The organism is Kytococcus schroeteri, assembly GCF_002847825.1.
Classification (GTDB): Bacteria; Actinomycetota; Actinomycetes; order Actinomycetales; family Dermatophilaceae; genus Kytococcus; species Kytococcus schroeteri.
In genome coordinates this window covers 1-56,517 of sequence record NZ_PKIZ01000018.1, presented here as the reverse complement: position 1 = coordinate 56,517, position 56,517 = coordinate 1, and the positions used below count along the sequence as shown (strand labels likewise).

Sequence of the window (56,517 nt, the reverse complement as noted above, 5' to 3'; positions counted from 1 at the left end):
ACGGAGTTGCCGGTGGACGGCCCGAAGCGGACGTTGGTGGTGCCCAGGGTCCACCGGGTGCGGCTGGCGCCCGGCGAGCGCAGGTGCTCCAGGCGCACCCACTCCCCCTCGCGCACCCGGCCCCACCCGTTGGTGACCTGCGAGTACTCCACCGGCTTGCCCGGCGCCAGCACCCGCACTGCGGCGTAGGTGCTGCGCGGCCCCTTCCGGACGGTGGTGCTCGTGGCGGCCACCCCCAGCGTCCAGGTGGACGAGGCGGTGACGGTGTCACGCGCCGCGACGGCCCGGGCCTCGGCCACGGACTGCGCCGGCACGCCGCCGGACTCCGCCCCCGGCACCCGGTCCTCGCGGGCCAGGGCGCCGGCGGTGGCCAGCATCGTGACGGCGACGCACCAGGCGGCGCCGCGACGCACGAGGCGGACACGGTCGTGTGCGGTCATGGTGTTCCCCTCCTCGGTGGGCCCCCGCCCACCTGTCATGACGGCGGGTCCCCTCGACCCGTCCGTGACGGCGCGGACCCCCTCGGTCCGGCCGCTGTGCGGACCCTCTCGGCCCGCGCGGGTGGCCCGGGCCCCCTCGGCCCGTTCCCCCTGCCGTCGTGCCGGGGCCGCCCCCCGCACACGACCCCCTGACGGGGTGCACCCCGACCTTAGCCGGGGTGCACCTCACGGGAGCCCGTCGAGAGCCTCACAGTCCCCGCACAGACCCCACCTGCCTGGCCGGTCTCAGCCGGGCAGGCCCTTGAGCAGCTGGCGCGCCATCACCATGCGCTGCACCTGGTTGGTCCCCTCGTAGATCTGGGTGATCTTGGCGTCGCGCATCATGCGCTCCACGGGGAAGTCCTTGGTGTAGCCGTAGCCGCCGAAGAGCTGCACCGCGTCGGTGGTGACCTCCATGGCCACGTCGGAGGCGAAGCACTTGGCCGCGGCACCGAAGTAGGTCAGGCCCGGGTCGTTGCGCTCCGACTTGGCGGCCGCGTTGTACACCAGCTGGCGGGCCGCCTCGAGCTTCATGCCCATGTCGGCGAGCATGAACTGCACGCCCTGGAAGCCGGCGATCGGCTGACCGAACTGCTCGCGCTCCTTGACGTACGCCAGCGCGGCGTCGAGGGCGCCCTGCGCGATGCCGAGGGCCTGGGCGCCGATGGTCACGCGGGTGTGGTCGAGCGTCTGCAGGGCGATCTTCAGGCCCTGGCCCCGCTCGCCCACCATCCGGTCGGCCGGGATGACGCAGTTCTCGAAGAGCAGCTCGCGGGTGGGCGAGCCCTTGATGCCGAGCTTGCTCTCCGGCTCGCCGAAGGAGAAGCCCTCGTCGTCCTTCTCCACCACGAAGGCGGTGACGTTGCGACCGCGGGGGCCGTCCGGCTCGGTGACGGCCATGACCGTGTAGTACTCCGAGACCCCGGCGTTGGTGATCCAGGACTTCTGGCCGTTGAGCACGAAGCTGCCGTCGGACTGCTCGGTGGCGGTGCAGCGCATGCCCGCGGTGTCCGAGCCCGCCCCGGCCTCGGAGAGCCCGTAGGAGAACATCGCCTCCCCGGCGGCCACCGGCGGCAGGTACTTCTGCTTGACCTCCTCGCTGCCGGCGAGGATCAGCGGCATGGTGCCCAGCTTGTTCACGGCCGGGATGAGGGAGCTCGAGGCACAGCCGCGCGCCACCTCCTCGATGACGATGCAGGTGGCCAGCGCGTCGGCCCCCAGGCCCTCGTAGTCCTCCGGGATGTGGGGGGCGTGGAACATCGTCTCGCGCAGCGCGTCGTAGGCGACCTGCGGGAACTCGCCGGTCGCATCCACCTCTGCGGCGGCGGGCGCGATCTTGTCGCGCACGAGCGGGCGGATGGCCTCACGGACCGTCTCGTGGAAGTCGCTGGGCGTGTACAGGTCGAAGTCGCTCACCGGGCCATCGTACGGCGCGGCCCCACCTGCCTCGTGACCCCCGTCACTCCCGGGCACGCACGAGGGCGGCGACACCCCGTGCAGGGTGCCGCCGCCCTCGCGCTCACGGCCCGGCTCAGAGGAACTCGAGCGGGTCGAACTCGTGGATCGGGATGATGCGCATGCGCGGCAGGCGCGCGTTGAAGGCGTGCACCTCGTACTCGAGGTCGAAGGTCTCCATGCCCTGCTCCTCGAGCTCCACGAAGCCCGCGTTGCGGTACTCGCGGAAGCCCATGAGGCCCAGGCGGCGGTCCTCGTCGTCGAGCAGGCGCGTCATCTGCGGCAGGAAGTCGCCGTCGTGGCTCACCAGCACCACGTCGTCGGAGCGCTCGGCGAGCGCGTCCAGCGTGCGCTGGATGGCGATGTCGACGACCTTCTCGTCCGGCCCACCGGACAGCGGGATCGGCTTGTAGCCGATAGCCATGAGGGCCTGCACGAAGTTCATCGGCAGGTGCTCGGTGCTGGCGGCCAGGAAGAACAGGCCCTGCACCGGCTGGGCCCAGGCCTGCTGCATGTGGGTCAGCAGGCGCTCCCACCGGGGGCGCTCGTCGGGCTGGGGGCGGCGGCCCAGGCAGTTGCCCAGGGTGGCGTCGATGTTCTCGCCGTCGACGAGGAGGTAGGTGGTGCGCTCGGGGGCGGCGGGGTTCATCGCGGGTCCTCGGCGGTCGGTGTGGACGGGGCGGGTTCGCCCTGCCCCTGCAGCCTACGGGCCAGCGCCTCGCCCTTGGCGTGGGCCGCGTCGCGCAGCGAGGACTGGAACTCCACCATCCGCTGGCGCAGGGCGAGGGACTCCTCGTCGGTGCCCGCGGCCAGGATCTGCGCGGCGAGCAGGCCGGCGTTGCGCGCGCCGCCCACCGACACCGTGGCCACCGGCACGCCGGCCGGCATCTGCACGATGCTCAGCAGCGAGTCCATGCCGTCGAGGTGCTTCAGGGGCACCGGCACGCCGATGACGGGCAGCGGGGTGGTGCTGGCGAGCATGCCCGGCAGGTGGGCCGCTCCCCCGGCGCCGGCGATGATGACGCGGTACCCCGCATCGGCGGCCGTGCGCCCGTGCTCGATCATCTCGGTGGGCATGCGGTGCGCCGACACCACCTGCACGGTGTGACTCACCCCCAGCTCCTCCAGGGCCGCGGCGGCCGCCTCCATGACGGGCCAGTCGCTGTCGGAGCCCATGACGATGCTCACATCGGCGGGGGCGCTGGTGCGCAGGTGGCTCATGCGGTCTCTCCTTCGTCGGTGCCCTCCAGCAGGGCCCGGGCGGTCTCGGCGCGCCGGCGCAGGTCGTCCAGGTCGTCACCGCACACGGTGACGTGCCCGACCTTGCGCCCGGGGCGCACCTCCTTGCCGTACAGGTGGATGCGGGCGGCGGCGTCACCGGCCATGACGCGGCGCGAGGCGGCGTGCAGGTCCTCGGCGGCGCCGCCCAGGACGTTGGCCATGACGGTCCAGGTGCTGCGCGGGGCGGTCTCACCCAGGGGCATGTCGAGCACGGCCCGCAGGTGCTGCTCGAACTGGTCGGTGGTGGACCCGTCCTGGGTCCAGTGGCCGGAGTTGTGCGGGCGCATGGCGAGCTCGTTGACCACCCAGCCGCGGTCCTCCTCGGTGGGGGCCCCGGTCTCGAAGACCTCCACGGCCATCACGCCGGTGACGCCCAGCTGCTCGGCGAGCTGCTCGGCGGTACGGCGCACGTCATCGGCCAGCGCCCGGTCCACCTCGGACGCGGGGGCCTCCACGCGGGTGCAGATGCCCTGCTCCTGCACGGTGTGGACCACCGGCCACGAGCGGACCTCCCCCGAGGGCGTGCGCGCCACCATCACCGCGAGCTCGCGGCGGAAGGCCACGGCCTGCTCGGCGAGCAACGCAGCCCCCTCGGCGCGGTCGAACCACGCGGCGGCGCGCTCCAGGTCGGCGGGGCCGTCCACGAGCATCACGCCCTTGCCGTCGTAACCGCCCCGCGGCGTCTTGAGCACCACCGGCCACTCACCGGCGGCGAACTCCTCCAGCGCGGCCGTGCTGGTCACCTCGGCCCAGCGGGGCACCGGCAGGCCGGCCTCCGAGAGGGCGCGGCGCATCACCACCTTGTCCTGGGCGTGCAGGAGGGCGTCCGGCGCCGGGTGGAGGGCCACGCCCTCGTCCTGCAGCACGGCCAGCACGTCGGCGGGCACGTGCTCGTGGTCGAAGGTCACCACGTCGCACACGCGGGCCAGCTCGCGCAGCGCCTCCAGGTCGTCGGCGCGCCCCAGCGGCGCCTGCGGGAAGACCTGCGCGGCCGCGGCGTCGGTGGACTCGGCCAGCACCACCACCCCCAGGCCGAGCTCGGTGGCGGGACCGGCGCACATGCGGGCCAGCTGGCCGCCGCCGACGATGCCCACGACGGGCGCCCCGGTGGGGACCTGCGGACGGTTGACGAGGAGGGGGGAGGCGTCTGTCACACCCGGAGGATATCCACCGTGCGTCGGAGCGGCCGCGGCCGCTCGCGCGCGTACCGTGTGCCCAATGACCAGCGAGCACCACCAGACCACCGGACTGCGCCGCGCCCTGGGGGTGCTCACCCGCGAGGCGAGCAAGTTCGGGGTGATCGGCCTCCTCGCGTTCGTCATCGACGCCGGCCTGTACAACCTGCTCATGTACGGCCCCGTGCTCTCCACCGACGCCGCCGCCGAGGGCGTCCTGGGCGACCACCCCCTCACGAGCAAGGTCGTCGCCACCGCCGCGGCCACGGCCTTCGCCTGGCTGGGCAACCGCTACTGGACCTTCCGCCACGCCCGCCGCGCCGACGTCGGCCGTGAGGCGCTGCTGTTCGTCGTCTTCAACGTGCTCGGCCTGCTCATCGCGCTGGCCTGCCTCTGGTTCAGCCACTACGTCCTGGACTTCCGCTCGCAGCTGGCCGACAACATCTCCGGCAACGGCGTGGGCCTGGTGCTCGGCACGCTCTTCCGGTTCTGGGCCTACCGCACCTTCGTGTTCACCGAGGAGCTCGGCGACGAGCTGGAGCCACACGACGAGGACGACGACCCCGAGTCGGTGGTGCGCCCCTACGGCGTGCACGAGGAGGTCGACCACCACGACGCTTCCGGCCACCGGAGCGACTCCGGCCACCGGAGCGACTCCGGCCACCACGAGGACCCCGACCACCAGCAGGTCGGCACCGCGGCGTGACACCGCGGCCTCCGCACCCCGCGACGCGCACGCAGACGCCCTGCCCCCATCGACGGAGGGCGCCTGCGGCGTTCAGCGGGTGGGTGACTCCGCCGGCTCGGAGAGGAACACCCCGAAGGTGGCGTGCCGCTCGTCGAGCAGTTCCAGGCGGCCCCCCACCGCGGTGATGATCTGCCGCGCCAGGGCCAGGCCGCGCCCGGTGCCGCCCCCGGCGGTCACGTCGCGCTCGAAGATGAGGTCGGCGATCTCCGGCTTGATGCCGGGCCCCTCGTCGCTCATCACCAGCTGGACGGACGGGCCGTTGTGCTCGATGTGCAGGGTGATGATGCCCTCGCCGTAGGTGAGCGAGTTCTCGATGAGGGTGGAGAGCACCTGGGAGAGCACCCCCTGCGGGCAGGCCACGTGCAGCCCGAAGGTGCCCGTCACCCGCATCCCCCGGCGCTGCTCGCTGAACAGCGGCTGCCACTCCCGCTGCTGGGCGGCGATCACCTCGTCCAGCGAGAGGATGTCCATGGTGGCCAGCGCCGAGTTGGCGGCGGTCTCCAGCATCTCCTCCACCACGGCGGTGAGGCGCTCCACCTGGGTGTGCGCCTCCTCGGCCACCTCGCGGGCCTCCTCGGCCGACTCGGCCAGGGCCAGCTCGTCGAGGCGGATGGTGAGCGCCGAGAGCGGCGTGCGCAGCTGGTGGGCGGCGTCACCGGCCAGTCGGCGCTGGGAGGTGACCATCCGGGTGAGGTGCACCGCGCGGCGCTGCACGGCATCGGCCAGGTCGTCGATCTCCGCGATGCCGGTGGGCTCCGGGGCGGGCGCGGGTGCTCTCACCGGTGCCCATGCCCGGGATGCGGCGGGCCAGGGCGTCGATGGTGGCCTCCGGCCCGTCCAGCGCCTCGTGCACGCGGCGGGCGTTGAACAGCGTGGTCAGGCGCAGCCCGGCCAGCACCGCCAGCGGCACCCCGAGCCAGGCCCACAGCGGGGGCCCGGGCAGGTCGAGGGTGGCCCAGATGCCCAGCCCCACGGCCACCAGCAGGGGGAACAGGGCGCTGAGCTGCGCCACCCGCACCGCCCGGTGGACCACGTCGGTCCACAGGCGGCGCAGGGTCACCTGCGCGAGGGCCTTCACTCCTCGGTGACCAGCCGGAAGCCCACCCCACGGACCGTCGCCACGAAGCGCGGGGCGTTGGGGTCGTCGCCGAGCTTCTTGCGCAGGCCCGAGACGTGCATGTCCAGGGTCTTGGTGGACCCCACCCAGTCGGTCTGCCAGGCCTCACGCATGAGCTGGTCACGGCTCACCACCCGGCCGCGGTCGCGAACCAGGATGTGGAGCAGGTCGAACTCCTTGGCGGTGAGGGTGACCTCCTCGCCGTCCACCCACACGCGGCGGGCGGAGGAGTCGATGCGCAGGCCGTCATCGGAGTCCGCGCCGTCCAGGCCGGTCTCGTGCGGGGCACGGCGACGCAGCAGGGCCCGGACCCGGGCGTGGAACTCGGCCAGGCGGAAGGGCTTGGTCACGTAGTCGTCGGCGCCGGCGTCCAGGCCCACGACGGTGTCGATCTCGCCCGCGCGGGCGGTGAGCATGAGCACCGGGAAGGTGTGGCCCTCCGCGCGCAGGCGGCGGCACACCTCCAGGCCGTCCATGCGCGGCAGGCCGATGTCGAGCACCAGCAGGGTGCACCCCTGTCGGGCGGTCATGAGAGCGCTCGGCCCGTCGGCCACGACGGTCACGTCGAATCCCTCGCGCCGCATGGCGCGCGCCAGCGGCTGCGCGATGTCCTCGTCGTCCTCGGCGAGGATCGCGACCAGCGGCTCACCCGTCTCGTGGACGGTGCTCTCGCTCACTTGCCCGGCCACTTCGGTGCGCGCTTCTCGGCGAAGGCGGCCACGCCCTCGGCGCGGTCACCGGAGAAGGCGGTGGCGCGCCAGCAGGCGTCCTCCACCTGCAGGCCGGTGCGCAGGTCCACGTCGCTGCCCAGGCGCATCGCGCGCTTGGCGTTGCGCAGGCCCACCGGGGAGTTGCGGCCGATGGTCGCGGCCATCTCCAGGGCCTTCTCGCGGGCGGAACCGGCCGGGACCAGCTCGTCGACGATGCCGATCTCTGCGGCCTCCGGGGCCGGGTACTTGGCCGCGGTGAAGATGGCGCGCGCGGCGCGGCTCCACCCGATGCGGCGGGTCAGCAGCTGGGTGCCGCCCCCGCCGGGGATGACGCCCACGGACACCTCGGGAAGACCCAGCAGGGCGCCCTCGCCGCCCACCAGGACGTCGCAGGAGAGCGCGATCTCCAGGCCACCGCCCAGGGCGAACCCGTCGACGGCGGCGATGGTCGGCATCGGCAGGTCCAGCCCCCCGCCGTAGGCGCGCTGGGTGACCGGGCGCTGCTCCATGAGGTCGGCGTCGGTGAAGGAGTTGCGCTCCTTGAGGTCCGCCCCCACGCAGAAGGCCTTCTCGTGGGCGGAGGTGACCACCACGCAGCGCACGTCGCTGGCGGCCAGCTCGTCGGTGGCGGCGCTGATGCGGCGGGCCATCTCGGTGGAGATGGCGTTCATGGCGCCGGTGCGGGCCAGCACCAGCTCGGCCACCTCACCGTCCTCGCCGTGCCGCTCGATGCGGACCCAGTCCTCCGGGCGGTCCGGGGTCGACGGATCACTCATGGCTCTCTCCAAACGTGAGGTGGCCCCGGGCCGAGGCACCGGGAGGGACGGACAACAGGTGGTGCGGCGTCACCGGGCCGATGCCGTGCAACGTCCGCGGCTCCAGTACCGCGAAGCGCCAGGCCGGGTCGTGCGCCAGGGCCACCGCGGTCTCGGGGTCGGTCAGCACCGTCCCGGCCGCGGCGTTCGTGGTGAGGCGGGCGGCGCGGTTGACGGTGTCACCGTAGACGTCGCCGAGGCGGAGCAACACCCTCCCCGTGGCGACACCCACCCGCAGGGGCGGCAGCATCGGGTCCTCGTTGGCGGCGCGCACGAGGTCGTGGGCGATGAGCACCGCCGAGCGGGGGTCCAGCGCCTGGTAGAGCACCTCGTCGCCGATGGTCTTGACCACGCGCCCCCGGTAGCGGCGCACCACGTCGACGACGAGCTCCTCGAAGCGCGTCACCAGGCGGGCGATCTCCACGTCGCTGGAGCGGGCCACGCGCTCGGAGAACGAGACCATGTCGGCGAAGCCCACCGAGCGGTTCACGCCGGCGGCCAGCTCGGAGCTCGCGTCGGCGAAGAGCGTCGAGAGCGAGGCCGTGAGGTGGCGGCGCCAGGTGTAGCCCACGAGGCGCTCCAGGTCGTCGGCCAGGTCGGCCAGCACCACACCGGTGGCCTCGGCGACCTCCGGGGTCACGCGCTCGGCCAGGCCCTCGGTGCCGTCGGCCACCACGGAGGCGTCCGGGTGGTCCCAGGCGCCCAGCTCGCGGCGGGGCTCCCGGCGGTAGCGCTCCGCGTCCTGCAGGCGCTCGGCCACCACCTCCACCTGCCAGGTGGCCAGCCGCTCGGTGGTGGTCCCGATGCCGCGCATCAGGCTGATGAGCACGTCCTCGTCGATCTCGTAGCGGCCCAGCAGCCGCCGGGCCACCGTGAGGGCCTCGAGGTCGGCATTGCTGAAGACGGTGTCCTCGGCGCGGGCGTTCTGGAAGCCCAGGGCCCGCCAGAAACGGCGTGCCACGCGCAGCGGGACGCCCGCGTGCCGGGCCACCTCGCCACGCCGCATCGTGCGCCGGCGCCCGATGATGCGCTCGGCGATGGCGTCCATGGTGCGCGCGGGCGGGTCCGCGACCTCCGCGGGCCGGTGCGGGGGCAGCGCCGAGGGGAGCGAGTGGTTCAGGAAGGGCTGCTCGCCGTGCACGGGTCGCACGTCGCGCATGCGCTCCATGGGGCTCCTCCTCCCGTCATCGGCCTGGACCGGTACATGGTGTCACGTGGGTCACGTCGCGGGGCGGAGGTGGACCACGTCCGCCGCCTGGAACTCGCGCGGCCCCTCCCCCGGCTCCCCGGCGACCTCCACGAGCAGCCCGCCCGAGGGCGCCAGACCGGTCGCCGTGCCCCGGACGAGCTCACCGCCGGGCAGGTGCAGGTCCACCTCCTGGCCGAGGGTGGCGCTCACCGCGGCCAACCGGTCGGTGAGCGGGCCGTGCTCGGCGTCCGCCAGCTCGGGGGCGACCCCCTCGGCCAGCCAGGCCGCGTGCCACACGGCCAGCCGGTGGAGCACCCCGGTGAGCACCTGCTCGCGGAGGTCTGCCGGGGGCACCCAGCCGGGGCCGTGGACGGCACGGAGCTCGTCGCAGACGCTCGCCGAGCGCCCCGCGGCCTCGGCCGACAGCCCCGCGGTGGGCCACACGTTGAGGCCGATGCCGGCCACCACCGAGCGGCCGCCCTCCCCCACCTGGCACAGGATGCCGGCGAGCTTGCGCCCGGAGGTCCGCGAGAGCACGTCGTTGGGCCACTTCACCCCCGTCGGCAGACCCAGGGCCGCCAGCGCCTCGTGGACCGCCGCCCCCACGCAGAGCGGCACCTGCCCCCAGCGCGGCGTGCGACTGGCCGCCAGAGCGAGGTCCACGGCATCGACCCCGCCGGTCAGGGGCAGCACCACCGAGACCGCGATGCCGGAGCCCGGCGGGTTCTCCCAACCGCGCCCCAGCCGTCCCCGGCCGGCGGTCTGGTGGTCGGTGGAGACCGCGCGCCAAGGGGTGCCGTCGGCCAGGGCCAGCGGTTGCGTGCTGGGGAGGCTGGCGTGGTGCACGAGACCGTCGGCGAGGTCGGACAGCGCGCGGCCCACCGGGTCGTGGACCGGGCCGCGGTCCGCGGCCAGGGCGCGCAGGGCGCCGCGCACCGCCGGCAGGTCGAGGCGGCTGTCGGGGTCCTCCAAGTCCTGGGGGGCAGGGCTGTGGTCGGTGTGCGAGAGGTGGGTCACAGGCCAACGTTAGGGTGGCGCGCATGACCGAGCACGGATCCGCGGGCAGCGAGCCCGAGATCGACCTGACCACCACCGCCGGGCGACTGGCCGAGTTCGAGCGCCGCCGGGCCGAGGCCCTGCACGCCGGCTCCGAGCGCGCCGTCGAGAAGCAGCACGCCAAGGGCAAGAAGACCGCCCGCGAGCGCATCGACGCCTTCCTGGACGAGGGCTCCTTCGTGGAGCTCGACGAGTTCGCCCGCCACCGGTCCACCAACTTCGGGCAGCAGAAGAACCGCCCCTACGGCGACGGCGTGGTGACCGGCTACGGCACCGTGGACGGCCGCACCGTGTGCGTGTTCGCCCAGGACTTCACCGTCTTCGGCGGCTCCCTCGGCGAGGTCTTCGGCGAGAAGATCGTCAAGGTCATGGACCTGGCGCTGAAGATCGGCTGCCCCGTGGTGGGCATCAACGACTCCGGCGGCGCCCGCATCCAGGAGGGCGTGGTGGCCCTTGGCCTGTACGCCGAGATCTTCCGCCGCAACGTGCACGCCTCGGGCGTCATCCCGCAGATCTCGCTGGTCATGGGCCCCTGCGCCGGTGGCGCCGTGTACTCGCCGGCCATCACCGACATCGTGGTGATGGTGGACCAGACCAGCCACATGTTCATCACCGGGCCGGACGTCATCAAGACCGTCACCGGTGAGGACGTGACCTTCGAGGACCTCGGCGGTGCCCGCACCCACAACTCGGTGAGCGGCGTGGCCCACTACATGGCCAGCGACGAGGCCGACGCGCTCGAGTACGTGCGCGAGCTCATGGCCTACCTGCCGCAGAACAACCTCGACGAGGCGCCGGTCTTCGAGGCCGAGGACGCCACGGCCGACGTGGACGAGGCGCTCGACACGCTCGTCCCGGACTCGGCGAACATGCCCTACGACATGCTCACCGTCATCGAGTCGATCGTGGACGACGGCGACTTCCTGCAGGTGCAGGAGCTGTTCGCGGCCAACATCATCTGCGGCTTCGGGCGTGTGGAGGGCCGCTCGGTGGGCGTGGTGGCCAACCAGCCGATGCAGTTCGCCGGCACGCTGAACATCGACGCCAGCGAGAAGGCCGCCCGCTTCGTGCGCATGTGCGACGCGTTCAACATCCCGGTGCTGACGCTCGTGGACGTGCCCGGCTTCCTGCCCGGCACCGACCAGGAGTTCGGCGGCATCATCCGCCGCGGTGCCAAGCTGCTGTACGCCTATGCCGAGGCCACGGTGCCGCTGGTCACCGTCATCACGCGCAAGGCCTACGGCGGCGCGTACGACGTGATGGGATCCAAGCACCTGGGTGCGGACGTGAACTTCGCGTGGCCCACCGCGCAGATCGCCGTGATGGGCGCGCAGGGGGCGGCCAACATCCTGTACCGCAAGCAGTTGGCGGCCGCCGAGGCCGAGGGCGGCCCGGAGGCGATGGAGGCCGAGCGCGCCAAGCGGATCGCGGAGTACGAGGAGACGCTGGCCAACCCGTGGATCGCGGCCGAGCGCGGCTACGTGGACGCGGTGATCCGCCCGGCGGACACCCGCGCCGAGGTGGCCAAGGCCCTGCGGGCGTTGCGCACCAAGCGCGAGACGCTGCCGGCCAAGAAGCACGGGAACATCCCGCTGTGAGCCCGGCGACGCGGGAGGCCGGGGACGCGGCTGCGGTCCCCGGCATGGAGGACGCGGCTTCGACTGCGGCTGCGGACGCGGCTGGCACGGCCGGTGAGCCCGTGGTCACGCTGCCGGCGGACGCCTCGGCCGAGGAGGTGGCCGCCCTGACGGTGGTGTTCTCCGCCCTCGGTGGTGGCGAGGCCCCGGCCGTGGAGCGCACCAATCGCTGGGGCGTGCCGGGTTCCGGGGTCCGCGGTGCCGTGGTTGCCGGACCGGGCGCCTGGCGGGCCTCCGGCCTCCCCCGCTGAGACCCGGCGGCACCCGACGGCGCAACCGGTTCACCTCTGGAGCGCGCCAACGCCGACTGTGGGCAACCGGTTGACCCCGTGACTGTCATGGGGTCAACCGGTTGCCCACAGTCGCCTGAGGTGGTCCCACGCCACCTGACCGTTCAATGATCTCGCCGTTCCCCATCGGCTCGGCCACGGGCCAGCGCCACGAGGAGTGCCTCGCGCAGCTGCGCGGGGCGTCGGAGGTCTCGAGCCGTGGCGCGGATGACCGCCCACCCGGCAACCTCCAGCAGCCGGGTCCTCGAGATGTCGTGCTGCCACTGCCGGCGGTCGGTGCGGTGGTGGTCGCCCTCGTACTCCAGGACCACGCGCTGGTCGCGCCATACCAGGTCGCCGGTGGCCAACCATTGGCCGTCGACGTCGAGGACGGGCGCATTCACCGCCGGCGCCGGCACTCCCCATGTGAGCACGAGGAGCCGCAGGCGGCTCTCCGGTGCGGAGGCGGCTCCGGCATCGGCCTGCGCGAGGGCGCGCAGGGCCCGGGAGTTGCCCTTGCTCCCGGCCCGCAGCCTGCTCGCCAGGAGGTCCGGGGTGACGAGGCCCTCCACCGGGCAGCGCCGCCCGAGGACCGCGTCCGTCAGGGCCACGTGGTCCGCCTCCCCGAGCACGACCGCCATCTGCGCCCACGTCTGGGCGAGCGAGGTGCAGCGCGTCTCGCCCACCTCAGCCACCGTCAGGCCCCTCACCCGATGCCCCTTCACACCGCGACGACGGGGCGGGGTGAGCGGGGGCTCCACGCTGACGTGAACGGGCTCGTGCGGTGTCCACATGCTCGGCAGCGGGAGTCCGTGGAGCCGAGCGGCCGTCACGTGGCTGAGCACGCAGTGGGCCGGCAGCACCTCGAGCACGGCCCGGGCCACCTCATGGCACCGTGTGGCCGAGGTGACCAGAAGGCCCTGGGTCGGGCTCCAGGCCCCCGCGTCCTGCAGCGCCATCCGGCTTGTGACGCGGCCGTCCGGTGTGGTCACGCGATGGCCCCGAGTGGTCCGGTATGCCTTGAACGACGCTCTGTCCATGGCCGGATGCTGGCTGATCCGTCCGCCTCAGGGCACTCGTCATCCACAGCCGTGACCCCACGCAGCCAACCGTGGGCAACCGGTTGACCCCACGACTGTCGCGAGGTCAACCGGTTGCCCACGGTGGCCAGAGGAGGGCGGCCAGGGAGGGGCAGACGCCCCTCAGCCGCGGCGGGCCAGGGCCTCCACGTGGCGCTGGTGGTACATCGACGGCAGGCAGGCGGCCTCCACCAGGGCACGGGAGGCCTCGAGGTCCCCCATCGCGCCGGCGAAGGCGGTCCGCATCGTCACGCCGTGCACCGGGGCCCGGCCCAGCTCGATGCGGTCCCCCGCCCGCACCACGCCCGGCTCCACCACGCGCAGGTAGGTGCCGCACCGCCCCCGCGCGGTGAACCGCTTGAGCCAGCCCCGTTCGTCGAGCCACGCGGCGAAGGTGCGGCATGGCCGGCGCGGGACCGACACCTCCAGCAGTGCCGTGCCGATGCGCAGCGGCTGGTTGACCACGAGCGCCTCCAGGTCGATGCCGGTCGTGGTCAGGTTCTCCCCGAACGCCCCGCAGGCGAGCTCCCGTCCCAGCTCGCCCTCCCAGTGGTCGAGCTCCTCGCGGGCATAGGCGTACACCGCCTTCTGCGCCCCGCCGTGATGTTGGCTGTCGCCCACCACGTCGCCGCGCACGCCCGGCCCGTCGCCGTAGGCCGGCCCCGGCGTGAACAGCTCCAGCTCCCCCACCGGCCGCTTGTCGATGCCGCTCACCCGGTCGGCACCGCCCGGGTCCGGCTGCGGGTGGGCCAGGTTGGTGGAGAGCACGTGCGAGTCCATGCGCGCACGGTAGCCGCGGTGGACCCGCCACGCGGCGGGCCGGGTGCCGAGCCGCGGGAAAGTGGCTGACGCGCGCCCGCCCGGCGGGGTACCGTCCGCCTGTGACCCAGGACACTGCACCCCAGACCGCCCCCGCCCGCGAGAGGACGGCGATCGACGCCATCGCCGACGCCCAGCTGGCCGCCGAGGTGGCCCTCTCCCCCACCGCCGCCACCTACCTCGGTGTGCCCGGCGACGAGACGCGTCTCGACGACGTCTCCCCCGCGGGCCTCGCGAAGCAGGCCGAGCTGGTGCGCGACACGCTCGCGAAGCTCGACGCCGCCGAGCCGGTGGACGAGACCGACCGCGTGACCCTGGAGGCCATGCGCGAGCGCCTCGGCCTGGAGCTGGAGATGCACGAGGCGCTCATCCCGCACGGGGCGCTGAACAACATCGCCTCCCCGCTGCAGGGCTTCCGCGACGTGTTCGACCTCATGGCCACCGACACCGCCGAGCAGTGGCGCACCATCGCCCAGCGCCTCGGCGCCGTGGAGGGCGCGCTGGACGGCTGGTTCGCCTCCCTGGCCCACGCCCGCGAGGCCGGCAAGGTGCCCGCACAGCGGCAGGTGCGCGCCTGCATCGGTCAGTGCGAGGACAACTCCGCTGACGGCGGCTTCTTCGACGCCTTCGCGCGCGACGCCCGCCTCGAGGACGGCTCCGACCTGCCCGCCGACGTCCGCGAGCTGCTGGAGACCAACGCCCGCGCCGCCAAGGAGGCCTACGCCGCCGCCGGTCGCCGCTTGACCGAGGAGGTGCTGCCCACCGCGCGCGAGGAGGACGCCTGCGGCATCGAGGCCTACCGCTTGCACTCCCGCTACTTCCTGGGCGCCGAGGTGGACCTGGAGGAGACCTACGCCTGGGGGCAGGCCGAGCTGGCCCGCATCGACGGGTTGATGCGCGAGACCGCCGAGCAGATCAAGCCCGGCGCCACGGTCAAGGAGGCCGTGGCCGTGCTCGACGCCGACCCGGCCTACCAGCTGCACGGCAAGGACGCCCTCCAGCAGTGGATGCAGGGCAAGGCCGACGAGGTGATCGAGAAGTTCAGCGGCGTGCACTTCGACATCCCCGAGCCGGTGCGCACCATCGAGTGCATGATCGCCCCCACCGAGACCGGCGGCATCTACTACACCGGCCCGTCCGACGACTTCTCCCGCCCGGGGCGGATGTGGTGGTCGGTGCCCAAGGGCGTCACGGAGTTCTCCGCCTGGCGCGAGCTGACGACCGTCTACCACGAGGGCGTGCCGGGCCACCACCTGCAGGTGGCGCAGACGGTGTACCGCAAGGAGCTGCTCAACGACTGGCGCCGACTGGCCGCGTGGACCTCCGGGCACGGCGAGGGGTGGGCGCTGTACTCCGAGTGGCTCATGGCCGACCTGGGCTGGATGGACGACCCGGGCAACCGCATGGGTCTGCTCGACGGTCAGGTGCTGCGCGCCGCCCGCGTGGTGCTCGACATCGGCTTCCACTGCGGCTTCGAGGCCCCCGAGCTGGTGGGCGGCGGCCAGTGGGACTACGACAAGGCGTGGGCCTTCCTCACCCACTACGTGAACATGGAGGAGGGCTTCCTGCGCTTCGAGCTGGACCGCTACCTGGGCTGGCCGGGCCAGGCGCCGAGCTACAAGATCGGCGAGCGCCTGTGGCTGGAGCTGCGCGACGAGTGCCGCGCGCGTGCCGAGGCCCGCGGTGAGGAATTCGATCTCAAGGCCTTCCACCGCCGGGCGCTGGACCTGGGCGGCATGGGCCTGGACACCCTGCGCGAGGCGGTGCTCCGCGGCGCATGAGTCGCTCCCCCGACGGTGGGCGCGGGGCGAGGGGGCTCCCGCCCGCCGACACCGTCACCGGACGGCCCGTGCCCTGCCCTGCGCCGCCCGACACGTTCTACGACCTGCTGGTCGACCCGCGCCGCCGCCCGGAGTGGCAGTCCTCCCTGCGCCGGGTCGATGCCGTGCGCCCCGCCGGGGGCGGCCCGGTGGCCTCGTCCGGCACCACCTGGCGGGACGTCACCGTGGTGCCGGGCATCACCCCGTCGATGCGGTTGACCGTCGCCGAGCGCCCGACCCACTGGGTCGAGGAGGGCCGCTTCGGGGCGTTCCGCGCCTGGCTGCGGCTGGACCTCCTGCCCCACGGCGCGGGTTCGCAGGCCGTGCCGCGGTTCGTCGTCCACGGGCCGCTGGGGCTGGGCCGGCTGCTGACCCTCACCGCGGTGCCCGCCATCCGGGCGGACCTGTACCGGGCAGCAGCGCTGGCCGCCGTCGCCTGAGCGCGCGGGAGCCGGGTGCCCCCGGTGACTCAGCGGGAACCGGGCACCGGCGCCATCGCGACCAGGACCACGTGGTCGGTGCGTCCCCTCGCCGGTGTCCGGCCACCGCACCGCTCGGACCAGCGGCGCAGCACGGCTCCGAGCTCCCGGGCGAGTTCCTCGGCCTCCTCGCCCTCGAGGGACAGGTGCACGCTGCTGTGGATGCTGCTGCGGTCCGGCCGCTGGCCGGGGGAGGACGGGGTCGGGGTGTTGGAGACGCTCACGCCCGCCTGCCCCGCCTCCTGGTGCACCACCAGGGCCATCGGCGCCTCCCCCACCAGCGCCCGGTGCAGGGCCTCGGCGAGCACCCGGTGGGAGCCGGCGACCATGCGCTCGAGGTGGCCCGCGGGCAGGTGTGCCGGCGGCACCACGAAGCGCCGGGCGACCACCCGGTAGAGCCGGACGGGGCGCCCGGCACGGGGCCGTGTCTCGACCACCTGGAGCAGGCCGAGGTCGTGCAGCCGCCGCGTCCAGTAGTGCGTGCGTCCCAGCGACTCGCCCAGGTGATCGGCGGCATCGGTGATGGACGACGGCCCCGCGAAGTAGGGCGCCAACCACCTTGCCGATCCACCCCTGGTCAGGACGCGCACCGCGGCGGGATCGGTGACCTCGAGTTCCTCCAGCACCTACTCAGGATAGAGCGTTGTGGTCCAAGTAGACCGCTGCGTAGGTTCCTCGCATGACCGAGCTGCTGCGCCGCGAGGCGCTCTTCTGCCGGGACGCCTGGCGGGCCTCCCCCACCCACGTGGTGCTGGGCTGGCTGCTGGTGCTGGGCAGCGCCGCCGCCAGCCTGGCGTCCGTGCTGGCCACGGCCCACCTCATCGGCGCGCTGACCGGGGGTGCCCCGGCGGCCACGACCCAGCGGTGGTTGCTGGCCACGGTGGCCGGGTTCGCCGCCGTCCCGGTGTGCAACGCGCTGCTCGGCTGGCTGGGTTCCAGCCACCAGGCCAGGATGACCGCCGCCCAGCTGGACCGGCTGGGCGCCCTGGCCGACGCCCCGCACGGCACGGCGCACCTGGAGGACCCGGCCACCTCCGGTGAGCTGACGGCGCTGACCTCCGACCTGCGCAGCCAGTTCGGCCTGACCGCCACCCACCAGGGCTGGATCGCCCTGGGCGTCCGGGCCCAGGGGGTGGCTGCGCTGGTGGTGGTCGCCGGCTGGTCGGTGCTGGTGGCGGTGCTGCTGCTGGTCGCGCAGCTGGCCTTCGGGCAGCTGTTCACCGCCTACATCCAGACCGTCCAGCGCGACCTGCTGGAGGCCGAGTCCGGCGAGCGGCGCATGGCCGGCTACCTCCACGGGCTACTCCTGGACCGCTCGGCGGGCAAGGAGGTACGCCTGTTCGGGCTCACCGAGCACCTGCTGGACGCTCACGCCACCGTGTGGACCGCCGCCCAGCGCGGCGTGGAGGCCCGGCGCGCGGCGGCCATGCGGCCCTCCCTGCTCGGTAGCGCCCTGGTGCTGCTGGCCACCGCCGCGGCCACCGGGTGGGCCGCCCACGACGCGTGGGTGGGCGCGGTCAGCACCACCACCCTTGTGGCCGTCGTGCAGGCCCTGGCCGGCCTGTCCGCTCTGGGCCCGCTGGGCGACCTGTCGGTCTCCGCGGCGCGTGCTCGCCTCTACGCCGGTCGGTTGGCCGACTTGGAGGCCCAGGCCGGTCCGCCCGCTGTCGCGGCCCCCCGCGCCGGTGGTGGGGCGGCTGGCCTCAGCCTGCGGGGCGTCACCTTCACCTACCCCGGTGCCGCCGCCCCCACCCTGCGCGACCTCAGCCTCGAGGTGCCCGCCGGTCAGTCGGTGGCCGTGGTGGGCGTCAATGGCGTCGGCAAGTCCACCCTCATCAAGCTGGTGGCCGGCCTGCACCGGCCCGATGCGGGGACGGTGCGCGTGGGCGGCGCCGACCCCGGCACCGACGACGCGGCCCGCCAGCGGGTCTCGGTGATCTTCCAGGACTTCGCGCGCTACCCCCTGGGCCTGCGGGAGAACGTGCTCTTGGGCGCCCCGGCCGCCCGCACCGCCGGCGGCGAGGCGGCCGCCGAGGCCACGCGCCGCGCCCTGGCCACCGCGGCATCGACCAGCCTGCTGCAGCGCGTCGGCGGTCTGGAGGTGCCCCTGGACCCCGAGCTGGCCGGTGGCACGGACCTCTCCGGCGGTCAGTGGCAGCGCGTCGCCCTGGCCCGGGCGTTGGCGGCCGTCGACGAGGGCGCCGGCGTGCTGGTGCTCGACGAGCCGACCGCCGCGCTGGACGTCCGCGTGGAGGCCGACCTGTTCGAGCAGCTGCTGCGCTCGGCCGGCCAGGTGACCACGGTGCTGGTGAGCCACCGCCTCTCCAGCGTGCGACGCACCGACCGCATCGTGGTGCTGGGTCCCGGCGGCGTGGTGGAGGACGGCACCCACGACGAGCTGCTGGCCGCCGGCGGCGAGTACGCGCGGATGTTCACCCTGCAGGCCAGCCGCTTCGCCGGCGATGGCCCCGACGACGGACCACACCCCGACCAGGAGGCCCCCGGTGCGCGCTGACGTCCCCACCCCCTCGCCGCTGCGGGCCACCGGCTTCGTCGTGGCGGCCGCCTGGCGCAACGGGCCGCTGGCCTTCGTGGTCAGCCTCCTGGAGCCACTGGGCAACGTCCTGGTCTCGCTGACGCCGCTGTTCGTCGGCCTGGTCGTCGCCGGCGCGGTCGAGCACGACGCCACGCGGCTGGTTCTCGGCGTCGCGGGCCTGGTGGGCAGCCACGGCCTGGTCTGGCTGCTCATGCTTCTCGGTCTCACGCAGCGGATGCACGTGAACGACCGGCTGGGCTTCGCCTTCGACGCCCGCAGCGGCCGCCAGTCCGGCACCCTGCCCACCCTCGACCACCTCGTGGACCCTGCCCACCGCGACGCTCTGCAGGTGCTCTCCGAGCGCCGCGGTGCGATGGGGATGGCCTTCCAGTCGTTCGTCAACGTGCTGAACAACGGCGGCGCGGTGGTGGCCTCCTGCGTGGCGGCCTTCCTGGTGGACCCACGCCTGCTGCTGCTGGCCCTCGGCCTGCTGCCGGCGATGTGGGCCGCGCGCACCATCACCGGCTGGGACGCCGCCGCCGAGGAGGCCGCCGCCCCCGCCGGCCGCCTGGCCGGGAGCCTGCTGGACGCCCGTACCTCCCCCGCCGCGGCCGCCGAGCTGCGGGTGATGGGGGCACGCGGTCACCTGGCGGACCTGTCCGGTGCCGCGACCCGGCGCTGGCGCCAGCCGGTGGTGCGGGCCGAGCGCCGCGGGGCTTTGCTGAACGTGGCGGTCTCCACGCTGTACCTCGCGGCCGGCGGGGCCCTGCTGTGGTGGCTGGTGCAGGACGCGCTGGCCGGCCGCATCGGCCCGGGCACCGTGGCGGCGGCCGTGGTGGTGGTCGGCGAGCTGCCCACTCTGGCCACCCGGCTGCTGGGCACCTCCTTCCTCGCCGGCCGGATGGTGCGCGTCGGCCAGCGGGCGCTGTGGCTGCAGGAGTACGCCGCGGCCACCCGCCACCCCGGCGAGCTGGCACCGCCGGCGGAGCTGCGCCACGGCGTCGACCTGCGGGACGTGACCTTCACCTACCCCGGGGCCGAGCGGCCCACGGTCGAGGGGCTCGACCTGCACCTGCCGGCCGGCGCGACGGTGGCCGTCGTGGGGGAGAACGGGGCCGGCAAGTCGACCCTGGTGAACCTGCTGACCGGCATGTACGAACTCGACGCCGGGCAGGTGCTCGTGGACGGCGTGCCGCTGCGCGAGCTGGACCTCGAGGCATGGCGCGCCCGGTGCTCCGGCGCCTTCCAGGACCACCTCGCGCTGCAGACCACCGCCCGCGAGGCGATACGCATCGGTGCGCTCGACCGGTCCGACGACGACGCCACGGTGCTGGACGCCCTCGAGCGGGCGGCGGCCACCGACGTGCTGGACGCCCTGCCGGACGGCCTGGACACCCGCATCGGCCCCGAGCACGGCGGGGTGGGCCTGTCCGGCGGGCAGTGGCAGCGCCTGGCGATCGCCCGCGGGATGATGCGGACCGCTCCCCTGCTGCAGGTGCTGGACGAGCCGACCAGCGCCCTGGACCCGGCCACCGAGCACGCACTGTTCGACGGGTTCGCTCGCGCCGGGCACCGCACCCGGGCGGCCGGCGGCATCACGCTGCTGATCACCCACCGCTTCTCGACGGTCTCGGCCGCGGACCTGGTGGTGGTGCTCCACGAGGGGCAGGTGGCCGAGGCCGGCACCCACGCCGAGCTCCTCGCCGCGGGTGGCCGGTACGCCGAGCTGTACCGCATCCAGGCCGCGGGCTACCGGTGACGGGCGGGTCTACTGTGGCCGCATGAGCGCACACCCCACCTCCGCCGAACTTCCCGTCGCCACCGGTGTGATCGCCGGCGCCCCGATCCAAGAAGGGAAGGTGCGCGGCACAACCGTGGTCTCCGACGACCACGTGCGCACCGTCTGCTTCGCCATGGACGCCGGCACCGAGCTGGCCGAGCACAAGGCCGCCCACCGCATCAGCATCACCGTGGTGGCCGGACGGATGCGGTTCACGGTGCACGGTGAGGACCACGAGATGGTGGCCGGTGACGTGGTCAACCTGCCGCGGATGGTGGAGCACGCCGTCCTCGCGGAGGAGCCGACGCATTTCGTGCTCACCATGCACATCGGTGCCTGAGGGCTACCCACGGCCCACTAGCCTCGGGGGCATGACCCACACGCCCGAGTCCCCCTCCCCCGACGTCACCCCCGGCCACCGCCTGGTGTTGGCCAGCCAGTCCGCCTCACGCCGCGCGCTGCTGGCCGCGGCCGGCATCGAGGCCCGGGTGGAGGTCTCCGGGGTGGACGAGGACGCCGTCCTGGCCCGGGCGGAGCAGGTCCGCGGCGAGGCGCTGGCCCCCGAGGAGGTGGCGCTGCTGCTGGCCCAGGCCAAGTGCGAGGCCGTGGTGCCCCAGGTGGAGGACGACGCGGACGCGTGGGTGGTGGTCGGCTGCGACTCGGTGCTGGAGGTGGACGGGCGGGTGTTCGGCAAGCCGGGCACGCCCGAGGTGGCCGCCGAGCGCTGGCGGGCGATGCGGGGGCGCACCGGCGTGCTCCACTCGGGCCACTGGCTGGTGGACCTGCGTGACACCGACCCCGACGGCGAGGCCGGCTCCGGCGCCACCCTGGGCGGGGTGTCGTCCACGACCCTGCACTTCGCCGACGTCACCGACGAGGAGGTCGACGCCTACGTGGCCACCGGGGAGCCGCTGCACGTGGCGGGGGCGTTCACGCTGGAGGGGCGCGCCGCGGCGTTCATCACCCGTGTCGAGGGGGACCCCAGCGGGGTGCAGGGCCTCTCGATGCCGGTGCTCCGCGACCTGCTGGGCGAGGCCGGGCTCGGCGTCCACGAGTTCTGGGGCTGAGACCCCACGCACGAGGGTGGCGCGGGCACCTGTCCGCGCCGCCCTCGTCGTCGCTGGATCGAACCCGCTCAGGCCCCGGGCCGGTGGTGGCGTCCGATGGGGACCATCAGCGGCGTCCCCGCCACCGGGTCCGTGACCACCTGGCTGTCGATGCCGAAGACCTCGTAGATCACCGCGGGCGTCATGACCTCCTGCGGGCTGCCGGCGGCCACGAGCCTGCCCCCCGCCAGCGCGATGAGGTGGTCGGCATAGCGCGCGGCCAGGTTGAGGTCGTGCAGCACCATCACCACGGTGGTGCCCTTGCGCTGGTTGAGATCGGTGAGGAGGTCCAGCACCTCCACTTGGTGGCGCACGTCCAGGTAGGTGGTGGGCTCGTCGAGCAGCAGCACGCCCGTCTCCTGGGCCAGCGCCATCGCGATCCACGCCCGCTGGCGCTGGCCGCCCGAGAGCTCGTCCACCGGACGGTCGGCCAGCGCCGTCACCTCTGTCGCCTCCAGCGCCTGCGCCACGGCTCGGTCGTCCTCGCGGCTCCACCGCGCGAACATCCGCTGGTGCGGGTGACGGCCCCGCCCCACGAGGTCACCGACGGTGATGCCCTCAGGGGTGACCGGCGACTGCGGGAGCAGGCCCAGCCGCCGGGCGAGCTGCTTGGCGGGCATGCGGTGCACGTGCTCGCCCTCCAGCAGCACCTGTCCGTTGCGCGGCCTGAGCAACCGGGACATGGAACGCAGCAGGGTGGACTTGCCGCAGGCGTTGGGTCCGACGATGACCGTCACCCTCCCCTCCGGGAGGCCCAGGGTGAGGTCCTGGACCACCACGTGGTCCTGGTACCCGAGCGACAGCTCGTGCACCTGCAGGACGTCGTCCTCGCGGACGGCCGTGCCGGGGGTCTCCGAGACGGTCACAGGCTGCCTCCAGTGCGGTTGGTGCGGATGATGAGGTACAGCAGGTAGGGGGCGCCGAGCACGCCGGTCACCACTCCCACCGGGTAGCGGAAGGGGGTGAGGTTCTGCCCCACCCAGTCGGCGCCCAGCACCAGTGCAGCGCCCGTGAGCGCGGCCGGCAGGAGCACCGAGCCGTTCGGTCCCACCACGCGTGCGGCGATGGGACCGGCCAGGAAGGCCACGAAGGCGATGGGGCCGGTGGCCGCCGTGGCGATGCAGATGAGCGTCACCGCGGACAGGATCGCGAGCATCCGGCTGCGCTCCACGCGCACTCCCAGGGCGGTCGCGGCGTCATCGCCCAGCTGCCCGATGCTGATCTCCCGCGCGTTGGCCAGCAGAACGGTGCCCAGCACCACGACCGCAGCCGCGGGCAGCACCACCGAGGCCCAGGTGGCACCGTTCAGGGTGCCGGTCAGCCAGCGCAGGGCCTCGGCCAGCTGGGCCCGCTGCGCCTTCTCCAGCTGGATGGCCACCACGCTCTGCAACATGGCGGCCGCGCCGATGCCGATGAGCACCAGGCGCGTGCCGTGCAGACCTCCCCGCCACGAGAGCAGGTAGACCACCGCGGCCACGCCCAGGCCCGCCAGGACCGCCATGACCGAGACCCGGGTGTCGGTCCATCCCATCGAGATGATGCCGATGGCCGCCGCAGCGCTCGCCCCGGCGGTGATGCCGACGACGTCGGGGCTCGCCAGAGGGTTGCGAAGGATGGTCTGGAAGGTGGCGCCGGAGAGCCCGAACGCGACGCCGGCAACGGTCGCCATGGCCACCCGGGGCATGCGGAGCTCGCCGACGATGAACTCGGCCCCACCCGCGTCATCGCCGGTGGCGACCGCCCACACCTCTCCCAAGGAGTAGGCGGGGTCGCCGAGCGTCAGGCTCACGCCCACCAACGCCACGACCACGACGCCCAGCGCGAGCGTGCTGCCCGCCCAGCGCAGTTGCCGGGCACGGCGTCCGGACCGGACCAGCTCCTCGGTGGTGCTCACAGCTCCCTCACCTTGTTGCGTCGCACGATGGCGATGAAGAACGGCGCCCCCACCAGCGCGGTGATGATGCCCACGTCGAGCTCGGCCGGCGGGGTGACCACTCGCCCCAGCACGTCGCTCGCAGTGAGCAGCACGGCACCGCCCAGGGCGCTGAAGGGTACGAGCCAGCGGTGGTCGATGCCGATGAGCAGGCGGAAGAAGTGCGGGACGACCAGGCCCACGAACCCGATGGGGCCGGCCACGGCGGTGGTCGCACCGCACAGCACCACGGCGGCCGCGCTGGCCACAACGCGGGTGATCCACACGCGCTCGCCCAGGCTGGCCGCCACCTCGTCGCCGAGCCCCAGCAGGTTCAGCCCCCGGCTGACTGCCCAGACGACCACGAAGCCCACAGCCAGGAAGGGCAGCACGTGCAGCAGCACGGCCTCCGTGGCGCCGCCCACGCCGCCGATCTGCCACGAGACCACGTTGAGGCCGATGTCCTGGCGCGGCAGCACCACGGCCGAGACCATCGCTGTCAGGGCCACGGTGAACGCCGCACCGGCCAGGGCCAGCTTGAGCGGGGTCGGGCCGCCCCTCCCCATCGAGCCGATGACGTAGACGGTCACGGCGGTGACGGCCGCACCGGCGATGGCCACCCAGATGAACGATGTGGGCTGGGTGAGCCCGAACCAGGCGATGCCGACGGCCACCGCCAGGGAAGCGCCGGCGTTGACCCCCAGGATGCCGGGGTCGGCGAGCGGGTTGCGGGTGACCGCCTGCATCACCAGACCGGAGACCGCCAGGGCGGCACCGGCCACCATCGCCAGCGCGGTGCGTGGCACCCGCTTGGCCACCGCGGCCTGGTCGAAGCCGTCGACGTCGCCGGTGATGCCGGCCCAGACGTCGTCCAGTCCGACCGAGCGCGAGCCGATGGCGACCGACATCCACGCCGTCACCAGCAGCACCGCGACCATGACCAGCAGCACGAGTCCACGCAGGCGGCGCACCCGCGCCAGCGCCGTCACGACGGACGGGTGGGCGACGTCCGGGGTCCCCGAGGGGCCCGCGGTCGACTGGACCGCGGGCCCCTCGGGCTGTGTGGGCTCCGTCACTTGGCGGACGAGGCCTTGGCGCCGGAGGCCTTGGCACCAGACCCCTCACCGGCCAGCGCCTTGGAGATCTCCTCGACGTACAGCGGCACGTTCTCCGGGATCGACAGCGCGGTCGGGTTGGCAGCGGCGCCCACGGGGGACTCGCCGTCGAGGGCCACGATGGCCTTGTTCTTGACGGCCGGCAGCTGCGAGAGCACCGGGTCGGCGGACAGCGCCTCGTAGAGCTCCCCGCCGCCGTAGGTGATGATCACGTCGACGTCGGCCAGCTCGTCAGCCTTCTCGGTGCTGATCTTGCCGGCGTACTTGCCCGGCTCGCTGTGCTTCTTGATGCTGTCGGGGATCTTCATGCCCAGGTCCTCGAGGAACTTGGAACGGGTGTCGTCGGCGGCGTAGAAGTTGATCTCCGAGAGGTCCGTGAGGTCGACGTGCGTCATGAACATGGCGCTCTTGCCCTTGATCTCCGGGTGCTCGGCCACGGCCTTCTCGATCTCGCCCCTCAGCTCGTCCACCAGTTCCTCACCCTCGGCCTCCTGACCCAGGCCCTTGGCGTTCTGGAGGATGGCCTTGTCCCACTCGGTGGCCCACGGGGCGTCCGGGAAGGCGATGGTCGGGGCGATCTTGCTGAGCGTCGCGTAGTCCTCCTCGGACATGCCCGAGTAGCCCGCCAGGATCACGTCGGGGTCCGACTCGGCGATGGCCTCGAAGTCGTAGCCGTCGGTCTCGTCGAACAGCACCGGGGCCTTGGCACCGAGCTCCTGCAGAGCCTTGTCGGTCCACGGCTGGATGCCGTCGCCGTTGTCGTCGCCCCAGGTCATCTTGGCCATGCCCACCGGGGAGATGCCCAGCGCGAGCGGGGTCTCCTGGTTGGCCCAGTCGATGGTGGCCACGCGCTCGGGCTCCTCCGGGACGGTGGTGCTGCCGAAGGCGTGCTCCACGGTCACGGGCTCCCAGGCAGCGTCCCCACCCGACTCCGCCTCGCTGGAGGACTCTGCCGGGCTGGAGGACCCGGCCGCCTCGCTGGAGGAGTTGCTCGCCTCCTTCTCGGAGTCACCGCCACAGGCGGTGAGGGTGAGCGACAGGGTGGCCAGCAGGGCCACGGAGGAAGCCGAACGACGCATGGAGGATCTCCCCTTCTCGGAAATGGATAAGGAGAGGCTACCATAAGTTCATCCCTGCTCGAGTCGACCCTCCTCGGCTTCCAGCTGGGCCATGAAGTCACGCTTGCCGGCCTGCCACTCGTCCTCGGTGCAGCCCGTGCGCCAGTAGCCCGAGATGCTCACATCCGCCTTCGACAGGCCGTGCTCCACGAAGAGGTGGCGACGCATCTCCTTGACCATCTCCGCCACGCCGTGGACGAAGACCTGCACCCCCTCGGGCAGTCGCCCCCTCTCCCTGACCGCGTGCGCAAGCGCGTGCCCGTGAGCGGTCCCGTCGCGCAGCACCCGGTGGAGCTCGATGCCCTCTCCCTCGGGCAGCTCGGGAACGGCCTCGGCGGTGGACACCTCCACGAAGACCTGGGCGGTGCCGCCGGTGGCAATGATGCGCTCCATGGCGGCCGCGACGGCGGGGATCGCCGACTCGTCACCCGCCAGCAGGTGGTGGGCCTCCGGCGTCGGCGACCACGCTCCACCGGGTCCCAGGAAGGTGATGCGGTCGCCCGGCTGCGCGGAGGCTGCCCAGGGGCCGGCCAGCCCCTCGTCCCCGTGGCTCACGAAGTCCAGGGCCATGCGGCCGTTCCGCACGGTACGGACCGTGTAGGTGCGCGTGACGGGCCACCACTCGCGAGGCTGCTCGGCCTGCACCTTCTCCCGATCCACCGGGTGGCCGTAGGGCGCACCTGCGGGAGGGAAGAGCAGCTTCACGTAGTGGTCGGTGTGCTCCAGTTCCGGCAGCGCGCCCACGCCCTCGCCAGTGAGCCACACCCGCACCATCTCGGGCGTGAGCCACTCCACGGCATCTACACGGGCGCTGCGGACGGGGCGGGGCGGGCGACCCCCGGGCCCGGACCCGGGGACTGACTGCTGCGGGGGCTGGGACATGACACTCCTCACTTGGACTTAGGTAAGGCTAAACAAATCTCCTCAGAACTCGCCGCAGGTGTTCACCGGGGCCTTCCCGGAGAACACGGTGCCGAAGAACACCGACTGGCTCAGCGAGTGCGGCACGTAGCCACCCACGTGGGTGGGCGTGGCCGCCGAGTACAGCCGGACGCTTGCCCCACCCGTGCACCACTCCCGGGCCATCTGGCGCCCCTGCGCGTAGGGCAGCGTGTCGTCGGCGAGCGAGTGCGTCACCACCGAGGGCACCGCCGGCGCCACGGAGCCGAGCCGGTTCGCGCGCACCGCGGCGGCGAGCCGCTCGTCGGTGGCCAACAGCTCGGCGAAGGACCGGCCGTCACGGGTGAACTCGGAGGTCTTCTGGAAGGCCTGGGTCAGCGCCCACGGCACGCACTGGGTACGTGCCTCGGCGACCTTCGCCAGCCCCCGCTCGTTGAGCACCCGCTCGAGATCCAGGTCGTACTCGGCATCCAGACCCGCCAGGGCGAACCAGGCCAGGCCGGACATCATCGTTCCGTCCACCTTCGGCGCCACCTCCGCGAGGTCCGCGGCCGGGGCCCCGACGGCGGCGCCCCGCACGTCGAGCTCCGGGGCGTAGGTGGGTGCCAGCTCGGCTGCGGCCGCCGAGGCCGCCCCGCCCTGGCTGTACCCGGTCAGGCCGACGCGGGCTCCCTTCACCCCGAAGGCGTCGGTGCCGGTGACGGCCCGGGCGGCGTCGAGCAGCGCCCGGCCGTGCGGGGTGCGCGCCATGTAGGTGTGCTCCCCCTCGGTGCCCAAGCCCTGGTAGTCCGTGACCACCACGGTGTAGCCGGCGCGCACGAGATTCCGGATGCCCTCGAGCTCGTAGTACTGGTTGAGCGATGCCGAGCGGGAGGGTGCGCACTGGTCGCCCAGGCCCTGGGTGCCAGGGGCCAGCGCGACCACGGGGCGGGTGCCCTCGCCACGCCACGGCGCCTTGGGCGTGAGCACGAAGCCGGAGGTGGCCACGGTGCGCCCGTCCGACGCGGTGGAGGTGTAGAGCAGGCGCTCGGCGGAGTACTCGATGGTGTGCGCGCCGGCCGGGTCGAGGAGGAACTCCATCGTCTGGCGGCGCAGCAGCCGACCGGGGGCGTCGGGCATGTCCGCGGGGGTCTCGTAGAAGGCCGGGTCCACCGGATCGGCGGTCGGTGCGGCGGCGGTGGTGGTCGTCGCCCCCAGCGGGGTCCCGGCCCCGGCGGAGACGGGAACAGCCAGGGCGGCGGTGAGGCACAGGGTGAGGGTGGGCAGGGCGCGGCGCACGGGGGTCCTTCCGAAGCGTGTGAACAGGGGCCTTCGGGATCAGACCACAGGTCACGCGCCCGACACAGGGCGTCACGCCCACCATGACCATGTCTTGACGATGCCGCGTGGGCGCCTCCGGCATCACATGGGGCGCAGCGTGAGGTCCAGGCTATTGCCGTCCCGGGCACCGCACTCCACCGGTACGCCCGCGGCGCTCCGCCCACGGCCCGCCGAACCGACCCTGGTGCCCCTGGGGCGTCCCGGACCTGCGCTGGGGCGATGGTGGTCCGGGACGCCACGGTGCGGTTCATCACTGGAGTGGACGACACCGCCGGCGGGGGGGGCACGGGATCCTCGCGCACCATCCCCGGCAGCTCCGTGCGCTGCTTTCCGCCCATGCTCACGTCCTTGCCCGGTGGGCCTGCAGCCAGCCCTCACTCCGGGGCGGCCGAGGCGTCGATGGACGCGCGGGTCCGCCTCTCGACCGTCGAGAGGCGGACCCGCGCGTCAGGTGGTGGGAGGTCCGCGCCGGTCAGACCGGCGGCACGTCCCGACGCCGCGTCGAGAAGTGGCGCTCGCGGCCGCGGGCGAACTCCAGCCGCTTCAGCAGCTCCTCGCGCAGCGCGTCGGCCTCGATGATGCCGTCGATCACCAGGTCGGCCGCCAGGCGCTCGAGGTCCACGTCCTTGACGTACTCCTCACGCATCTGCAGCACGAACTGCTCACGCGCCTCGGGGCCCTGCTCGGCCTCGATCTCGGCGATCTTGTTGGCGTACACCGCGTTCACGGCCGCCTCCGGGCCCATCACTGCGATGCGGCCGGTGGGCAGAGCCAGGGTGGCGTCGGGCGCGAAGCCCGGACCCCCCATCGCGTACAGGCCGGCACCGTAGGCCTTGCGCACCACGATGCAGAACTGCGGCACCGTGGCCGACGAGACGGCCGAGACCATCTTGGCGCCGTGGCGGATGATGCCGGTGCGCTCCACCTCGGAGCCGATCATGAAGCCCGGCACGTCCACGAGGTAGACCAGCGGGATCGAGTAGGCGTCGCACAGCCAGATGAAGCGCGCCGCCTTGTCGGCCGAGTCGGTGAACAGCACGCCACCCTTGACCGCCGAGTTGTTGGCCACGATGCCGACGGTGCGGCCGTCCATGCGGGCGAAGCCGATGACCAGCTCGGGGGCGAACAGCTCCTTGATCTCGAAGAAGCTGTCGTCGTCCACCAGGCCGTCGATGACCTCGTGCATGTCGAACGGCACGGACTCTGCCTCCGGGACCGTGGTGCGCTCCAGCGGGTACGCCGGCTCCTCGGCCTCGTAGGGCTCCAGCTCCGTGTGCCAGTTCTGCGGCACGTAGCTGAAGTACATGCGCGCGGTCTCGATGGCCTCGGTGTCGTCGGCCACGAGGATGTCACCCACGCCGGAGACGGTGCAGTGCATGCGGGCACCACCCATCTCCTCCAGGGAGACCTTCTCGCCCACGACCATCTCGGCCATGCGGGGGCTGCCCAGGTACATGGAGGCGTTGCCCTCCACCATGATCACCACGTCGGTGAAGCTGGGGATGTACGCGCCACCGGCGGCCGACGGGCCGAACAGGCAGCAGATCTGCGGCACCTTGCCCGAGAGCGCCACCTGGTTGTGGAAGATGCGCCCCGCGCCACGGCGGCCCGGGAAGAGCTCCACCTGGTCGGTGATGCGGGCGCCGGCGGAGTCCACGAACCAGAAGACCGGCAGCTCCTCGCGCAGCGCGGTCTCGGTGGCGCGGACGATCTTCTCGACCGTGCGCGCACCCCACGAGCCCGCCTTCACGGTGGGGTCGTTGGCGATGACGATGGCGGGGCGTCCGTCCACGGTGCCGCGCCCGGTGACCACGCCGTCGGCCGGCAGGCCGGTGGCCGTGGCGTTGGCGTAGCGGCCGTCCTCCACGAACGAGCCCTCGTCGAAGAGCAGCGCGATGCGATCGCGGACGTAGAGCTTGTTCTGGGACTCGAGCTTGGCGGCGGCCTTCTCAGTGGGCGCCCCGGAGGCCGCGTGGGCCTCGTTGAGGCGGCGCCGGACGTCGGCGACCTTCTCGTCGCCGCCGGGGGTGGCGTCGGCGAAGGGCTGCACGCCGGGGGTCTCGCCTGCGTTGGTGGTGGTCGTCATCGGTGGATCAGGCCTCCAGACCCAGGCCACGGGCGATGAGCATGCGCTGCACCTCGCTGGTGCCCTCACCGACCTCGAGGATCTTGGCGTCGCGGTAGAAGCGGGCCACGGGGTACTCCTCCATGAAGCCGTTGCCGCCGAAGACCTGGGTGGCGATACGGGTGGCATCCATGGCGGCCTCGGTGGAGTACAGCTTGGCCACGGACGCGGCCATCTTGACCTCCTGCATCGAGCGACGGCCGGCGTCGAACTCGTCCTTGAGCCAGGCGGCCTTGTAGGTGAGCAGGCGCGCGGCGTCCACCTTGACCTTGAGGTCGGCCACCTGGAACGAGACGCCCTGGTAGGCGCCGATCGGCTTCCCGAACGCAGTACGCGTCTTGGCGTACTCGGTGGAGTGCTCCAGGCAGGCCTGCGCCAGGCCGACCGCGAGCGCCGAGATGGCGATGCGGCCGTCGTCGAGGGTCTTGAGGAACTGCTTGTAGCCCTCGCCGCGAGCGCCCAGCAGGTTGGCCTCGGGGACGCGGCAGTTCTCGAAGGTCAGGCCATGGGTGTCGGAGATGTGCCAGCCGAGCTTGCGGTAGGCCGGCTCCACGGTGAAGCCCGGGGTGCCGGACGGCACGATGATGGCGCTGATCTCCGGCTTGCCGTTCTCCTTGGTGCCGGTGCGGGCGGTGACGGTCACGCAGGAGGTGATGTCGGTGCCCGAGTTGGTGATGAACGCCTTGGCGCCGTTGATGACCCACTCGCCGTCCACGACCTCGGCCTTGGTGCGGGTGCCGCCGGCGTCGGACCCCGCGTCCGGCTCGGTGAGGCCGAAGCCGGCCAGGGCGCGGCCGGCCACGAGGTCGGGCAACCACTGCTGCTTCTGCTCGTCCGAGCCGTAGGTGAGGATCGGGTTGATGCCCAGGCCCACACCGGCCGAGAGCGTGATGCCCATGGACTGGTCCACGCGGCCGAGCTCCTCGATGGCCAGGCACAGGTAGGTGAACGGGCCCTCGTCCTCCAGGCCGGCACCGCCGTACTCCTCGGGGACCACCAGGCCGAACAGGCCCATCTCGCCCATCTTGGGGATGAGCTCGGTCGGGAAGTAGGACTCGGCGTCCCACTTCTCCACGTGCGGGGCGATCTCCGCCTCGGCGAACTGGCGGACGACCTGGCGGAAGTCCTCGTGGTCCTTGGACAGTTCGAACATGCTCCAGGCCTTTCGTGGCGGGGTCAGGGGGGCGGTGCGTCCGGGCGCGTCGAGGCGCCCTCGCGCCGTGGCGCGGGTCACACCATCGCAGAGCATAGGTGGTGCCGAGGAGGTCGGGTCACCGCCCGGCCAGGAAGGCGTCCACCTCGGCGGCCGTGGGCACCGTGGCCGGCCCGTGGCGGGTCACCTTGAGCGCCCCGGCCGCGTTGGCCCGGCGCGCGGCGGCCACCGGGTCGGCACCGGCCGCCAGCTCGGCGCACAGCACGCCGGTGTGCGTGTCGCCCGCACCGTTGGTGTCCACCGGATCCTGCGGGAAGCCCGGCACGGCCACCACCGCTCCCCCGTCGCCCACGGCACAGCCCTTGTCGCCGTCGCGCACGACCACGAGGCACCCGGCCGACAGGAGCCCGGCCACCTGCGCGGCGAGCTCGGCCATGTCGGTGTCGGCGGGGGCACCCACCAGGGCCTCGGCCTCCTCGGCGTTGCTGCTCCACACGTCGGTGAGGGCCAGCACCTCGCGCTGCAGGGCGGCGTCCAGCCCCTCGAAGGCCGCGCCCGGGTCGAGCACCACCCGCACGCCCGTCGGCAGCCCGCGCAGCCAGGCCAGCAGCGGGTCGCGGGTGGGCTCCAGCAGGCTGTACCCGCTGACGCACACCAGGTCGCCGTCCACCGGCTCGCTCGTCTGCAGCGACTCCGGGCTGATGACGCGCTCGGCCCCCATCGCGGTGACGAAGGTGCGCTCGGCCGAGGGCTCCACGAGCACCACGCACACCGCCGTGTCCTGGTCGGGGACCTCCGGGCTGGTCAGCGCGATGCCGTCGGCCGCCAGCGCCTCGCGGACCAGGTCGCCGTTGGGCCCGGCCCCCACCGAGCCGGCGTGCACGGCATGGGCGCCGGACCGGGCCGCCGCACGCAGGATGGTCACCGCGCCGCCCACCTCCCGCGTGGTGCTGGAGGCCATGACGTTGCCGCCACGCCGCGGAAGGGCGGGCACGTGGACGACCTCGTCCACCAGGGCCTGGGCGGTGTGGATGACGCGCGGGGTCCTCGACATGCCCCAAGGGTGCACCACGCCGTGCCCGGTACGGCGTGGATCGCGCGCGAGGTGTGGGCCGCGCCACGTTAGAGTGCCGCCCATGGCTCCTGTGACCTCCGTGCTGATCGCCAACCGTGGCGAGATCGCCGTCCGAATCGCCCGCGCCTGCGCCGATGCAGGCATCCGTTCCATCGCCGTGTACGCCGACGCCGACCGCGACGCGCTGCACACGAAGGTGGCCGACGAGGCCTACTCCATCGGGGGCAACACCCCGGCGGAGTCCTACCTGGTGGTGGACAAGCTGCTGCAGGTGGCCAAGGACGCCGGCGCGGACGCCGTGCACCCCGGCTACGGCTTCCTGGCCGAGAACGCCGACTTCGCACAGGCCGTCATCGACGCCGGCCTCACGTGGATCGGCCCCTCCCCGCAGGCCATCGACTCCCTGGGCGACAAGGTGAAGGCCCGCCACATCGCCGATGCTGCCAACGCGCCCCTGGTGCCGGGCACCAAGGACCCGGTGGAGTCCGCCGAGGAGGTGCTCGCCTTCGCCGACGAGCACGGCCTGCCGGTGGCCATCAAGGCTGCCTACGGCGGCGGTGGCCGCGGCCTCAAGGTGGCCCGCACCCGCGAGGAGATCCCCGAGCTGTACGACTCCGCCGTGCGGGAGGCCGTGTCGGCCTTCGGTCGCGGCGAGTGCTTCGTGGAGCGCTTCCTGGACTCCCCCCGCCACGTGGAGACCCAGTGCCTGGCCGACCAGCACGGCAACGTCGTGGTGGTCTCCACCCGCGACTGCTCGCTGCAGCGCCGCAACCAGAAGCTCGTGGAGGAGGCCCCGGCCCCCTTCGTGACCCCGGAGCAGGACGCCGAGCTGCGCCGCGCCTCCAAGGACATCCTCAAGGCCGCCGGCTACGTCGGCGCCGGCACCTGCGAGTACCTCATCGGCACCGACGGCACCATCTCCTTCCTCGAGGTGAACACGCGCCTCCAGGTGGAGCACCCCGTCACCGAGGAGGTCACCGGCATCGACCTCGTGCGCGAGCAGTTCCGCATCGCCGCCGGCGAGGAGCTGGGCTACGACGACCCGGAGGTGCGCGGCCACTCCTTCGAGTTCCGCATCAACTCCGAGGACGCGGGGCTGAACTTCATGCCCTCCCCCGGCACCGCCACCACGCTGCGCACCCCCGCGGGCCCCGGCGTCCGCGTGGACTCCGGCATGGTCGAGGGCGACACCGTGGCCGGTGCGTTCGACTCCATGCTGGCCAAGCTCATCGTCACTGGCCGCACCCGCACCGAGGCCCTCGAGCGCTCCCGCCGCGCGCTGGACGAGTTCGTCGTCGAGGGCATGCCCACCGTGCTGCCCTTCCACCGCGCGGTGGTGCGTGACGAGGCGTTCGCCCCGGCCGACCCGGAGCAGCCGTTCAGCGTGCACACCCGCTGGATCGAGACCGAGTTCGACAACACCATCGAGCCGTACTCCGGCCCCACCGCGGAGGCCGAGGAGAAGGCCCCGCGCCAGGAGATCCTCGTGGAGGTGAACGGCCGCCGCATGGCCGTGACCCTGCCCGGCGACCTGGCCCTGGGCGGTGGCGGCGCGGCCGCCGGTGGCGCCCGCAAGAAGGCCCCCAAGCGCCAGCGCGGCGGCGGTGGTGCCGCGGCGGCCTCCGGTGACGCCGTGACCGCGCCGATGCAGGGCACCATCGTGAAGGTGGCCGTGGAGGAGGGCGCGACCGTGGCCGAGGGCGACCAGGTGGTGGTGCTCGAGGCGATGAAGATGGAGCAGCCCATCAAGGCGCACAAGGCCGGTGTGGTGACCGGGCTCAAGGCCGCCGTGGGCGAGACCGTGAACAACGGTGGCGTCATCTGCGAGATCAAGGACGCCGAGTGACCGCTCGCTGAGCGCCGCCCGGCGCACGCGAAGGGGCCCACTGACCTGTCCGGTCGGTGGGCCCCTTCGCTGTGTGCCCGGCGCCCCCGGGTCCTGCCCGGCGTGTCCCCTCTCGGACGTCGATGCTCGGACGTTGAGTCGTCGTTCGTCGGGGTCAGAACCGCCCGGGGACCCCGACGAACGACGACTCAACGTGTGGGGAGGGCTCAACGTGTGGGGAGGGGCACGCGGCGGGACCCTGGCCCGGGCCGGCTCAGTCCTCGCGGGTGTGGAGGCGGCGCGCGGCCTCGGCGACGCTGCCCGACATCGACGGGTAGACGGTGAACGTGCTGGCCACCTGGTCCACGGTGAGGCGGTGGTGCACGGCCAGGGCCACCGGGTAGATGAGCTCGGAGGCCTGCGGGCCCACCACCACACCGCCGACGACCACGTCGGACCCCTGCGCGGCGTAGAGCTTGACGAACCCGTGGCGCACGTTGCGCATCTTGGCCCGCGGGTTGTTGACCAGCGGCAGCATCACCTGGTGCACGCGGCCCTCCCCCTCGTCCACCTGCTTCTGCCCGATGCCGACGGTGGCGATCTCCGGGTCGGTGAAGATGTTGGAGCTGATGCCGGTGACGCGCAGCGGGGAGACCGCGTCGCCGAGCGCGTGGCTCATGGCGATGCGGCCCTGCATGGCGGCCACCGAGGCCAGCGGCAGCACCGCCGTGCAGTCACCGGCGGCGTACACCCCCCGCACGGAGGTGCGCGACACCTTGTCCACCAGCACGTGGCCCGAGTCGGCGGTCTGCACACCGACCTCCTCCAGCCCCAGGTCCGCGGTGTTGGGCACCGACCCGACGGCCATGATGCAGTGCGAGCCGGTGACGGTGCGCCCGTCGGTGAGGGTCACGAGCACCTCGTCGCCCTGCCGCTCCACGGACTGGGCGCGGGCCCCGTTCATCACCTGCATGCCGCGCTCGCGGAAGACGGTCTCCAGCACCTCGGCGGCGTCCGGGTCCTCGCCGGGCAGCACGCGGTCGCGGCTGGAGACGAGCACCACCTCGCACCCGAGGCCCAGGTAGGCGTGGGCGAGCTCCGCGCCGGTCACACCCGAGCCCACCACGACGAGCTTGCTCGGCAGCTCGGTGAGGTCCCACACCTGCTGCCAGGTGAGGATGCGCTCGCCGTCGGGGCGGGCGCTGGGCAGCACCCGCGGGGAGGCGCCGGTGGCCAGCAGCACGGTGGCGGCGGTGAGCTCGGTGGTGCTGCCGTCGGCGGCGGTCACCTGCACACGGTCCGGCGCGACGAGGCGGCCCCGGCCGTCCACCACGGTGACGCCGGCCTCGGTCAGCGCCGCGCGGATGTCGGCCGACTGGGCACGCGCCAGGTCCATGACCCGCCGGTTGGCCGCGGCCAGGTCGATGTGGGCCTCCACCCCGTGCGCCAGCGGCTCGTGGGTGGCGGGGTCGCCGTCGTCCTCGGAGAACTCCACGCCCATGCGCCCGGCCACGTCGAAGCGGCTGCGGAAGTCCGCAGTGGCGATGAGGGTCTTGGACGGCACGCAGTCGGTGAGCACCGAGGCGCCACCCACCCCGGTGTCCTCCACGAGGGTCACGGTGGCGCCGCCCGCCGCCGCCGTGAGGGCGGCCTCGTACCCGCCGGGACCGCCGCCGATGATGATGACCTCAGGTGCGCTGGAGAGCATGCCCCCATCCAACCATCGACGGCCTGACGCACCACCCTCGCGGTGCCCCCAGTCGTTAGGGTGGCCCCGTGGCCCGACTCGACTCCCAGAACCCCTTCGACGACCCGACCGCCGACCCCCGCGAGATCGCTCGCCGGGCCGCGCAGGACGTGGCCCGCCTCTCCGGCGTGGAGCGGCACGACATCGCCCTCACCCTGGGCTCCGGGTGGGGCAGCGCGGCCGACCTGCTGGGCGAGCCCGTCGCGTCCTTCGACCAGTCCGAGGTGACCGGCTTCCCGCCGCCGGCGGTGGAGGGCCACTCCTCGGTGATGCGCTCGTTCGCGGTCGAGGGTCACGACGGCCGCACCCGCCACGTGCTGGTGTTCGGATCGCGCACCCACTTCTACGAGGGCCACGGTGTGCGCCCGGTGGTGCACACGGTGCGCACGGCGGCCGCGGCCGGCTGCGACACGATGGTGCTCACCAACGGCTGCGGCGGCCTGCGCCCCGAGTGGGCCCCCGGCACCCCGGTGCTCATCAGCGACCACGTGAACCTCACGGCGGCCTCCCCGCTGGAGGGCGCCACCTTCGTGGACCTCACCGACCTGTACACCCCGCACCTGCGCCAGGTGGCCCGCACCGTGGACCCCTCCCTGGAGGAGGGCGTGTACGTGCAGTTCCGCGGGCCGCACTACGAGACCCCCGCCGAGGTGCGCATGGCCAAGGTGATCGGCGGCGACCTCGTGGGCATGTCCACCACGCTCGAGGCGATCGCCGCCCGCGAGGCCGGCATGTCCGTGCTGGGCCTCTCGCTGGTGACCAACCACGCCGCCGGCATCAGCGACGAGCCGCTGGACCACGCCGAGGTGATCGAGGCCGGACGCGCCGCCTCCGCCCGCTGCGGCCAGCTGCTCGCCGGCATCGTGCCCCGCCTCTGACACCCGCGGCCCCGGCCGCACCCACCCGGACGTCCACCCACCCGGGGCCGAGCCCCCTTCCGCGAACGGAGACCACCGTGCAGCCCACCGACGACCTGACGGCCCTGCTGGCGCAGGCCCGCGCCTGGATCGCCGACGACCCCGACGAGGCCACCCGCACCGAACTGCAGGCCGTGGTGGACGCCGCCGCGGGCGGGGACGCCGCCGCGGCCGCCGACCTGGCCGACCGCTTCCGCGGCCTGCTGGAGTTCGGCACCGCCGGCCTGCGCGGCGCGGTGGCCGCCGGCCCGGCGCGCATGAACCGCGCCGTGGTCATCCGTGCCGCCGCGGGCCTGGTGCGCTGGCTGCAGCAGCGCGCGACCGACCCGGTGACCTCCCCGACCGTGGTGATCGGTTACGACGCACGCCACCGCAGCCACGACTTCGCGCTGGACACCGCTGCCGTGGTGACCGCCGCGGGCGGCCGGGCCATCGTGCTGCCCGAGGCCCTGCCCACCCCGGTGCTGGCCTACGCCGTGCGCCACACCGGTGCCGATGCGGGCGTCATGGTCACCGCCTCGCACAACCCGCCGCAGGACAACGGCTACAAGGTGTACCTGGGCGACGGCAGCCAGATCGTCTCGCCGGTGGACGCCGAGATCGCCGCGCACATCCGGGCCGTGGAGTCCGTGGCGTCGGTGCCGCGCGCGGAGGCCGGGTGGATCACCGCCGCCGACGACCTGCGCGAGGCGTACGTCAAGGCCGCCACGAGCGTGGTGGACCCGGCGGGCCCCAAGCAGGTGGCCGTGGTCTACACCGCGCTGCACGGCGTGGGCAACGACCTGGTGGTGCAGGCCTTCGAGGAGGCCGGCTTCCCCAATCCCAAGAGCGTGGCCACGCAGGCCGTCCCGGACCCGGACTTCCCCACCGTGGCCTTCCCCAACCCGGAGGAGGACGGTGCCATCGACGCCGCCCTGGAGCTGGCCTCGCGGATGCAGCCGGACGTGGTCATCGCCAACGACCCGGATGCCGACCGCTGCGCCGTGGCCGTGCCGGACCCCGAGTCCGTGACCGCCGACGACCCGGTGGGCTGGCGCATGCTGCGCGGCGACGAGGTGGGCGCCCTGCTGGGCAACCACGTGCTGCGCCGCGCCGCCGAGACCGGTGGCCTGCCCGAGGACGCGGTCTTCGCCAACTCCATCGTGAGTTCGCGGCTGCTCTCGCGGATGGCGGCCTCCGCCGGCGTGCGCCACACCGAGACCCTCACCGGCTTCAAGTGGATCGGCCGCGTGGACGGCCTGGCCTTCGGCTACGAGGAGGCGCTGGGCTACTGCGTGGACCCGACCCACGTGAAGGACAAGGACGGCATCAGCGCGGCGCTCATGGTGGCCGACCTCGTGGCCCGCCTGCGTGCCGGCTCGCGCACCCGCACGGTGCTGGACGTGCTCGACGACCTGTACCTCGAGCACGGCGTGCACGCCTCGGACTCCTTCAGCATCCGGGTGGAGGAGCTGGAGCAGATCGATGCGGTGATGGCCGCCCTGCGCGCGCAGCCGCCGACCTCGCTGGGTGGCCCCCCGGTGGCCGAGGCCGCCGACCTGGCCGAGGGCTGGAACGGCCTGCCGCCCACCGACGGCCTGCGCTGGGTGCTGGCCGACGACACGCGCGTCATCGTGCGTCCCTCGGGCACCGAACCGAAGGTGAAGGTCTACCTGGAGGTGGTGGTGCCCGTGGAGTCCGGCGACCTGCCGGCCGCCAAGCACACCGCCCGGGAGCGCCTGGCCACGGTGCGCGCCGACATGGAGCGCCTCACCGCCCTCTGATCAGAGGAACCAGACGGCCAGCGGCAGCAGCAGGCCCACCGCCATCGCGGCCGCCGGCAGCGGTGCCACGGTGCGGGTGGTGGGCGTGGGGTCGGCCTCGATGTGGCCGTCGGCCAGGGCGTCGGCGTGCGCGTCGCGGGCCCCACGCACGGTGGAGGCCACGGACTGCAGGTCCTCCAGCATCGCGAACTCGGGCTTGAGCGGCTGCGGGTCGGCCCCGGTGCGGGCGGCGTCGATCTTGCGCAGCAGACCCAGGCCGGTGACGTCCGCGGTGTGGTCCACGCCCGAGGGGTCGCGGTAGGAGGAGCCCACGGCCCAGGCGCGGTGCATCCCGGTCTCGGACTCCACCTCCAGGCTCCAGCGGGAGCCCACGCGGCGCACCCGCTGCCACGGGATGCGCACCGTGCGCACCGGGTTGACGATGGTCAGCCCGTCGGGGTCCAGCTCCACCCGGGGACGCCAGATGAGCACCCACGCCAGGGCGGCGCCGGCCACGGCCAGGCCCACCGCACCCCACATGACCGGCCGGGTGACCAGGGCCAGCACCACGAAGCCCGCCGCCAGGAGCCAGGAGACCACCGCGAGGATCCGTGCCTTGCGCGGGTGCACCACCTGCGAGGGGCGGGCGGCGGCGCGGGGCCCGGGCGCGGGAGTGCGGTCGGCGGGGTGCTGCGTCATCGGGGAGGCTCCGGGTGGGTCGAGGTGGTGGGTCGGGCGGGTGGATCGGGGTGGTTCCGGGCAGGCCGGGGACCCGCTCGCGCCACCGACGGTGGGCCGGCGGCGCGCACGTAGGATCATCCCCCATGCCGGACGCCCACCCCGTCGCCCCCACGCCGCAGGCCACCACCCCCGCCGCGCAGGTGCTGCTGCTCACCGGTCCGAGCGGGACCGGCAAGACCCGCCTGGCCCGCCGGCTGGGCGCCACCCACGGCTGGCCCGTGGTGCCGCTCGACGACTACTACCACCCGCACGACGCCCCGGACCTGCCGCTGCGACCCGACGGCCTCGTGGACTGGGACCACGTGGGCACGTGGGACCACGCCGCCGCCCTGGCCGGGCTGGAGCAGCTGGCGCACACCGGCGCCACCCAGGTGCCGGACTACGACATCTCCACCTCGTCCGTACAGGGCCACCGCACCGTGACCCGCGGCAGCGCCCCGCTGGTGGTGGCCGAGGGCATCTTCGCCGCCCACCTTGTGGCCCCGCTGCGCGAGCGCGGCCTGCTCGCCGACGCGTGGTGCATCACCTCCGGACCGTGGACCACTTTCGTCCGCCGCCTGGTCCGCGACCTGGCCGAGCACCGCAAGCCCCCGGCCGTGCTCTGGGAGCGCGGCAACCGCCTGCGCCGCACCGAGCCGCGCTTCGTGGCCCACCAGCGCCGCCTGGGTGCGCGGGTGCTCTCCCCCGCCGCCGGGGAGCGCGCCGCCACCGACCGATGGGGTGCACCCCGCCAGTAGGCTGCGGCCCATGACCGACCGCTACGCCCCCGGCACCGCGCTGACCCTGCAGCAGGTGGCCGACCTGTTCGACCACGCCCTGCTCAAGCCCGAGCTCACCACCGACGAGGTGACCGCCGGCGTCCGCGAGGTGGCCGCGCTCAACGCCTTCTCCGTGTGCGTGCGCCCCAGCGACGTGCCCCTGGCCGCCCGCACCATCGCCGAGACGGTGGCCGACGGCGCCGGGGAGGGCGACGGCGAGCCCTCGCGCACCACGGTGTGCACCGTCATCGGCTTCCCGCACGGCACCACCAGCACGGCCGCCAAGGTGGCCGAGGCCGAGCAGGCCGTGGCCGACGGCGCCACGGAGCTGGACATGGTGCTCAACATCGGCCGCCTGCGCAGCGGCGAGGTCGACGCCGTGCAGGCCGACGTCGCCGCCGTGGTGGAGGCCGGCCACGCCCACGACGTTCCGGTGAAGGTGATCCTCGAGACCGCCCTGCTCGACGACGCGCAGAAGGTGGCCGCCTGCCGCGCCTCGGAGGCCGCGGGCGCGGACTTCGTGAAGACCTCCACCGGGTTCGCCGGCGGCGGCGCGACGCTGCCGGACGTGCGCCTCATGCGGCAGAACACCGGCGAGCAGGTGCAGGTGAAGGCCTCCGGCGGCGTGCGCGACGTGGACACCCTGCTGGCCATGCTGGCCGAGGGGGTCACCCGCATCGGCACCAGCTCCACCTCGGCGCTCATGGCCGGGGCCCGCGAGCGCCTGGCCGCCGGCACCCTCGTGGTGCCCGAGCCGCCGGCCACGCTCGACGAGGCGACGGCCGACAGCACCTACTGAGCCTCAGGCGGTCTCGGCGGCCGTCTCGCCGATGCGCCCGGACATGCGAGCAGCCATGGCCGGGCGCATCGCCGTCCACAGCAAGGCCACCACGGCGCACCCGCCCACGGTGAGCACCACCCACTGGAAGGCGTGCCCGCTGCCGATCATCCACCCGGCCAGTGCCGGGCCGAGGATGGACGACAGGGTCCACGACAGGCCGCCCATGGCGTTGTAGCGGCCACGCAGCTCCTCGGTGGCCAGGTCGTTGACCACCGCCGGCATCACCGGGGACTGGAACACCTCCCCCAGGCCGAAGAGGCCCAGTCCGGTGATGACGGCCGCCGCCGCCCACGGCCCCTCGAGCAGGGCCGAGCTGGCCACCACCGCCCAGGAGACGCCCCACAGCGCCCACGTGAGCGACAGCATCGAGGCGTGGCGCCGCCCCTGGATGACACCCAGCGCCCAGGTCTGCGCCAGCACGATGACGGCCGTGTTGGCCCCGAACGCCCAACCCAGCGCGCTCGGGGGCACGTCGGCCACGCCGTGGGCGTAGGCGGGGAAGCCCATGTCCATCTGCGCGTAGCCCACGGTCATGCCCAGCACGGAGACGAGCACCACGCGCAGCAGCACGGTGTCGCGCAGCACCGTCAGCCAGGTGTCGCCGGGCAGCAGCTGCTCCACGCTGGTGACGGCGGCCCGCTCCAGGGCGCCGGTGCCGGCGGGCAGGGCCACGATGACCACGAGGTAGGCCAGGTAGGTCACGGCGTCCACGAGGTAGAGGCGCTGGTAGGCCGCCAGGGTCTCGGAGGCCACGAGGAAGGAGCTCGCCATCGCGCCGGTGCCCAGGCCCAGGTTGAGCAGCAGAAACTGGAAGCCGTAGACCCGCTCGCGCTCCTCACGGCGTACCAGGCGGGTGAGCATGGCGGTGAACGCCGGGTGCGCCATGACGCCGGCCACCGCGGTGGTCATGGTGAGCGCGTAGGCGGCCGTGAGCGTGGGGACGAAGGCCATGGCCCCCATGCACAGCCCCTCCACGAGCAGGCCGGTGAAGAGCACCCAGCGCGGCCCCACGTGGTCGATGAGCCAGCCGCCCACCGGCGCCGCGAGCACCGCCACCGCGCCCATGGCCGCGAACATCAGCCCGACCAGGCGGGAGTCGAAGCCGCGCACGTCCGTGAGGTAGACGTACAGGAAGGGCATGGAGAGCCCGCTGCCCAGCGCCGAGAGCAGCACGCCCACGAAGAGCAGGCGCACGGTGCGGGTCATGGGGGGCACCACTCCGCCGAGGCGGGCGGGCAGGCGGTCGTCGTCCAGGGGCGCGGTCACGTCAGGCGGTGATGCGGTCGATCACCAGGGTGCGCTCGAAGGGCTCGGCATCCGGGTCGATGGTGACCGCACCGGCGAGCGTCTCCACGCCGCGGGCCAGCCGCTCCGGCGTCTCGGTGTGGCAGGTGAAGAGCACCTGCCCGGCCTCCACGCGCTCCCCCACGCCGGCGTGCCAGACCACGCCCGCACCGGCCTGCACCGGGTCCTCCTTGCGGGCGCGCCCGGCGCCCAGGCGCCACGCGGCCACGCCCACCTTGTAGGCGTCCATGGCGGTCACCACACCACTGGCCTCGGCCGTCACCTCGGCGGTGTGGGCACCCGGCACGAGCTCGGCCTCGGGGTCGCCACCCTGCGCGGCGACCATGCGCTTCCACACCTCCAGCGCGGCACCGGAGTCCAGCACCTGCTCCACGTCCACGTCCGCCGCGCCCTCGATGCCGGAGGCCAGCACCATCTCGCGGGCCAGGGCGAGGGTCAGCTCGCGCACGTCGGCCGGGCCGCGGCCGGAGAGCACCTCCACGGACTCGGTGACCTCCAGCCCGTTGCCGGCGGTGCGACCCAGCGGCGCGGACATGTCGGTGAGCAGCGCCACCGTGGTCACCCCCGCCGCGGTGCCCAGGGCCACCATCCGCTCGGCCAGGGCGCGGGCGTCGGCCTCGTTCTTCATGAACGCCCCCGAGCCCACCTTGACGTCGAGCACCAGCGCGCCGGTCCCCTCGGCGATCTTCTTGGACATGATCGAGCTGGCGATGAGGGGCAGCGCCTCCACGGTGCCGGTCACGTCGCGCAGGGCGTAGAGCTTCTTGTCGGCCGGCGCCAGCCCCGCCCCTGCGGCGCAGATGACGGCACCCACCTCCTCGAGCTGGGTCATCATCGCGTCGTTGGTGAGCTCGGCGCGCCAGCCGGGGATCGCCTCGAGCTTGTCCAGGGTGCCGCCGGTGTGGCCCAGCCCGCGCCCGGAGAGCTGCGGCACGGCCACGCCGCATGCGGCCACGAGCGGCGCCAGCGGCAGGGTGATCTTGTCGCCCACGCCGCCGGTGGAGTGCTTGTCGGCGGTCGGGCGGCTCAGGGTGGAGAAGTCCATGCGCTCGCCCGAGGCGATCATGGCCGCGGTCCAGCGCTCGATCTCGCCGGGCTCCATGCCGTTGAGGAAGATCGCCATGGCCAGCGCCGACATCTGCTCGTCGGCCACCTCGCCCCGGGTGTAGGCGGCCACCACCCAGTCGATCTGCTCGTCCGACAGGCGACCACCGTCGCGCTTGGTGCGGATGACGTCCACGGCATCGTGCTGCGCTGCGCTCATGGGTCCATCATCGCCGATGGGGCGCCGCGCCGGGGTACGTGGGCATCGGGCCCCGGCCCGTGCCCGGCCCCGGACGCGCCGACGGCGCACGACCGGGTGGTCGTGCGCCGTCGGGAGGTGGTGCGGGCGGGTCAGTCGCCGAACGACTCCTCGTCCGGGTTGGCCAGCAGGTGGGCCAGGGACACACCCAGACCGCCCCAGATGACGCCCAGGTAGACAACCATCATCACGATCGCCTCGGTGCTCATGCGCGTCCTCCCTCCGTGTACGTGGTGGTGGCGGCGTGGCCGTAGCCTCGCTCAGTGGTGTCGACACCGTGGATGGCACGCACCTCGGGGTCCTCGAGGTCGTACGAGGTGGCGTGCAGGTGGCGGTTGCGGAAGGGGACGAAGGACAGCAGCACCGACAGCAGCAGCACCAGGCCAACCATGCCCCACCCGAAGGTGTTGATGAAGTCGGTCGGGTAGCCCTCGTACGGCTCGGCGCGCAGGCCCTTGACGGTGTCCCAGGTGGTGAACGCCAGCACGGCGGGCGTCAGGACGCCCACGCAGAACATCCAGACCTTGCCCAGGCGGAAGGAGCTGACGGTGTTGAGGTGGCGGGCCAGGCGGGGCAGGGCCAGCGCCACCCAGGTGAGCACGATGCAGGCCAGGCCCGCCGAGCCGACCAGCAGCACGTTGTTCACCCAGTTGTCGGTGACGTCCAGCACGTACAGGCCGGTGGAGCGCGGGTAGAAGGCCAGCGACACCAGGGCCATGACCGTGCCGGTCACCAGGGTGGCGGTGCGGTGGCTCACGCCGGCCTTGTCGGCGAACGCGGCGCCGACCACCTGCATGAGGCTGACCAGCGAGGTGACACCGGCCAGCAGCAGGCAGCCGAAGAAGAGCACGCCGAAGACGTTGCCGAAGGGCATCTCGCTGATGAGCGCCGGGAAGACCACGAAGGTCAGGCCGGGCCCGCTGGCGACGGCCTCACCGACGGTCACGCCCTGCTGGTGGGCCAGGAAGCCGATGCAGGCGAACACACCGATGCCGGCCAGCACCTCGAAGGAGGCGTTGGAGAAGCCGACCACCAGGCCGGAGCCGGTGAGGTTGGTCTTGAGGTGCAGGTAGGAGGCGTAGGTCAGCATCGCGCCGATGGCCACCGAGGTGCTGAAGAACACCTGGCCGTAGGCGGCCACCCAGACCTCGGCGTCCTTGAGGGCGGCCCAGTCGGGCGAGAAGAAGGCGTTGAGGCCGTCGGCGGCGCCGTCCAGCAGCAGGGCGCGGATCACCAGCGCGGCGAAGACCACCATCATCAGCGGCAGGAACACACGGTTCAGCCAGCCGATGCCGGCGTCCACGCCAATCCACACGATGAGGATGCTCACGGCCCACAGGGCGGCCAGCACCAGCGCGGTGGAGCCGACGAAGGAGCCGAACGCGCTCGGGGTGTCGGCCACCTGCAGCACGGTGCCGTTGAAGAAGCCCTCCGGATCGTCACCCCAGGCGAGGTTGAACGAGTAGAAGAAGTAGCGCGTGGCCCAGGCCAGCACCACCGCGTAGTAGGTGGCGATGACGAAGCACATGAGCGTCTGGATCCAGCCGAAGGGCTGCAGCCAGCCCTTGAGGCGGCTGAAGGCCAGCGGGGCCGAGCCGCGGAACTTGTGGCCCATGGCGTAGTCCACGAACAGCAGCGGGATGGCCGCCGTCAGCAGGGCCACCAGGTAGGGCACCAGGAAGGCGCCGCCACCGTTGGAGTAGGCCACGTAGGGGTAGCGCCAGATGTTGCCCAGACCCACGGCCGAGCCGATGGCGGCGAGGATGAAGACGGTGCGACCGGAGAAGGCCTGCCGGCCTCCGGACCCGGTGTCCGGTGCGTCGGACGGGCGGTACGCCGAGGCGCCGCCAGCAGTGTGGGACATCGCTGACCTCGATGTTCGTAGGGAGAACTGTCGAGGGAATCATGGCCGCGGGCGCGGCAGGGGCCAATGGTTGGCGCGGATCGTTGTGCAACCGTGACCGGCCGAACCCGCCACCCATCCGGTCCCGGGCGCCCCCGGCTCAGGCGAGGTCGTCGGCCCCGAAGGCCAGCGGCACCAGCTCGGCCACCGTGCGGGGGCGGCCGTCCGGCGCCATGACCAGGCACTCGCCGCCGCCGTGCTCCACGAGCAGCTGGCGGCACCGCCCGCAGGGCATCACCACGAGCTCCTCGCGCTGCACGCACGCCACGGCCACCAGACGCCCTCCCCCGGTGGCCACCAGCTGGCTCACCATGCCGCACTCGGCGCACAGGGTGACGCCGTAGCCGGCGTTCTCCACGTTGCAGCCCGAGACGACCCGGCCGTCGTCGGCCAGGCCCGCGGCACCGACCGGGTACCCGGAGTACGGCGCGTACGCGCGCCGCATGGCCGACCGAGCCGCCTCCAGCAGGGCGTCCCAGTCGACGCCGTCACCGCCGGCGGCAGCCACCTCCGGCTCCTCGCTCACGCCTGGCCCTTGACGTAGGGCGTGCCCTCGGCGGCCGGCGGGCGCACGCGGCCCACCAGGCCGGCCACGGCGACGATCGTCACCAGGTAGGGCAGCATCAGCAGCAGGTCGGTGGGCAGCGGGGAGCCGATGGAGCTCAGCACGTTGCCCAGGTTCTTGGTGAAGCCGAACAGCAGCGCGGCCACCACGGCGCCCTTGGGGCTCCAACGGCCCAGGATCATGGCCGCTAGGGCGATGAAGCCGTTGCCGGCGGACATGTCGCGCCCGAAGGCCAGGCCGGCGCCGATGGTGAAGAAGGCACCACCCAGGCCCGCCACGGCGCCACCGATGAGGGTGTTCACCACACGGAGGCGGTTGACGTCCACACCGACGGTGTCGGCGGCCTTGGGGTGCTCCCCCACCGCGCGGGTGCGCAGGCCCCAGGTGGAGCGGAAGAGCATGACGTGCAGCACCGCCACCACCACGTACATGAGGTACACGAGGATGGTCTGGTCGAAGAGCACCGGCCCGATGACGGGGATCTTGGACAGCACCGGGACCGGCAGCTGCGGCAGCGCCTGACGGCTGTTCCACAGCTCACGGTCCTGCGTGAGCAGCGACGAGAACAGGAAGCCCGTGAGGCCCAGCACCAAGGTGTTGAGCACCACGCCCACGATGATCTGGTCGACCCGGAAGACCACCGCGAAGAGCACCAGCAGCGCACCCACGAGGGCTCCGGCCACCGGGGCGGCCAGCAGGCCCAGCCACGCGTTGGCCGCCAGCGAGGCCACCACGGCCGCGGCGAAGGCCCCGAAGAGCAGCTGGCCCTCGATGGCGATGTTGATGATGCCCGAGCGCTCGCACAGGATGCCGCTCATGGCGCCGAAGATCAGCGGCACCGAGAGCGCCAGCGCACCGGCCAGCAGGGAGACCACCGGCACCACCGACCCGGTGCCGGCCGCGGCCCACACCAGCGTGGTGGCGATGAAGGCCAGACCACCGAGCACGTGGGCCCAGGCCGGCAGGTGTCCGCGGCGCAGCACCGCCCACGCGGTGACGGCCGTGAACAGCACCGCCAGGCCGATGGCGGTCGGCAGCGTGGGCAGCGTGAGGTCGGGGAGGTCGAAGAACGCCCCGGCGCTGCTGAAGCGGAAGGAGGTCTGCGCACCGGACGGGCTGCGCAGCACGAACACGCCCCAGGCCAGCAGCAGGCCCAGCAGGTAGACCGCGACCACCCCCCATCGGGGCTTGGCGGAGGTGCGGGGCAGAACGACCGGCTGGTCGGCGCCCTCGCTGCCGGTGGGGCGCGGTGCCGGGGTGCTCTCGGCGGCGCTCAGGGCGGTGCTCATGCTGCGGCCTCCTCGGAGGTCGCGCCGGAGCGCCCCGCCCGCTCGGGACGGGGGGCGCGGCGGCGCGGACGGGCGGGGTCGGGCAGGCGGAAGACCATGCGCACCAGCGGCGGGGCCGCGATGAGCAGCACGATCACCGACTGCAGGACGAGGATGATGTCGATGGGGGTCTGCGTGACCGACTGCATGACGAAGCCGCCGGCCTTGAGCGCGCCGAAGAGCAGACCCGACCAGAACACGCCCCACGCCCGGGAGCGGCCCAGCAGCGCCACGGTGATGGCGTCGAAGCCGAGCGAGCCGGCGATGCCGCCGGTGAGGAACTGCTCGGTGCCCTGCACCTGCGCGGAGCCGGCCAGACCGGCCAGCAGGCCGGCCACGGTCATGGCCACCACGGTGACCGCGCCGACGTTCATGCCGGCGGTGCGGGCGGCGGCCTGGTTGGCGCCCACCGCACGCAGGCGGAAGCCCAGGGTGGAGCGCTCCAGCAGCCACCACACGACCACGGTGGCCACGACGGCCAGCAGGAAGGCCGCGTTGAGGCGGAAGCCGTCACCCAGCAGCGAGGGCCACAGGGAGTTCTCGGCCAGGCGCGGGGACTTGGGTTGGTTGGAGCCGTCCTCCTGGAAGGCCGAGGTGGTGAGCAGGTAGGCCACCAGGTACACGGCGGTGTAGTTGAGCATGATCGTCACGATCACCTCGTTGGCACCGGTGCGGGCCTTGAGCAGGCCGGGCACCAGGCCCCACAGTGCGCCACCGAGGGCGGCACCGCCGGCCGCCACGAGCAGGTGCACCACCGGCGGCAGGTCCAGGGCGAAGCCCAGCCAGCTGCCGAGGATGGCGCCGACGATGATCTGGCCCTGGGCACCGATGTTGAACAGCCCGGCCCGGAAGGCCACGGCCACGCCGAGACCGGCCAGGACCAGCGGCACGCTGAACACCAGCGACTCCGTCAGCGGACGGACCTGGCGCTCGAAGGTGGTGGCGTCGGGGTTGAACACCGCCCCCTTGAACAGCGAGGTGTAGGCCTCCGAGACGGCCACCCAGACCGCCTCGAGGGTGTCGCTGGGACGGGCGAAGAAGTAGGTGGAGGTCTCGCGGACCTCCTCGTCGGCGACGGCGATGAGGACCGCGCCCACCAGCAGCGCCAGCAGCACGGCCAGCAGCGAGATGAGCAGGTTGCCGGTCACGATGCGCTGGAACAGCCCGTCGCGCTCGGTGTCCGGGGACACCGAGGTGCCGGTGAGGTCCGGGGTGGCGGGCGCCGCGGGGTCCGTGGCGGGGGTGGTCATCGGGGGTCCTCCTGGGCAGCGGCCTGGGCACGGGCCTCGTCGGCGGGCACGCCGGCCATCATCAGGCCGAGCACGTCGCGCGGGGTGTCCCCCGGCACGACGTCCACGACGCGGCCGCGGTACATCACGGCGATGCGGTCGGACAGGGCGAGCACCTCGTCGAGCTCGGTGGAGACGATCACCACGGGCGTGCCGCGGTCGCGCTCGGCCACGATCTGGGCGTGGATGAACTCGATGGAGCCCACGTCCACGCCACGGGTGGGCTGGCTGGCCACGAGCAGGGTGAGGTCGCGGCCCATCTCGCGGGCGATGACGACCTTCTGCGCGTTGCCACCCGAGAGGGTGCTGATGGGGTCGTGCACCGAGCCGATGCGGATGTCGTACTCCTGCACCTGGCGCTCGGCGTTCTCGGCCAGCTTGCGCGGCGACATGCTCCACCGGCTGCCGGAGACCGGCGAGGTGTAGCGGTCGAGCACGAGGTTCTCGGCGATGCTGAAGGTGCTGATGACGCCGTCGGTGGAGCGGTCCTCGGGCACGAAGCCCAGGCCGCCGGTCAGGCGCTCGTGCACGGACTGGCGCAGCAGGTCGCGGCCGGCCAGGGTCACGCTGCCGCCGTCGGCGGGCTCGGTACCCAGCAGCACCTCGGTGAGCTCGGTCTGGCCGTTGCCCTGCACCCCGGCGATGCCGAGGATCTCGCCGGCGTGCACCTGCAGGTCCACGCCGTCGACCACCACGGCGCCGGAGTCGCTCACCACGCGCAGGTCGCGCACGTCGAGCACCACCTCGCCGGGCTGCGCGGGCTCCTTGGCCACGCGCATCTCCACCGAGCGGCCCACCATCATCGCGGCGAGCTCGGGCTCGGTGCTGGCCGGGTCGGCCTGACCCACCACCTCGCCGCGGCGGATCACCGTGATGCGATCGGCGACGGCGCGGATCTCGCGCAGCTTGTGGGTGATGAAGACGATCGAGGTGCCGGAGTCGGCCAGCTCGCGCATGATCGCCAGCAGCTCGTCGGTCTCCTGCGGCGTGAGCACGGCGGTGGGCTCGTCGAGGATGAGCACCTTGGCGTCACGGCTGAGGGCCTTGATGATCTCGACGCGCTGCTGCGCGCCGACCGGCAGGTCCTCGATCACCGCGTCCGGGTCGATGTCGAAGCCGAAGCGCTCCGACAGCTCCCGGGCGCGGCGTCGTGCGGCCCCCAGGTCCAGCATCGGGCCGGAGCCCTCGTGGCCCAGGGCCACGGACTCGGCCACGGTGAAGACCGGCACGAGCATGAAGTGCTGGTGCACCATCCCGATGCCGGCGGCGACCGCGTCGCCCGGGCCGGAGAAGGAGACCTCACGGTCGTCCAGCAGGATGGCGCCCTCGTCGGGGCGGTGCAGGCCATAGAGCACGTTCATGAGCGTGCTCTTGCCGGCGCCGTTCTCGCCCAGCAGCGCGTGGACCTCGCCACGCTCCACCACGAGGTCGATGTCGCGGTTGGCCACCACGGGCCCGAATGCCTTGGTGATGCCGCGCAGTTCCAGCTTCATGCAGGTGTCCTGTCGTCCGTGCGGACCCGGGTGCCGCCCGGGGTCACTTCGGGGTGTTCTCGGAGGTCACCTTGAGCTCGCCGGAGACGATCTTCGCGCGCAGGGCGTCGACCTCCTTGGAGAGCTCCTCGGGAACCTTGCCCTCGAAGTCGTGGAAGGGGGCCAGGCCCACGCCCTCGTTCTCGAGCGTGCCCACGTACGGCTTGTTGTCGAACTTGCCGGTGGCGCCCTGCTGCACGGCGTCGAACACGGCCTGGTCCATCTCCTTGATGACCGAGGTGAGCATGACCTTGCCGTACTCGGTGGACTCGTAGCCGTCGGTGTCGACCCAGACCAGCTTGGCGCCGTCCTTGCCCTCCACGGCCTGCGCCGCACCGGAGCCCACGGGGCCGGCCACCGGCATCACGACGTCCACGCCCTGGGCGAGGAACTGCTCGGTGAGGGTCTTGCCCTGGCCGATGTTCTCGAAGTCGCCGGAGAAGGAGCCCTTCTGGGCCTTCTTGTCCCAGCCCAGCAGCTTGACGTCCTTGCCCTTGGCCTTGTTGTACTCGGCCACACCGTCGGCGAAGCCGTCCATGAAGACCGACACCGAGGGGATCTGCATGCCGCCGAAGGTGGCGACCTTGCCGGACTCGCTCATGCCGGCGGCCAGGTAGCCACCCAGGAAGGCGGCCTCGGCGGTGTTGAACAGCAGCGGGCGCACGTTCTCGGCGGTGGCCGGCTTGTTGCCGTCGGCCAGGGCGGAGTCCACGAGAGCGAAGTCCACGTCGGAGTGCTGCTTGGCGGCCTCCTGGATGGTGTCCTCGAGCATGAAACCCACGCCGATCACCATGTTGCAGCCCTGCTGGTTGACCAGGGTGTCCACGTTGGGGGCGAAGTCGGCCTCGCTGGAGGACTCCACCTTGGCGGTCTGGATGCCCAGCTCCTCCTCGGCGCGCTTGAGGCCCTCGTAGGAGGTCTGGTTGAAGGACTGGTCGTCGAAGCCACCGGAGTCCGAGACCATGCAGGCCTTGTAGTCCTTGTTCACGTCCTCCGCGGGCGCGCCGCTGCCGGAGCCCTTGCCGGACTCCGAGCCGCCCTCCTCCGGGGCCTCGCCACAGGCCGTCAGGGCGAGGGAAGCGGCCGCGAGGACGCCGGCGATCTTCATCGAAATGCGCATGTCAACTCCTGCTGAGTGGCTGTGCCACCCAGGCGTGACACGGCGCACATGGTACGCGCCCGGGCGCCCCTCGACGGGTTCCTTCTCAGGCGCGCGCGGCGGCGCCGGCCACGAGGGCGGGCCCGGCGAAGACGAAGCCCGAGTAGACCTGCACCAGCGCCGCACCGGCCTCGCGCAGGGCCACCGCGTCGGCGGGCGTCATCACACCGCCCACCCCGATGACGGGCAGGTCGCTCGCGCCGGCCACCACCGCCACGGCCTCCCGGGCCCGCGCGGTGAGCGGCGCCCCGGAGAGACCACCGGGCGGCTGCTCAGCGGACACCCAGGCGGCGTCCTGCGGGGCCAGGCCCGTGCGCGCCAGGGTCGTGTTGGTGGCCACCATGCCGGCCACCCCCGCCTCACGCGCGATGCGGGTGGCGCCGGCGAGCGCCTCGTCGTCCATGTCCGGGGCCACCTTGCAGAACACCGGGACCGAGGCGGTGCCTGCGGCACGGGCTCGGTCGGCCTCCGCCTGCACCACGCCGGCCAGCAGGCGCTCCAGCGGCTCGGGGTCCTGCAGCCCGCGCAGGCCCGGGGTGTTGGGCGAGGAGATGTTCACCGCCAGGTAGTCCGGCAGGCCGGCGGCCACGCGCACGCAGGTGGCGTAGTCCTCCAGGGCGGACTCCAGCGGGGTGTCCTTGTTCTTGCCGATGCTCAGGCCCACCGGGATGGTCAGGCCGGCCGCGCGGGCCTCGCGCAGCCGCAGCACCGCGGAGTGCACCCCGGCGTTGGGGAAGCCCATGGAGTTGATCACCGCGCCGCTGGCGGGCAGGCGGTGCATGCGCGGCCGGGGGTTGCCCGGCTGCGGGCGCGGGGTGACCGTGCCCAGCTCCACGTGGCCCAGGCCCAGGGCCTGCCAAGCCAGCAGTGCGGTGCCCTCCTTGTCCGCCCCGGCCGCCAGGCCGACGCGGTGCGGGAAGGTGATGCCGGCCACCGTCACGCCCTCGCCGGGGCGCACCGTGCGCCCCGGGGCGATGCCGCCGGTCACCGCCGCGAGCGCGGTCATCGCGCCGGGCACACCCTGCAGCGCGGCCGACCACTGCAGCGTCGTGTGGTGGGCGGTCTCCGCATCGCCCCCGCCGAGCCCGAAGAGCACGGGGCGGACCACGCGCTCCCAACCGGTGGTGAGCACGGCCTCGCGCGCGGTCACGTGAGGTCCTCGCGGCCCAGCTCGTTGAGGCGGGCGACGATGCCCTTGACGTCCTGCGCGCGCTCCCGGGTGGTCACGAGCACCGCGTCGGGGGTGTCCACCACCACCACGTCGTCCAGGCCCATGGTCACCACGGTGCGGCCCTTGGAGGTCATGACGAACCCGCTGGCGTCCTCGCCCACCACCTCGCCGGCGCCGGTGGTCACCAGGCCGTCCACCTCCTTGCCCGCACCCAGGCGGCCGAGCACGGCACCCAGGGAGCCGAAGTCGCCCACGTCGTCCCACGGGAAGTCCCCCGGCACGCAGGCCACGTCGCCGGTGGCGGCGGCCGGCTCGGCGACCGCGTGGTCGATGGCGATCTTGGTGATCGGCGCCCACAGGTCGTCCAGTCGGCGCAGGTCGTCGTCGGCGGCGATGGTGGTGAGCGTCTCCACCATGTCCGGGTGGTTGCGGCCCAGCAGCTCCAGCAGCACGGTGGCCTTCACCACGAACATGCCGGCGTTCCAGCGGTAGCCGCCCTCGGCCAGGAAGGCCTCGGCGCGGGCGGCGTGCGGCTTCTCGTGGAAGGCCCGGACCGCGTGGGCCGAGGGGGCGCCGGGCACGTCGAGGGCCTCCCCCAGCCGGATGTAGCCGAAGCCGGTGGCCGGGCGGGTGGGCTCGATGCCGATGGTCACCAGCTTGCCGGTGCGCGCCACGGCCACGGCCTCGGCCACGCAGGCACGAAAGGTGTCCTCGTCGCCCACCAGGTGGTCGGCGGCGAAGGAGCCGATGACGGCCCCCGGGTCGTGGCGGGCGATGATCGCCGCGGCCAGCCCGATGGCCGGCATCGACTCGCGCGGCTGCGGCTCCACCACCAGGCCGTCGGCACCCAGGCCGGGCACGCCACCGCCGAGGGCCTCGCCGGTCACCTGCTCCCGCACCTTGTCCGAGTGCGCCGACCCGGTGACGATGGCGATGCGGTCCCCGGTGAGCGGCCGCAGCCGGTCGAGGGTGGCCTGCAGCATGGACCGGCCCTCCCCGGTCATGTCCTGCAGGAACTTGGGGGCCGAGGACCGGGAGACCGGCCACAGGCGGGTCCCCGATCCCCCGGCGGGGACGATGCCCCAGAAGCCGTCGATGCCCTGGTTGGCGGTGCCGGTGCTCATGAGGCCGAACCCTATCCGGCGTGCCGCAGTGGACAACGCGGCCCGCGCCGGGCACCGTGACCAGCGTGCGCGTCGCCATCGTCACCGAGTCCTTCCTGCCCCAGCTGAACGGGGTCACCACGAGCGTCTGCAAGGTGCTCGAGTGCCTGGCCGACAAGGGCCACGAGGCCGCGGTGGTCTGCCCGCGCTCCTCCACCCTGGCCCCCGAGGACCAGGTGCCCACCACCTACGCGGGCTTCCCCGTGCACCCGGTGGCCTCGGTGCCGGTGCGCAAGTTCCGCGTGGGCATGCCCGGTTACGACACCGAGGCGGTGTTCCGCGGCTTCAAGCCGGACGTGGCCCACATCGCCTCCCCCTTCGTGCTCGGCGTCAACGCCCTCTCGGTGGCCCGCCAGCTGCGGGTGCCCACGGTGGCCATCTACCAGACCGACATGCCCAGCTACATCCGCCAGCACTCCGGGCCGGCCGGCCACATCGCGGCCAACGCGGCGTGGCGGTGGATCCGCCGCATCCACGCTCAGGCCGACCTCACTCTGGCCCCCTCGCAGGCGGCGCTGACCGACCTGCGCGAGCACGACATCCCGCGGACCGCCCTGTGGGGGCGCGGGGTGGACGCCAAGCTCTTCCACCCCGACCGCAAGCAGACCGACGCGGTGCGCCGCCTCAAGGCCGAGCTGTCGCCGCACGGTGAGGTGCTGCTGGGCTACGTGGGGCGCCTGGCCCCGGAGAAGGAGCTGCACCGCTTCCTGGAGCTGGCCGACCTGCCCGGCGCCCGGCTGGTGTTCGTGGGCGACGGCCCGAGCCGCGACCCGCTGGCCCACCAGTTCCCCACCGCGGCCTTCCTCGGCCGCATGGAGGGCGAGGAGCTGGCCGACGCGTACGCGTCCTTCGACCTGTTCGTGCACGCCGGCACGCGCGAGACCTTCGGGCAGACGCTGCAGGAGGGCGCCGCGGCCGGGCTGCCCGTCATCGCGCCGGCGCGGGGCGGCCCCCTGGACCTCATCGACCACGGGGGGACGGGCTACCTCTTCGACCCGGACCGGGCCGGGTCGCTGCGCGAGTGCGTGGAGCGCCTCGTCACCGCGCCGGGGGCGGCGCAGGAGCGTGAGCGCATGGGCGTCGCCGGCCGCACCGCCGTGGAGGGCCGCTCCTGGAGCGCGATGGTGGACCGCCTCATCGAGTACTACGAGCAGGTCATCCCGCTGCACGCCGCCGGGCGCCGGGTGCTCTGAGGAGAGCTGGCCCGCCGCTACCACCACGGCCGGGCGCGACAGGACGAGGCCGGGCGAGGCCCAGGGGGCGTGACAGGGCGAACTCAGAGCTCGCGGCACTCCCCCGTGCCGAGCTCCCAGGAGTCCAGCGGGCGCCACACGCCGTCCGGCCCCGACACGTAGCGCGTGAAGTGGTCCACCGTGAACGTCGCCGCGAAGTCCGCCATCTCCTGCATGGCCCGGTCGAGCGACCCGGCCGGCACGTTCTGGGCGAGGGTGACGTGCGGGTGGTACGGGAAGGGCAGCTCCATGGCCAGCGGACCGGCGTGCACGTGACGCTCCAGGGCGGCGCACTCCTCGGCACCCTGCACCAGCGGCGCGTAGACCACCTGGGAGACCGGCCGGAAGGTCTCGGTGCCCCGCAGTTCCACCACGAACGGCCGCACCGCGGCGGCGGCCGCCGACAGGTGGTCGGCCACCAGCGAGCGCACGTCGCGCGCCATCGTCAGCGGCGGCATGAGGGTGATGTGCGTGGGGATGGACCGGGCCTGCTCGTCCCCGACGGCCATCCGCACCCGACGGACCTCGTCCGCCCAGGGCGCGGGGACCGGGATGGCGACGCCGATGTCCATCGTCACGGGAGAGTCCTCAGTCCCGTCCGACCGGGAGGAAGCCCATCGCCTCTCGGGCCCGGTCCATGACCGGGGCGGCCATGGCTCGGGCCTTCTCGGAGCCACGGGCCAGGATGCGGTCGAGCTCGGCCGGGTCGGCCAGCAGCTCGGCGGCACGCTCGCGGGCCGGGGCCAGCAGCGCCTCCACCGCCTCGGCCGTGGAGACCTTGAGCGCGCCGTAACCCTGACCCTCGAAGCGGGCCAGCAGCGTCTCCACGCTCTCCCCGGAGGCGACCGCGTGGATGTTCAGCAGGTTGGTGACGCCCGGCTTGGCCTCCTGGTCGTAGGCGATCACCGCGTCGTTGTCGGTGACGGCCGACTTGAGCTTCTTGGTGGAGGCCTTCGCCTCCTCGAGCAGCCAGATGACGCCCTTGTCGGAGCTGGCCGACTTGCTCATCTTGTTCGTGGGCTCCTGCAGGTCCATGACCCGCGCGGACTCCTTGGTCACCCGGTACTCCGGCACCACGAAGGTGTCGCCGAAGCGGTGGTTGAACCGCTGGGCGAGGTCGCGGGTGAGCTCCACGTGCTGCACCTGGTCGTCGCCCACCGGCACCAAGGAGGTGTCGTAGAGCAGGATGTCGGCGGCCATGAGCATCGGATAGGTGAACAGTCCCACCGAGACGTTGCCGGCCTCCTGCTTGGCGGCCTTGTCCTTGAACTGCGTCATGCGGCTGGCCTCGCCGAAGCCGGTGATGCAGTTGAGCAGCCACGCCAGCTCGGCGTGCTCGGGCACGTGGGACTGCACGAACAGCACGGAACGCTCCGGGTCCACGCCGCCGGCCATGAACTGTGCCGCGGTACGACGGGTGCGCTCGCGCAGCAGGGCCGGGTCCATGGGCACGGTCACCGCGTGCAGGTCCACCACGCAGAAGACCGCCTCGTGGCCGTCCTGCATCGGCCCCCACTGCGACAACGCGCCGAGGTAGTTGCCCAGGTGCAGCGAGTCGGAGGTGGGCTGCATGCCGGAGAACACCCGCGGGGTGCCGGCGTGCTGGAAACCGGTGGGGACGTCAGCGCTCATGGCGCCCATTCTGACACTCGGGGTGGGGTGTCCGTCCTCCATGGTTGTCCGGGTCGTCGTGGGTGGTAGGTGATGGTCCGTGTGCCGTCGGGGTGG

The 56,517-nt window shown here is 73.2% G+C and carries 53 protein-coding genes (1 of these 53 only partly in view); 15 read left to right on the top strand and 38 right to left on the bottom strand.

Annotated features, from left to right (window positions below; all coding sequences use genetic code 11):
• From CYJ76_RS09455 to CYJ76_RS09435, 5 genes are all read right to left on the bottom strand, one after another.
• Window positions 1-440: the beginning of a polysaccharide deacetylase family protein gene (locus CYJ76_RS09455; protein WP_141494311.1), read on the bottom strand. The gene continues 697 nt to the left of window position 1, outside the view; 440 of the gene's 1,137 nt are visible here — the first part of the coding sequence; its start codon is at window positions 438-440; the stop codon falls past the left edge of the window.
• 285 nt (window positions 441-725) lie between these two features.
• Window positions 726-1,895, bottom strand: a complete 1,170-nt coding sequence (locus CYJ76_RS09450) for an acyl-CoA dehydrogenase family protein (RefSeq protein WP_101849958.1) — start codon at window positions 1,893-1,895, stop codon at window positions 726-728.
• Between the two features lie 115 nt (window positions 1,896-2,010).
• A complete protein-coding gene (locus tag CYJ76_RS09445) occupies window positions 2,011-2,583 on the bottom strand; it encodes an NYN domain-containing protein (RefSeq protein ID WP_070704200.1) in 573 nt (190 codons plus the stop codon).
• Window positions 2,580-3,155: a 5-(carboxyamino)imidazole ribonucleotide mutase gene (gene purE, locus CYJ76_RS09440; RefSeq protein ID WP_070704197.1), complete on the bottom strand. Its 576-nt coding sequence runs from the start codon at window positions 3,153-3,155 to the stop codon at window positions 2,580-2,582. The genes CYJ76_RS09445 and purE overlap by 4 nt, the downstream gene beginning before the upstream one ends.
• Complete coding sequence (locus CYJ76_RS09435; RefSeq protein WP_070704194.1) at window positions 3,152-4,369, bottom strand: 5-(carboxyamino)imidazole ribonucleotide synthase; 1,218 nt, start codon at window positions 4,367-4,369, stop codon at window positions 3,152-3,154. The genes purE and CYJ76_RS09435 overlap by 4 nt, the downstream gene beginning before the upstream one ends.
• A gap of 64 nt (window positions 4,370-4,433) precedes the next feature.
• On the opposite strand from CYJ76_RS09435, the gene CYJ76_RS09430 reads away from it, so the two are divergent.
• The gene (locus CYJ76_RS09430; RefSeq protein WP_101849957.1) at window positions 4,434-5,096 is read left to right on the top strand and encodes a GtrA family protein; all 663 of its coding nucleotides are present in this window, start codon (window positions 4,434-4,436) and stop codon (window positions 5,094-5,096) included.
• Between the two features lie 72 nt (window positions 5,097-5,168).
• Here the strand turns inward: CYJ76_RS09430 and CYJ76_RS09425 are convergent, their stop codons facing one another.
• Genes CYJ76_RS09425 through CYJ76_RS09400 form a run of 6 tightly spaced genes read right to left on the bottom strand, consistent with a single transcriptional unit; the run spans window position 5,169 to window position 9,986 of the window.
• Window positions 5,169-5,822 carry a sensor histidine kinase gene (locus tag CYJ76_RS09425; protein WP_238138214.1) on the bottom strand — a complete coding sequence of 218 codons (654 nt, stop codon included), beginning with the start codon at window positions 5,820-5,822 and terminating at the stop codon, window positions 5,169-5,171.
• A complete protein-coding gene (locus tag CYJ76_RS12910) occupies window positions 5,791-6,216 on the bottom strand; it encodes a hypothetical protein (RefSeq protein ID WP_101849955.1) in 426 nt (141 codons plus the stop codon). The genes CYJ76_RS09425 and CYJ76_RS12910 overlap by 32 nt, the downstream gene beginning before the upstream one ends.
• Window positions 6,213-6,932 carry a response regulator transcription factor gene (locus CYJ76_RS09415; RefSeq protein WP_256374417.1) on the bottom strand — a complete coding sequence of 240 codons (720 nt, stop codon included), beginning with the start codon at window positions 6,930-6,932 and terminating at the stop codon, window positions 6,213-6,215. The genes CYJ76_RS12910 and CYJ76_RS09415 overlap by 4 nt, the downstream gene beginning before the upstream one ends.
• The gene (locus CYJ76_RS09410; RefSeq protein WP_101849954.1) at window positions 6,929-7,741 is read right to left on the bottom strand and encodes an enoyl-CoA hydratase/isomerase family protein; all 813 of its coding nucleotides are present in this window, start codon (window positions 7,739-7,741) and stop codon (window positions 6,929-6,931) included. The genes CYJ76_RS09415 and CYJ76_RS09410 overlap by 4 nt, the downstream gene beginning before the upstream one ends.
• The gene (locus CYJ76_RS09405) at window positions 7,734-8,948 is read right to left on the bottom strand and encodes an adenylate/guanylate cyclase domain-containing protein (protein WP_101849953.1); all 1,215 of its coding nucleotides are present in this window, start codon (window positions 8,946-8,948) and stop codon (window positions 7,734-7,736) included. Before CYJ76_RS09405 ends, CYJ76_RS09410 begins: the two co-directional genes overlap by 8 nt.
• A 51-nt stretch (window positions 8,949-8,999) precedes the next feature.
• Entirely contained in the window at window positions 9,000-9,986 is a 987-nt protein-coding gene (locus tag CYJ76_RS09400) for a biotin--[acetyl-CoA-carboxylase] ligase (protein ID WP_101849952.1), read from the bottom strand.
• A gap of 23 nt (window positions 9,987-10,009) precedes the next feature.
• Between CYJ76_RS09400 and CYJ76_RS09395 the strand changes: the two genes are divergently transcribed.
• Window positions 10,010-11,623 (top strand): acyl-CoA carboxylase subunit beta, encoded by a 1,614-nt coding sequence (locus CYJ76_RS09395; protein WP_070704179.1) that lies wholly within the window; start codon window positions 10,010-10,012, stop codon window positions 11,621-11,623.
• Window positions 11,620-11,913 (top strand): acyl-CoA carboxylase subunit epsilon, encoded by a 294-nt coding sequence (locus CYJ76_RS09390; RefSeq protein WP_144043072.1) that lies wholly within the window; start codon window positions 11,620-11,622, stop codon window positions 11,911-11,913. Before CYJ76_RS09395 ends, CYJ76_RS09390 begins: the two co-directional genes overlap by 4 nt.
• Window positions 11,914-12,056: 143 nt before the next feature.
• On the opposite strand, the gene CYJ76_RS09385 is transcribed toward CYJ76_RS09390, so the two are convergent.
• Both CYJ76_RS09385 and CYJ76_RS09380 read right to left on the bottom strand, forming a co-directional pair.
• Window positions 12,057-12,641 (bottom strand): DUF559 domain-containing protein, encoded by a 585-nt coding sequence (locus CYJ76_RS09385; protein ID WP_144043071.1) that lies wholly within the window; start codon window positions 12,639-12,641, stop codon window positions 12,057-12,059.
• A gap of 492 nt (window positions 12,642-13,133) precedes the next feature.
• On the bottom strand, window positions 13,134-13,790 hold the full coding sequence (locus CYJ76_RS09380) for an MOSC domain-containing protein (RefSeq protein WP_101849950.1): 657 nt from the start codon (window positions 13,788-13,790) through the stop codon (window positions 13,134-13,136).
• 101 nt (window positions 13,791-13,891) lie between these two features.
• Between CYJ76_RS09380 and CYJ76_RS09375 the strand changes: the two genes are divergently transcribed.
• Window positions 13,892-15,610, top strand: coding sequence for a DUF885 domain-containing protein (locus tag CYJ76_RS09375; protein ID WP_101849949.1), 1,719 nt, complete (start codon window positions 13,892-13,894; stop codon window positions 15,608-15,610).
• A 68-nt stretch (window positions 15,611-15,678) separates the two neighbouring features.
• The gene (locus tag CYJ76_RS09370; protein WP_180802274.1) at window positions 15,679-16,089 is read left to right on the top strand and encodes an SRPBCC family protein; all 411 of its coding nucleotides are present in this window, start codon (window positions 15,679-15,681) and stop codon (window positions 16,087-16,089) included.
• Window positions 16,090-16,118: 29 nt separating this feature from the next.
• Here CYJ76_RS09370 and CYJ76_RS09365 read toward each other — a convergent pair whose 3' ends face one another.
• Window positions 16,119-16,754 (bottom strand): hypothetical protein, encoded by a 636-nt coding sequence (locus tag CYJ76_RS09365; protein ID WP_144043070.1) that lies wholly within the window; start codon window positions 16,752-16,754, stop codon window positions 16,119-16,121.
• A gap of 53 nt (window positions 16,755-16,807) precedes the next feature.
• Here CYJ76_RS09365 and CYJ76_RS09360 point away from each other — a divergent pair, with 53 nt between their 5' ends.
• The 4 genes from CYJ76_RS09360 to CYJ76_RS09345 are packed head-to-tail and all read left to right on the top strand — an operon-like array spanning window position 16,808 to window position 21,511.
• On the top strand, window positions 16,808-18,643 hold the full coding sequence (locus CYJ76_RS09360; RefSeq protein ID WP_101849946.1) for an ATP-binding cassette domain-containing protein: 1,836 nt from the start codon (window positions 16,808-16,810) through the stop codon (window positions 18,641-18,643).
• A complete protein-coding gene (locus CYJ76_RS09355) occupies window positions 18,633-20,423 on the top strand; it encodes an ABC transporter ATP-binding protein (protein WP_101849945.1) in 1,791 nt (596 codons plus the stop codon). The genes CYJ76_RS09360 and CYJ76_RS09355 overlap by 11 nt, the downstream gene beginning before the upstream one ends.
• Window positions 20,424-20,445: 22 nt before the next feature.
• A complete protein-coding gene (locus CYJ76_RS09350; RefSeq protein ID WP_144043069.1) occupies window positions 20,446-20,784 on the top strand; it encodes a cupin domain-containing protein in 339 nt (112 codons plus the stop codon).
• Between the two features lie 31 nt (window positions 20,785-20,815).
• Window positions 20,816-21,511 (top strand): Maf family protein, encoded by a 696-nt coding sequence (locus tag CYJ76_RS09345; RefSeq protein WP_101849943.1) that lies wholly within the window; start codon window positions 20,816-20,818, stop codon window positions 21,509-21,511.
• A 68-nt stretch (window positions 21,512-21,579) separates the two neighbouring features.
• Here the strand turns inward: CYJ76_RS09345 and CYJ76_RS09340 are convergent, their stop codons facing one another.
• From CYJ76_RS09340 to CYJ76_RS09300, 9 genes are all read right to left on the bottom strand, one after another.
• Window positions 21,580-22,368, bottom strand: coding sequence for an ABC transporter ATP-binding protein (locus CYJ76_RS09340; protein ID WP_070704209.1), 789 nt, complete (start codon window positions 22,366-22,368; stop codon window positions 21,580-21,582).
• Window positions 22,369-22,412: 44 nt separating this feature from the next.
• Window positions 22,413-23,444: a FecCD family ABC transporter permease gene (locus CYJ76_RS09335; protein WP_101849942.1), complete on the bottom strand. Its 1,032-nt coding sequence runs from the start codon at window positions 23,442-23,444 to the stop codon at window positions 22,413-22,415.
• Window positions 23,441-24,538 (bottom strand): FecCD family ABC transporter permease, encoded by a 1,098-nt coding sequence (locus tag CYJ76_RS09330; protein WP_414467287.1) that lies wholly within the window; start codon window positions 24,536-24,538, stop codon window positions 23,441-23,443. Before CYJ76_RS09330 ends, CYJ76_RS09335 begins: the two co-directional genes overlap by 4 nt.
• A complete protein-coding gene (locus tag CYJ76_RS09325; protein WP_101849941.1) occupies window positions 24,535-25,656 on the bottom strand; it encodes an iron-siderophore ABC transporter substrate-binding protein in 1,122 nt (373 codons plus the stop codon). Before CYJ76_RS09325 ends, CYJ76_RS09330 begins: the two co-directional genes overlap by 4 nt.
• 48 nt (window positions 25,657-25,704) lie before the next feature.
• Window positions 25,705-26,577 carry a siderophore-interacting protein gene (locus tag CYJ76_RS09320; RefSeq protein WP_101849940.1) on the bottom strand — a complete coding sequence of 291 codons (873 nt, stop codon included), beginning with the start codon at window positions 26,575-26,577 and terminating at the stop codon, window positions 25,705-25,707.
• Window positions 26,578-26,619: 42 nt separating this feature from the next.
• Window positions 26,620-27,873 carry a lipase family protein gene (locus CYJ76_RS09315; RefSeq protein WP_083323420.1) on the bottom strand — a complete coding sequence of 418 codons (1,254 nt, stop codon included), beginning with the start codon at window positions 27,871-27,873 and terminating at the stop codon, window positions 26,620-26,622.
• Between the two features lie 514 nt (window positions 27,874-28,387).
• Window positions 28,388-30,001 carry an acyl-CoA carboxylase subunit beta gene (locus CYJ76_RS09310; protein ID WP_070703572.1) on the bottom strand — a complete coding sequence of 538 codons (1,614 nt, stop codon included), beginning with the start codon at window positions 29,999-30,001 and terminating at the stop codon, window positions 28,388-28,390.
• A 7-nt stretch (window positions 30,002-30,008) separates the two neighbouring features.
• Window positions 30,009-31,193: an acyl-CoA dehydrogenase family protein gene (locus CYJ76_RS09305; protein WP_070703571.1), complete on the bottom strand. Its 1,185-nt coding sequence runs from the start codon at window positions 31,191-31,193 to the stop codon at window positions 30,009-30,011.
• Window positions 31,194-31,311: 118 nt separating this feature from the next.
• Window positions 31,312-32,247 carry a PfkB family carbohydrate kinase gene (locus CYJ76_RS09300; RefSeq protein ID WP_101849939.1) on the bottom strand — a complete coding sequence of 312 codons (936 nt, stop codon included), beginning with the start codon at window positions 32,245-32,247 and terminating at the stop codon, window positions 31,312-31,314.
• Window positions 32,248-32,329: 82 nt separating this feature from the next.
• Between CYJ76_RS09300 and CYJ76_RS09295 the strand changes: the two genes are divergently transcribed.
• The gene (locus CYJ76_RS09295) at window positions 32,330-34,114 is read left to right on the top strand and encodes an acetyl/propionyl/methylcrotonyl-CoA carboxylase subunit alpha (protein ID WP_070703569.1); all 1,785 of its coding nucleotides are present in this window, start codon (window positions 32,330-32,332) and stop codon (window positions 34,112-34,114) included.
• Between the two features lie 253 nt (window positions 34,115-34,367).
• On the opposite strand, the gene CYJ76_RS09290 is transcribed toward CYJ76_RS09295, so the two are convergent.
• Window positions 34,368-35,801, bottom strand: a complete 1,434-nt coding sequence (locus CYJ76_RS09290) for an NAD(P)H-quinone dehydrogenase (RefSeq protein ID WP_070703568.1) — start codon at window positions 35,799-35,801, stop codon at window positions 34,368-34,370.
• 68 nt (window positions 35,802-35,869) lie between these two features.
• Here CYJ76_RS09290 and CYJ76_RS09285 point away from each other — a divergent pair, with 68 nt between their 5' ends.
• Window positions 35,870-36,718, top strand: coding sequence for a purine-nucleoside phosphorylase (locus CYJ76_RS09285; protein WP_070703567.1), 849 nt, complete (start codon window positions 35,870-35,872; stop codon window positions 36,716-36,718).
• A gap of 77 nt (window positions 36,719-36,795) precedes the next feature.
• Entirely contained in the window at window positions 36,796-38,520 is a 1,725-nt protein-coding gene (locus CYJ76_RS09280) for a phospho-sugar mutase (RefSeq protein WP_180802273.1), read from the top strand.
• Here CYJ76_RS09280 and CYJ76_RS09275 read toward each other — a convergent pair whose 3' ends face one another.
• Window positions 38,521-39,198, bottom strand: a complete 678-nt coding sequence (locus CYJ76_RS09275) for a PH domain-containing protein (protein WP_144043068.1) — start codon at window positions 39,196-39,198, stop codon at window positions 38,521-38,523.
• A gap of 125 nt (window positions 39,199-39,323) precedes the next feature.
• Here CYJ76_RS09275 and CYJ76_RS09270 point away from each other — a divergent pair, with 125 nt between their 5' ends.
• Both CYJ76_RS09270 and deoC read left to right on the top strand, forming a co-directional pair.
• Window positions 39,324-39,977, top strand: a complete 654-nt coding sequence (locus CYJ76_RS09270) for a uridine kinase family protein (protein WP_101849937.1) — start codon at window positions 39,324-39,326, stop codon at window positions 39,975-39,977.
• Window positions 39,978-39,987: 10 nt separating this feature from the next.
• Complete coding sequence (gene deoC / locus CYJ76_RS09265) at window positions 39,988-40,797, top strand: deoxyribose-phosphate aldolase (protein WP_101849936.1); 810 nt, start codon at window positions 39,988-39,990, stop codon at window positions 40,795-40,797.
• 3 nt (window positions 40,798-40,800) lie between these two features.
• Here deoC and CYJ76_RS09260 read toward each other — a convergent pair whose 3' ends face one another.
• From CYJ76_RS09260 to CYJ76_RS09210, 11 genes are all read right to left on the bottom strand, one after another.
• Window positions 40,801-42,105 carry an MFS transporter gene (locus CYJ76_RS09260; protein ID WP_070703562.1) on the bottom strand — a complete coding sequence of 435 codons (1,305 nt, stop codon included), beginning with the start codon at window positions 42,103-42,105 and terminating at the stop codon, window positions 40,801-40,803.
• Between the two features lies 1 nt (window position 42,106).
• A complete protein-coding gene (locus tag CYJ76_RS09255) occupies window positions 42,107-43,408 on the bottom strand; it encodes a thymidine phosphorylase (protein WP_070703561.1) in 1,302 nt (433 codons plus the stop codon).
• A gap of 131 nt (window positions 43,409-43,539) precedes the next feature.
• A complete protein-coding gene (locus tag CYJ76_RS09250; RefSeq protein WP_083323419.1) occupies window positions 43,540-43,656 on the bottom strand; it encodes a methionine/alanine import family NSS transporter small subunit in 117 nt (38 codons plus the stop codon).
• The gene (locus CYJ76_RS09245; RefSeq protein ID WP_101849935.1) at window positions 43,653-45,311 is read right to left on the bottom strand and encodes a sodium-dependent transporter; all 1,659 of its coding nucleotides are present in this window, start codon (window positions 45,309-45,311) and stop codon (window positions 43,653-43,655) included. Before CYJ76_RS09245 ends, CYJ76_RS09250 begins: the two co-directional genes overlap by 4 nt.
• Window positions 45,312-45,450: 139 nt before the next feature.
• A complete protein-coding gene (locus CYJ76_RS09240) occupies window positions 45,451-45,876 on the bottom strand; it encodes a cytidine deaminase (RefSeq protein ID WP_083323418.1) in 426 nt (141 codons plus the stop codon).
• Window positions 45,873-47,204, bottom strand: a complete 1,332-nt coding sequence (locus CYJ76_RS09235; RefSeq protein WP_070703559.1) for an ABC transporter permease — start codon at window positions 47,202-47,204, stop codon at window positions 45,873-45,875. The genes CYJ76_RS09240 and CYJ76_RS09235 overlap by 4 nt, the downstream gene beginning before the upstream one ends.
• On the bottom strand, window positions 47,201-48,493 hold the full coding sequence (locus CYJ76_RS09230) for an ABC transporter permease (protein WP_070703558.1): 1,293 nt from the start codon (window positions 48,491-48,493) through the stop codon (window positions 47,201-47,203). Before CYJ76_RS09230 ends, CYJ76_RS09235 begins: the two co-directional genes overlap by 4 nt.
• Window positions 48,490-50,025 (bottom strand): ABC transporter ATP-binding protein, encoded by a 1,536-nt coding sequence (locus tag CYJ76_RS09225; RefSeq protein ID WP_101849934.1) that lies wholly within the window; start codon window positions 50,023-50,025, stop codon window positions 48,490-48,492. The genes CYJ76_RS09230 and CYJ76_RS09225 overlap by 4 nt, the downstream gene beginning before the upstream one ends.
• Before the next feature lie 43 nt (window positions 50,026-50,068).
• A complete protein-coding gene (locus CYJ76_RS09220; RefSeq protein ID WP_070703556.1) occupies window positions 50,069-51,184 on the bottom strand; it encodes a BMP family lipoprotein in 1,116 nt (371 codons plus the stop codon).
• Between the two features lie 85 nt (window positions 51,185-51,269).
• The gene (locus CYJ76_RS09215) at window positions 51,270-52,373 is read right to left on the bottom strand and encodes a quinone-dependent dihydroorotate dehydrogenase (RefSeq protein ID WP_202820479.1); all 1,104 of its coding nucleotides are present in this window, start codon (window positions 52,371-52,373) and stop codon (window positions 51,270-51,272) included.
• Window positions 52,370-53,518, bottom strand: a complete 1,149-nt coding sequence (locus CYJ76_RS09210; RefSeq protein WP_101849933.1) for a mannose-1-phosphate guanylyltransferase — start codon at window positions 53,516-53,518, stop codon at window positions 52,370-52,372. The genes CYJ76_RS09215 and CYJ76_RS09210 overlap by 4 nt, the downstream gene beginning before the upstream one ends.
• Window positions 53,519-53,583: 65 nt before the next feature.
• Between CYJ76_RS09210 and CYJ76_RS09205 the strand changes: the two genes are divergently transcribed.
• Complete coding sequence (locus tag CYJ76_RS09205; RefSeq protein ID WP_202820478.1) at window positions 53,584-54,750, top strand: glycosyltransferase family 4 protein; 1,167 nt, start codon at window positions 53,584-53,586, stop codon at window positions 54,748-54,750.
• A gap of 83 nt (window positions 54,751-54,833) precedes the next feature.
• Here the strand turns inward: CYJ76_RS09205 and CYJ76_RS09200 are convergent, their stop codons facing one another.
• Complete coding sequence (locus tag CYJ76_RS09200) at window positions 54,834-55,361, bottom strand: 2'-5' RNA ligase family protein (RefSeq protein WP_238138213.1); 528 nt, start codon at window positions 55,359-55,361, stop codon at window positions 54,834-54,836.
• Window positions 55,362-55,377: 16 nt separating this feature from the next.
• Window positions 55,378-56,421 (bottom strand): tryptophan--tRNA ligase, encoded by a 1,044-nt coding sequence (gene trpS / locus CYJ76_RS09195; protein ID WP_101849961.1) that lies wholly within the window; start codon window positions 56,419-56,421, stop codon window positions 55,378-55,380.
• Between the last annotated feature and the right edge of the window lie 96 nt (window positions 56,422-56,517).

Bases quoted from the DNA above. Each gene is read 5' to 3' on its own strand.
- CYJ76_RS09445 (WP_070704200.1), bottom strand. From the start codon at position 2,583: ATGAACCCCGCCGCCCCCGAGCGCACCACCTACCTCCTCGTCGACGGC.
- purE (WP_070704197.1), bottom strand. From the start codon at position 3,155: ATGAGCCACCTGCGCACCAGCGCCCCCGCCGATGTGAGCATCGTCATG.
- CYJ76_RS09430 (WP_101849957.1), top strand. From the start codon at position 4,434: ATGACCAGCGAGCACCACCAGACCACCGGACTGCGCCGCGCCCTGGGG.
- CYJ76_RS09425 (WP_238138214.1), bottom strand. From the start codon at position 5,822: ATGGTCACCTCCCAGCGCCGACTGGCCGGTGACGCCGCCCACCAGCTG.
- CYJ76_RS09410 (WP_101849954.1), bottom strand. From the start codon at position 7,741: ATGAGTGATCCGTCGACCCCGGACCGCCCGGAGGACTGGGTCCGCATC.
- CYJ76_RS09405 (WP_101849953.1), bottom strand. From the start codon at position 8,948: ATGGAGCGCATGCGCGACGTGCGACCCGTGCACGGCGAGCAGCCCTTC.
- CYJ76_RS09395 (WP_070704179.1), top strand. From the start codon at position 10,010: ATGACCGAGCACGGATCCGCGGGCAGCGAGCCCGAGATCGACCTGACC.
- CYJ76_RS09380 (WP_101849950.1), bottom strand. From the start codon at position 13,790: ATGGACTCGCACGTGCTCTCCACCAACCTGGCCCACCCGCAGCCGGAC.
- CYJ76_RS09360 (WP_101849946.1), top strand. From the start codon at position 16,808: ATGACCGAGCTGCTGCGCCGCGAGGCGCTCTTCTGCCGGGACGCCTGG.
- CYJ76_RS09350 (WP_144043069.1), top strand. From the start codon at position 20,446: ATGAGCGCACACCCCACCTCCGCCGAACTTCCCGTCGCCACCGGTGTG.
- CYJ76_RS09345 (WP_101849943.1), top strand. From the start codon at position 20,816: ATGACCCACACGCCCGAGTCCCCCTCCCCCGACGTCACCCCCGGCCAC.
- CYJ76_RS09325 (WP_101849941.1), bottom strand. From the start codon at position 25,656: ATGCGTCGTTCGGCTTCCTCCGTGGCCCTGCTGGCCACCCTGTCGCTC.
- CYJ76_RS09320 (WP_101849940.1), bottom strand. From the start codon at position 26,577: ATGTCCCAGCCCCCGCAGCAGTCAGTCCCCGGGTCCGGGCCCGGGGGT.
- CYJ76_RS09310 (WP_070703572.1), bottom strand. From the start codon at position 30,001: ATGACGACCACCACCAACGCAGGCGAGACCCCCGGCGTGCAGCCCTTC.
- CYJ76_RS09305 (WP_070703571.1), bottom strand. From the start codon at position 31,193: ATGTTCGAACTGTCCAAGGACCACGAGGACTTCCGCCAGGTCGTCCGC.
- CYJ76_RS09300 (WP_101849939.1), bottom strand. From the start codon at position 32,247: ATGTCGAGGACCCCGCGCGTCATCCACACCGCCCAGGCCCTGGTGGAC.
- CYJ76_RS09295 (WP_070703569.1), top strand. From the start codon at position 32,330: ATGGCTCCTGTGACCTCCGTGCTGATCGCCAACCGTGGCGAGATCGCC.
- CYJ76_RS09290 (WP_070703568.1), bottom strand. From the start codon at position 35,801: ATGCTCTCCAGCGCACCTGAGGTCATCATCATCGGCGGCGGTCCCGGC.
- CYJ76_RS09275 (WP_144043068.1), bottom strand. From the start codon at position 39,198: ATGACGCAGCACCCCGCCGACCGCACTCCCGCGCCCGGGCCCCGCGCC.
- CYJ76_RS09270 (WP_101849937.1), top strand. From the start codon at position 39,324: ATGCCGGACGCCCACCCCGTCGCCCCCACGCCGCAGGCCACCACCCCC.
- deoC (WP_101849936.1), top strand. From the start codon at position 39,988: ATGACCGACCGCTACGCCCCCGGCACCGCGCTGACCCTGCAGCAGGTG.
- CYJ76_RS09255 (WP_070703561.1), bottom strand. From the start codon at position 43,408: ATGAGCGCAGCGCAGCACGATGCCGTGGACGTCATCCGCACCAAGCGC.
- CYJ76_RS09250 (WP_083323419.1), bottom strand. From the start codon at position 43,656: ATGAGCACCGAGGCGATCGTGATGATGGTTGTCTACCTGGGCGTCATC.
- CYJ76_RS09245 (WP_101849935.1), bottom strand. From the start codon at position 45,311: ATGTCCCACACTGCTGGCGGCGCCTCGGCGTACCGCCCGTCCGACGCA.
- CYJ76_RS09235 (WP_070703559.1), bottom strand. From the start codon at position 47,204: ATGAGCACCGCCCTGAGCGCCGCCGAGAGCACCCCGGCACCGCGCCCC.
- CYJ76_RS09230 (WP_070703558.1), bottom strand. From the start codon at position 48,493: ATGACCACCCCCGCCACGGACCCCGCGGCGCCCGCCACCCCGGACCTC.
- CYJ76_RS09225 (WP_101849934.1), bottom strand. From the start codon at position 50,025: ATGAAGCTGGAACTGCGCGGCATCACCAAGGCATTCGGGCCCGTGGTG.
- CYJ76_RS09220 (WP_070703556.1), bottom strand. From the start codon at position 51,184: ATGCGCATTTCGATGAAGATCGCCGGCGTCCTCGCGGCCGCTTCCCTC.
- CYJ76_RS09210 (WP_101849933.1), bottom strand. From the start codon at position 53,518: ATGAGCACCGGCACCGCCAACCAGGGCATCGACGGCTTCTGGGGCATC.
- CYJ76_RS09200 (WP_238138213.1), bottom strand. From the start codon at position 55,361: ATGGACATCGGCGTCGCCATCCCGGTCCCCGCGCCCTGGGCGGACGAG.
- trpS (WP_101849961.1), bottom strand. From the start codon at position 56,421: ATGAGCGCTGACGTCCCCACCGGTTTCCAGCACGCCGGCACCCCGCGG.